Source organism: Pseudomonas sp. BMW13 (genome assembly GCF_013357275.1).
Classification (GTDB): domain Bacteria; phylum Pseudomonadota; class Gammaproteobacteria; order Pseudomonadales; family Pseudomonadaceae; genus Aquipseudomonas; species Aquipseudomonas khazarica.
Map to the genome: position 1 here is coordinate 165,482 of NZ_SUKD01000022.1, position 56,428 is coordinate 221,909.

51 protein-coding genes (2 of these 51 cut by a window edge) are annotated in these 56,428 nt (G+C 66.4%); 32 read left to right on the forward strand and 19 right to left on the reverse strand.

Annotation, left to right across the window (positions count from 1 at the left end):
- The 4 genes from E4487_RS17485 to E4487_RS17500 all read left to right on the forward strand — a co-directional run.
- On the forward strand, positions 1-129 hold the 3' end of the coding sequence (locus tag E4487_RS17485) for a LysR family transcriptional regulator (protein ID WP_134676715.1). Its footprint begins 792 nt before the window's first position; only the last 129 of its 921 coding nucleotides appear in the window; its start codon lies beyond the left edge, outside the window; the stop codon is at positions 127-129.
- A gap of 115 nt (positions 130-244) precedes the next feature.
- Complete coding sequence (locus E4487_RS17490; protein ID WP_175253971.1) at positions 245-811, forward strand: TetR/AcrR family transcriptional regulator; 567 nt, start codon at positions 245-247, stop codon at positions 809-811.
- A gap of 34 nt (positions 812-845) precedes the next feature.
- Positions 846-1,325: a nuclear transport factor 2 family protein gene (locus tag E4487_RS17495; RefSeq protein ID WP_047591574.1), complete on the forward strand. Its 480-nt coding sequence runs from the start codon at positions 846-848 to the stop codon at positions 1,323-1,325.
- Positions 1,326-1,390: 65 nt separating this feature from the next.
- Positions 1,391-2,302 carry a LysR family transcriptional regulator gene (locus E4487_RS17500; RefSeq protein ID WP_175253972.1) on the forward strand — a complete coding sequence of 304 codons (912 nt, stop codon included), beginning with the start codon at positions 1,391-1,393 and terminating at the stop codon, positions 2,300-2,302.
- Positions 2,303-2,309: 7 nt separating this feature from the next.
- Here the strand turns inward: E4487_RS17500 and E4487_RS17505 are convergent, their stop codons facing one another.
- Positions 2,310-2,588, reverse strand: a complete 279-nt coding sequence (locus tag E4487_RS17505) for a peptidylprolyl isomerase (protein WP_017362973.1) — start codon at positions 2,586-2,588, stop codon at positions 2,310-2,312.
- Between the two features lie 148 nt (positions 2,589-2,736).
- On the opposite strand from E4487_RS17505, the gene E4487_RS17510 reads away from it, so the two are divergent.
- A complete protein-coding gene (locus E4487_RS17510) occupies positions 2,737-3,957 on the forward strand; it encodes a PilT/PilU family type 4a pilus ATPase (RefSeq protein ID WP_175253973.1) in 1,221 nt (406 codons plus the stop codon).
- Here E4487_RS17510 and E4487_RS17515 read toward each other — a convergent pair.
- The 8 genes from E4487_RS17515 to E4487_RS17550 form a co-directional block, all read right to left on the reverse strand.
- Positions 3,954-4,712: an ABC transporter substrate-binding protein gene (locus E4487_RS17515; protein WP_175253974.1), complete on the reverse strand. Its 759-nt coding sequence runs from the start codon at positions 4,710-4,712 to the stop codon at positions 3,954-3,956. The genes E4487_RS17510 and E4487_RS17515 overlap by 4 nt on opposite strands.
- Positions 4,713-4,980: 268 nt before the next feature.
- On the reverse strand, positions 4,981-6,936 hold the full coding sequence (locus E4487_RS17520; RefSeq protein WP_175253975.1) for an acetoacetate--CoA ligase: 1,956 nt from the start codon (positions 6,934-6,936) through the stop codon (positions 4,981-4,983).
- 71 nt (positions 6,937-7,007) lie between these two features.
- The gene (locus E4487_RS17525; RefSeq protein ID WP_175253976.1) at positions 7,008-7,907 is read right to left on the reverse strand and encodes a hydroxymethylglutaryl-CoA lyase; all 900 of its coding nucleotides are present in this window, start codon (positions 7,905-7,907) and stop codon (positions 7,008-7,010) included.
- Positions 7,908-8,430: 523 nt separating this feature from the next.
- Positions 8,431-10,371 carry an acetyl/propionyl/methylcrotonyl-CoA carboxylase subunit alpha gene (locus tag E4487_RS17530; protein WP_175253977.1) on the reverse strand — a complete coding sequence of 647 codons (1,941 nt, stop codon included), beginning with the start codon at positions 10,369-10,371 and terminating at the stop codon, positions 8,431-8,433.
- Entirely contained in the window at positions 10,368-11,168 is an 801-nt protein-coding gene (locus tag E4487_RS17535) for a gamma-carboxygeranoyl-CoA hydratase (protein WP_175253978.1), read from the reverse strand. The genes E4487_RS17530 and E4487_RS17535 overlap by 4 nt, the downstream gene beginning before the upstream one ends.
- Before the next feature lie 86 nt (positions 11,169-11,254).
- Entirely contained in the window at positions 11,255-12,862 is a 1,608-nt protein-coding gene (locus E4487_RS17540) for a carboxyl transferase domain-containing protein (RefSeq protein ID WP_150609853.1), read from the reverse strand.
- Between the two features lie 144 nt (positions 12,863-13,006).
- Positions 13,007-14,170, reverse strand: coding sequence for an isovaleryl-CoA dehydrogenase (locus E4487_RS17545; protein ID WP_037047830.1), 1,164 nt, complete (start codon positions 14,168-14,170; stop codon positions 13,007-13,009).
- A 35-nt stretch (positions 14,171-14,205) separates the two neighbouring features.
- Positions 14,206-14,586, reverse strand: coding sequence for a MerR family DNA-binding transcriptional regulator (locus E4487_RS17550; protein WP_037047828.1), 381 nt, complete (start codon positions 14,584-14,586; stop codon positions 14,206-14,208).
- Positions 14,587-14,762: 176 nt separating this feature from the next.
- Here E4487_RS17550 and E4487_RS17555 point away from each other — a divergent pair, with 176 nt between their 5' ends.
- From E4487_RS17555 to E4487_RS17570, 4 genes are read left to right on the forward strand one after another with little or no spacing between them, the layout of a single operon-like run.
- Entirely contained in the window at positions 14,763-16,649 is a 1,887-nt protein-coding gene (locus E4487_RS17555; protein ID WP_134676706.1) for a sigma-54-dependent Fis family transcriptional regulator, read from the forward strand.
- A 40-nt stretch (positions 16,650-16,689) separates the two neighbouring features.
- Entirely contained in the window at positions 16,690-18,405 is a 1,716-nt protein-coding gene (locus E4487_RS17560) for an ABC transporter ATP-binding protein (protein ID WP_175253979.1), read from the forward strand.
- 2 nt (positions 18,406-18,407) lie between these two features.
- Entirely contained in the window at positions 18,408-19,076 is a 669-nt protein-coding gene (locus E4487_RS17565; RefSeq protein ID WP_175254020.1) for a S8 family serine peptidase, read from the forward strand.
- Positions 19,073-20,374 (forward strand): lycopene cyclase family protein, encoded by a 1,302-nt coding sequence (locus E4487_RS17570; protein ID WP_175253980.1) that lies wholly within the window; start codon positions 19,073-19,075, stop codon positions 20,372-20,374. Before E4487_RS17565 ends, E4487_RS17570 begins: the two co-directional genes overlap by 4 nt.
- Positions 20,375-20,389: 15 nt before the next feature.
- Here the strand turns inward: E4487_RS17570 and E4487_RS17575 are convergent, their stop codons facing one another.
- Positions 20,390-21,883, reverse strand: coding sequence for an aldehyde dehydrogenase (locus E4487_RS17575; protein ID WP_175253981.1), 1,494 nt, complete (start codon positions 21,881-21,883; stop codon positions 20,390-20,392).
- A 401-nt stretch (positions 21,884-22,284) separates the two neighbouring features.
- On the opposite strand from E4487_RS17575, the gene peaA reads away from it, so the two are divergent.
- From peaA to E4487_RS17625, 10 genes are all read left to right on the forward strand, one after another.
- A complete protein-coding gene (gene peaA, locus E4487_RS17580) occupies positions 22,285-23,850 on the forward strand; it encodes a quinohemoprotein amine dehydrogenase subunit alpha (RefSeq protein WP_175253982.1) in 1,566 nt (521 codons plus the stop codon).
- 75 nt (positions 23,851-23,925) lie between these two features.
- On the forward strand, positions 23,926-25,356 hold the full coding sequence (gene peaB, locus E4487_RS17585) for a quinohemoprotein amine dehydrogenase maturation protein (protein WP_175253983.1): 1,431 nt from the start codon (positions 23,926-23,928) through the stop codon (positions 25,354-25,356).
- Position 25,357: 1 nt separating this feature from the next.
- Positions 25,358-25,681 carry a quinohemoprotein amine dehydrogenase subunit gamma gene (gene qhpC / locus E4487_RS17590; protein WP_037047810.1) on the forward strand — a complete coding sequence of 108 codons (324 nt, stop codon included), beginning with the start codon at positions 25,358-25,360 and terminating at the stop codon, positions 25,679-25,681.
- 29 nt (positions 25,682-25,710) lie between these two features.
- Positions 25,711-26,835, forward strand: a complete 1,125-nt coding sequence (gene peaD, locus E4487_RS17595) for a quinohemoprotein amine dehydrogenase subunit beta (RefSeq protein WP_175253984.1) — start codon at positions 25,711-25,713, stop codon at positions 26,833-26,835.
- 135 nt (positions 26,836-26,970) lie between these two features.
- Entirely contained in the window at positions 26,971-28,653 is a 1,683-nt protein-coding gene (locus tag E4487_RS17600; RefSeq protein WP_175253985.1) for an AMP-binding protein, read from the forward strand.
- A gap of 72 nt (positions 28,654-28,725) precedes the next feature.
- The gene (locus E4487_RS17605; RefSeq protein WP_175254021.1) at positions 28,726-29,748 is read left to right on the forward strand and encodes an AraC family transcriptional regulator; all 1,023 of its coding nucleotides are present in this window, start codon (positions 28,726-28,728) and stop codon (positions 29,746-29,748) included.
- 112 nt (positions 29,749-29,860) lie between these two features.
- Positions 29,861-31,480: an AMP-binding protein gene (locus E4487_RS17610; protein WP_175253986.1), complete on the forward strand. Its 1,620-nt coding sequence runs from the start codon at positions 29,861-29,863 to the stop codon at positions 31,478-31,480.
- Between the two features lie 18 nt (positions 31,481-31,498).
- Complete coding sequence (locus tag E4487_RS17615; RefSeq protein ID WP_175253987.1) at positions 31,499-32,266, forward strand: 3-hydroxyacyl-CoA dehydrogenase; 768 nt, start codon at positions 31,499-31,501, stop codon at positions 32,264-32,266.
- A gap of 10 nt (positions 32,267-32,276) precedes the next feature.
- Entirely contained in the window at positions 32,277-33,461 is a 1,185-nt protein-coding gene (locus tag E4487_RS17620; RefSeq protein WP_134676696.1) for an acetyl-CoA C-acyltransferase, read from the forward strand.
- A gap of 10 nt (positions 33,462-33,471) precedes the next feature.
- A complete protein-coding gene (locus tag E4487_RS17625; protein ID WP_150609827.1) occupies positions 33,472-34,599 on the forward strand; it encodes an acyl-CoA dehydrogenase family protein in 1,128 nt (375 codons plus the stop codon).
- 89 nt (positions 34,600-34,688) lie between these two features.
- Here the strand turns inward: E4487_RS17625 and E4487_RS17630 are convergent, their stop codons facing one another.
- Entirely contained in the window at positions 34,689-36,773 is a 2,085-nt protein-coding gene (locus tag E4487_RS17630; RefSeq protein ID WP_175253988.1) for a TonB-dependent receptor, read from the reverse strand.
- 192 nt (positions 36,774-36,965) lie between these two features.
- Here E4487_RS17630 and E4487_RS17635 point away from each other — a divergent pair, with 192 nt between their 5' ends.
- The 4 genes from E4487_RS17635 (at position 36,966) to E4487_RS17650 (ending at position 41,664) form a co-directional block, all read left to right on the forward strand.
- A complete protein-coding gene (locus tag E4487_RS17635; RefSeq protein ID WP_175253989.1) occupies positions 36,966-38,087 on the forward strand; it encodes a gluconokinase, GntK/IdnK-type in 1,122 nt (373 codons plus the stop codon).
- A gap of 49 nt (positions 38,088-38,136) precedes the next feature.
- Complete coding sequence (locus E4487_RS17640) at positions 38,137-39,414, forward strand: TRAP transporter large permease (protein ID WP_175253990.1); 1,278 nt, start codon at positions 38,137-38,139, stop codon at positions 39,412-39,414.
- Between the two features lie 57 nt (positions 39,415-39,471).
- Positions 39,472-40,485 carry a TRAP transporter substrate-binding protein gene (locus tag E4487_RS17645; protein WP_037047775.1) on the forward strand — a complete coding sequence of 338 codons (1,014 nt, stop codon included), beginning with the start codon at positions 39,472-39,474 and terminating at the stop codon, positions 40,483-40,485.
- A 159-nt stretch (positions 40,486-40,644) separates the two neighbouring features.
- Complete coding sequence (locus E4487_RS17650; protein WP_037047772.1) at positions 40,645-41,664, forward strand: LacI family DNA-binding transcriptional regulator; 1,020 nt, start codon at positions 40,645-40,647, stop codon at positions 41,662-41,664.
- Positions 41,665-41,669: 5 nt separating this feature from the next.
- Here E4487_RS17650 and E4487_RS17655 read toward each other — a convergent pair whose 3' ends face one another.
- Together E4487_RS17655 and E4487_RS17660 are read right to left on the reverse strand one after the other, a co-directional pair.
- A complete protein-coding gene (locus E4487_RS17655) occupies positions 41,670-42,701 on the reverse strand; it encodes a lipase secretion chaperone (protein WP_175253991.1) in 1,032 nt (343 codons plus the stop codon).
- Positions 42,702-42,785: 84 nt separating this feature from the next.
- Entirely contained in the window at positions 42,786-43,739 is a 954-nt protein-coding gene (locus E4487_RS17660; protein WP_175253992.1) for a triacylglycerol lipase, read from the reverse strand.
- A 497-nt stretch (positions 43,740-44,236) separates the two neighbouring features.
- Between E4487_RS17660 and E4487_RS17665 the strand changes: the two genes are divergently transcribed.
- Complete coding sequence (locus E4487_RS17665) at positions 44,237-44,545, forward strand: hypothetical protein (RefSeq protein WP_037047763.1); 309 nt, start codon at positions 44,237-44,239, stop codon at positions 44,543-44,545.
- Positions 44,546-44,614: 69 nt separating this feature from the next.
- Here the strand turns inward: E4487_RS17665 and greB are convergent, their stop codons facing one another.
- The 3 genes from greB to E4487_RS17680 are packed head-to-tail and all read right to left on the reverse strand — an operon-like array spanning position 44,615 to position 48,354.
- The gene (greB, locus tag E4487_RS17670; RefSeq protein ID WP_037047760.1) at positions 44,615-45,112 is read right to left on the reverse strand and encodes a transcription elongation factor GreB; all 498 of its coding nucleotides are present in this window, start codon (positions 45,110-45,112) and stop codon (positions 44,615-44,617) included.
- A gap of 54 nt (positions 45,113-45,166) precedes the next feature.
- The gene (locus tag E4487_RS17675) at positions 45,167-47,671 is read right to left on the reverse strand and encodes an ABC transporter permease (RefSeq protein ID WP_175253993.1); all 2,505 of its coding nucleotides are present in this window, start codon (positions 47,669-47,671) and stop codon (positions 45,167-45,169) included.
- Positions 47,671-48,354 carry an ABC transporter ATP-binding protein gene (locus tag E4487_RS17680; protein ID WP_134677878.1) on the reverse strand — a complete coding sequence of 228 codons (684 nt, stop codon included), beginning with the start codon at positions 48,352-48,354 and terminating at the stop codon, positions 47,671-47,673. Before E4487_RS17680 ends, E4487_RS17675 begins: the two co-directional genes overlap by 1 nt.
- Positions 48,355-48,365: 11 nt before the next feature.
- On the opposite strand from E4487_RS17680, the gene E4487_RS17685 reads away from it, so the two are divergent.
- The 3 genes from E4487_RS17685 to E4487_RS17695 all read left to right on the forward strand — a co-directional run bounded on the left by E4487_RS17685 (position 48,366) and on the right by E4487_RS17695 (position 50,369).
- On the forward strand, positions 48,366-48,971 hold the full coding sequence (locus E4487_RS17685; RefSeq protein WP_134677879.1) for an arylesterase: 606 nt from the start codon (positions 48,366-48,368) through the stop codon (positions 48,969-48,971).
- 89 nt (positions 48,972-49,060) lie between these two features.
- Complete coding sequence (locus E4487_RS17690; protein WP_037047753.1) at positions 49,061-49,342, forward strand: hypothetical protein; 282 nt, start codon at positions 49,061-49,063, stop codon at positions 49,340-49,342.
- A gap of 70 nt (positions 49,343-49,412) precedes the next feature.
- On the forward strand, positions 49,413-50,369 hold the full coding sequence (locus tag E4487_RS17695) for a L,D-transpeptidase family protein (RefSeq protein WP_152488804.1): 957 nt from the start codon (positions 49,413-49,415) through the stop codon (positions 50,367-50,369).
- 127 nt (positions 50,370-50,496) lie between these two features.
- On the opposite strand, the gene oprI is transcribed toward E4487_RS17695, so the two are convergent.
- Positions 50,497-50,748 (reverse strand): outer membrane lipoprotei OprI, encoded by a 252-nt coding sequence (oprI, locus tag E4487_RS17700; RefSeq protein ID WP_037003984.1) that lies wholly within the window; start codon positions 50,746-50,748, stop codon positions 50,497-50,499.
- Positions 50,749-51,018: 270 nt separating this feature from the next.
- Here oprI and E4487_RS17705 point away from each other — a divergent pair, with 270 nt between their 5' ends.
- Both E4487_RS17705 and E4487_RS17710 read left to right on the forward strand, forming a co-directional pair.
- Complete coding sequence (locus E4487_RS17705) at positions 51,019-52,392, forward strand: GntP family permease (RefSeq protein WP_175253994.1); 1,374 nt, start codon at positions 51,019-51,021, stop codon at positions 52,390-52,392.
- 131 nt (positions 52,393-52,523) lie between these two features.
- Positions 52,524-52,802 carry a GNAT family N-acetyltransferase gene (locus E4487_RS17710; RefSeq protein ID WP_037047751.1) on the forward strand — a complete coding sequence of 93 codons (279 nt, stop codon included), beginning with the start codon at positions 52,524-52,526 and terminating at the stop codon, positions 52,800-52,802.
- Between the two features lie 62 nt (positions 52,803-52,864).
- Here E4487_RS17710 and E4487_RS17715 read toward each other — a convergent pair whose 3' ends face one another.
- Positions 52,865-53,941 (reverse strand): 3-deoxy-7-phosphoheptulonate synthase, encoded by a 1,077-nt coding sequence (locus tag E4487_RS17715; RefSeq protein ID WP_037047749.1) that lies wholly within the window; start codon positions 53,939-53,941, stop codon positions 52,865-52,867.
- A 214-nt stretch (positions 53,942-54,155) separates the two neighbouring features.
- Positions 54,156-54,569 (reverse strand): PilZ domain-containing protein, encoded by a 414-nt coding sequence (locus E4487_RS17720; RefSeq protein WP_037047747.1) that lies wholly within the window; start codon positions 54,567-54,569, stop codon positions 54,156-54,158.
- On the opposite strand from E4487_RS17720, the gene E4487_RS17725 reads away from it, so the two are divergent.
- The 3 genes in view from E4487_RS17725 to E4487_RS17735 are tightly spaced (at most 4 nt apart) and all read left to right on the forward strand, a layout consistent with a single transcriptional unit that may run on beyond the window.
- Entirely contained in the window at positions 54,568-54,954 is a 387-nt protein-coding gene (locus tag E4487_RS17725) for a thioredoxin (RefSeq protein WP_175253995.1), read from the forward strand. The two genes, E4487_RS17720 and E4487_RS17725, sit on opposite strands and share 2 nt — an antisense overlap.
- The gene (locus E4487_RS17730) at positions 54,954-55,910 is read left to right on the forward strand and encodes a putative 2-dehydropantoate 2-reductase (protein WP_175253996.1); all 957 of its coding nucleotides are present in this window, start codon (positions 54,954-54,956) and stop codon (positions 55,908-55,910) included. The genes E4487_RS17725 and E4487_RS17730 overlap by 1 nt, the downstream gene beginning before the upstream one ends.
- A gap of 4 nt (positions 55,911-55,914) precedes the next feature.
- Positions 55,915-56,428, forward strand: partial view of a 5'-nucleotidase gene (locus tag E4487_RS17735; RefSeq protein ID WP_134677883.1) — the 5' portion only. The gene runs 392 nt beyond the window's last position; the window shows 514 of its 906 coding nt (coding positions 1-514); its start codon is at positions 55,915-55,917; the stop codon falls past the right edge of the window.

A 56,428-nucleotide genomic window follows, 5' to 3' on the forward strand; every position in this document is an offset into this window, starting at 1 on the left:
CAGATGGCGCCGATGCCGATGTACCTGGCATTTGCGCCGAACCGCCACGTCAGCGCCAAGCTGCGGGTGTTCATCGACTGGGTGGTGGCGCTGATGGCCGAGCATACCCCGCTGTCGGCGCATCGCTGAGCCAAGAGGGCCGCCGTCCCCGAGGCTGACGAGCAGGCGGCAAAGAATTGTCTTGACCGCAGAGAATGATCGTTCTACTTTGCTGAGAACGATCATTCTCTGCGTTGCCTGAACCATGCTCGAAGATGCTTCCATCCAGCAGCGCCTGCTGCAGACCACCGAAAGCCTGATCTACGCCGGGGGTATCAACGCCACCGGCATGGATGCCATCGTCAAGGCCTCGGGGGTGGCGCGCAAAAGCATCTATCGCCTGTATCCGACCAAGGAGGCCCTGGTGGCGGCGGCGCTGCGTGCCCGTGACGAGCGCTGGATGCGCTGGTTCATCGATGGCACGTCCAGCGGCGAGCCGCTTGCGCGGCTGCTGGCGATCTTCCCGCTGCTGCGCAGCTGGTTCGAGTCAGCGGACTTTCGCGGCTGCGCGTTCATCAATGCGGCTGGCGAGACCGGCGATCCGAGCAGCGAGATTCGCGCCGTGGCGCGGCTGCACAAGCAGCGCCTGCTCGGCTACCTGAACGAAATCACCGCCGACTGTGGCCTGGCCGACGCTGCCGGCGTGGCCAGGCAACTGCTGCTGCTGATCGACGGCGCTACCGCCGTTGCCATGGTCACCGGCCAGTCCGATGCCGCCGACTGTGCCGGCCAGACCGCGTCGATGCTGTTGCACACCCCGAATGCCCAGTGATGGGCGCCATTCCCTGAAAGCAAGAGGTGCCGTTATGTCGTCCAATGATGAAATCCGTCCGCCGCTACCGCCGTTCACCCGCGAGAGTGCCATCGAGAAGGTCCGTCTCGCCGAGGATGGCTGGAACAGCCGGGATGCGGCCAAGGTCGCCAAGGCCTACAGCCTGGATACGCGCTGGCGCAACCGCGCCGAGTTCGTCGACGGGCGCGGTCAGGCGCAGGCCTTCCTCGAACGCAAATGGGCCAAGGAGCTGGAGTACCGCCTGATCAAGGAACTCTGGGCGTTCACCGACAACCGCATCGCCGTGCGCTATGCCTACGAGTGGCGTGACGACTCGGGCAACTGGTTTCGCTCCTACGGCAACGAGAACTGGGAGTTCGGCGCTGACGGCCTGATGGTCAATCGCTACGCCTGCATCAATGACCTGCCGATCACCGAGGCCGAGCGCAAGTTCCGCTGGCCACAGGGGCGCCGTCCGGATGATCATCCGGGTCTGTCCGAACTGGGGCTCTGAACGGCTCGCAGGCACGGGACTTGCTGCTTGAATGCGTCGATGACCCCGAACTCCAAGGATGCCGAATGAATCGCAACGATCTGCGCCGTGTCGACCTGAACCTGCTGGTGATCTTCGAGACCCTGATGTTCGAGAAGAACCTGACGCGGGCTGCGGAGAAGCTGTTCCTCGGCCAGCCGGCAGTCAGTGCGGCACTGGCGCGCCTGCGCGATCTGTTCGACGACCCGCTGCTGGTGCGCAACGGCCGGGGTTTCGAGCCGACGGCGCGGGCCCTGGCGATTCTCCGGGAGCTGCAGCCGGCGATGGACACCATCTCGGGCGCGGTGAGCCGTGCTCGGGAGTTCAACCCGGCGACCAATCGCGACACCTTCCGCATCGGTCTGTCGGACGATGCCGAGTTCGGGCTGTTTCCGGCGCTGCTCAATCAGCTCCGCGAGGAGGCGCCGGAGGTAGTGATCGTGGTGCGGCGGGTCAACTTCCTGCTGATGTCGTCGATGCTGGCGTCGGGGGAGATCTCCGTCGGCGTCAGCTACACCACCGAGCTGCCGGCCAATGCCAAGCGCCGCAAGCTGCGCGAGATGCGCGTCAAGGTGCTGCGCGGCGATGATCGGCCAGGGCCGCTGACGCTGGACGAGTACTGCGCCCGGCCGCATGCGCTGGTGTCCTTCTCGGGCGACCTGTGCGGCAACATCGACAACGATCTGGCGCGCCTCGACCGTTCGCGGCGCGTGGTGCTGGCAGTGCCACAGTTCAGTGGCTTGCGCTCGATCATCGCGGGGACGGAAATGCTCGCCACGGTGCCGGATTTCGCGGCGGCAGCCCTGATCGAAGGCACCAGCCTGCGCGCGGATGACCCGCCATTCGAGCTGGTCAACTCGGACCTGTCCATGGTCTGGAGCGGGGTGACCGACAACGATCCGGCCGAGCGCTGGATCAGGAGCAAGATCGTCGAGTTCATGGGCGAGCCGGGCGCCTGAGCGGGGCTCAGTCGCGGTAGAACACCTGGATCAGGTGATAGCCGAACTGGGTCTTCACCGGGCCGTGCACCTCGCGCAGGGCCTTCTTGAAAATCACCTGGTCCACCGCGCGGACCATCTGTCCGGGACGGACTTCGCCCAGGTCGCCACCTTTCTTGCCGGACGGGCAGGTGGAGTGCTTGCGCGCCAGCACATCGAAGGCTTCGCCGGCGGCGATACGCTTCTTCAGGGCCGCCGCTTCCGCTTCGGTCTTGACCAGGATGTGGCGGGCCATTGCCTTTGCCATTGATGGGCTCCTCAATTCTGTCAGCGCGCTATTGTGCCAGTATTCGCTGCGCCAGCAGAATGACGTCAATTTTATGGGTCGTGCGTTGTCCGCACTGCAGGTAATCATGGCCTATGGTATTTCAATCGCTGCTGACGGAAGCGCCGCCATGGATCTCCCTGCAATGCTGAAAGTCCTGTCCACGCAGGACGGTTCCGACCTCTATCTCTCCACCGGCGCGCCACCCTGTGCCAAGTTCAATGGCGTGCTCAAGGCGCTCAGCCAGGAGCCGCTGAAGGCGGGGGACGTGGCCGCCATCGCGGATTCGGTCATGGATAGCGCGCAGCGCGAGGAGTTCGAGCGCGAACTGGAAATGAACCTGGCGATCTCGCTGGCCGGGGTCGGTCGTTTCCGCATCAACATCTTCAAGCAGCGCAACGAGGTGTCCATTGTCGCGCGCAACATCAAGATGGAGATTCCACGCTTCGAGGACCTCAAGCTGCCCGAGGTCCTGCTCAGCACGGTGATGGAGAAGCGCGGCCTGGTGCTGTTCGTCGGCGGTACCGGTTCGGGCAAGTCGACCTCGCTGGCGGCGCTGATCGATTACCGCAACCGCAACAGCGGTGGCCATATCATCACCATCGAAGACCCGGTGGAGTACGTGCACCGGCACAAGAAGTCGATCATCAACCAGCGCGAGGTGGGCGTGGATACACGCAGCTTCCATGCAGCGCTGAAGAACACCCTGCGCCAGGCTCCGGACGTGATCCTGATCGGCGAGATCCGCGACCGCGAGACCATGGAGCACGCACTGGCCTTCGCCGACACCGGGCACCTGGCGATTTCCACCCTGCATGCCAACAACGCCAACCAGGCGCTGGACCGCATCATCAACTTCTTCCCCGAGGAGCGTCGCCCGCAGTTGCTCAATGACCTGGGTAACAACCTCAAGGCCTTCGTTTCCCAGCGCCTGGTCAAGACCATCGACGGCAAGCGCCGCGCGGCGGTGGAGGTGATGCTGGGGACGCCGACGGTGCGTGATCTGATCAAGCGCAATGAATTCTCCGAGCTCAAGGAGATCATGGAGAAGTCGAAGAACCTCGGCATGCAGACCTTCGACCAGGCGTTGATCGACCTGGTGCACGACGGCGCCATCGACGAGGAAGAGGCGGTGAAGAATGCCGACTCGGCGAACAACGTGCGCCTGAAGCTCAAGCTCTACCGCGACAACCCGGCCAATGCCAAGCCCGCGCCCGTCGCAGCGGCTCCGGTGGCGGCACCGGCTGCAGCGCCGAAGGCCGCCGAGGCGGGCGACTGGGGGCTGGAACTGAAGCTCGAGGACATCGAGGAAGAGCAGCCGCCGGAGGATCCGGGGCGCCAGGGTATCTAGGGCGTGGGCCAGAGCATTGGGCGGTAGGCCTGGCGTAACCGCTGGCTGACGCCGTCGTGGTCGAGCTGGGCGATGGCGTCGCGCAGCTGCGTCACCAACTGGCGGTCGCAGTCGAGCGAGCAGGCCAGGTAGAGGTCGGTGCTTGCCAGGGGTGGGCTCATGCGCAGCTCGTGCCGGCGCGCCGCCGATTTGTGCCAGATGTACAGCGCCTCGTCGATGCCGGTGAACCAGGCATCGATGCGCCGCAGTTCGAGCAGGCGGGCAGGGTTCTCGCCAAGCCGGATCTGCACGATCTGCTGCTCGGCGAAGCCCTCGCGGCGCAGCGTCTCCACCTGTGCGGTGCCCAGCCCGACACCGATGCGCTGGTAGCGCTGGCGCGCCTCGGCGAAGCTGGCCACCGGCTCGTCGAGGCTGAAGAAGGCGCGCTCGAGCAGCATGATCGGGGCTATCCAGGTGTAGCGCGCCTCACGCTGCGGGGTTCGTGACAGCGGGATGATCAGCAGGTCCTTGCCCTTGCTCACGGTGGCCTGCGCCCGCAACCAGGGCTCGGCGATGATTTCGGTCAGGCGACCGCTGCGGGCGGCGGCGGCCAGCACCACGTCACCGACCATGCCGTTGCCGCCTTCATAGTCGTGAAAGGTCAGCGGTGGGGCGTCGGGCAGGTACAGCTTCACCGGCCCTGCTGCCGCTGCACAGACGGCAGCGCTCAACGTCAGGACAAACAGCAGGTGTTTGAAATGAGGCACGGTGAACATCCTGTTGTTCAGTGGAGAAACAATAGACGCAAGCGGCTATTACCCAGAGGTCCGTGAGTCTCCGTGACTGGCAGGTGGTGCGGCCGGGCAGGTGCTCGTCGGGAAAATGGCGTCATTATAATGAACAAATATGCCTGAAGGCTAATTGCCATTATTCGGTGCGCTTGCCTGTGTTGCGCGAAGGCTCTGGCACGGGGATTTGCCGGCATTTGCCCGGTTCGGCTGGCGTGTTCGCGCCGTGCTGCGCGTTGCAGACTGATGCGGGATTTCAGTTCTGCAGCTGCGCCAGATCGCGATACAGCTCCAGTGCCTGGGGGTTGGCCAGCGCATCGGTGTTCTTCACCGGAAGCCCATGAACGACATTGCGCACGGCCAGTTCGACGATCTTGCCGCTGATGGTGCGGGGAATGTCAGCGACCTGAACGATTCGCGCCGGTACGTGGCGTGGTGTGGTGTTGGCGCGGATCACCTGGCGAATCTCGTCACGCAGGGCGTCGTCCAGGGTCGCGCCATCGCGCAGGCGCACGAACAGCACGACGCGCACATCGCCATCCCACTCCTGACCGATGGCGATGGACTCCAGCACGCTCGGTACCTTTTCCACCTGGCGGTAGATTTCCGCGGTGCCGATGCGCACCCCGCCGGGGTTGAGTACGGCATCGGAGCGACCGTGGATGATCAGGCCGCCGTGCGCGGTCTCCTCGGCGTAGTCGCCGTGCGCCCAGACGCCGGGGAAGGTGGTGAAGTAGGCCGAGCGGAATCTTTCGCCATCGGCATCGTTCCAGAAGCCGAGCGGCATCGACGGAAAGTGCCGGGCGCAGACCAGCTCGCCCTTGGCGCCATGCAGCGGCCGGGCGTCCTCGTCCCATACCTGCACGTCCATGCCCAGGCCCTTGCACTGCAGTTCGCCGCGCCATACCGGCAGGGTCGGGTTGCCCAGGGCGAAGCAGGAGACGATGTCGGTGCCACCGGAAATCGAGGACAGGCAGACATCACGCTTCACGTCGCGATAGACGTAGTCGAAGCTCTCGTGCGCCAGCGGCGAGCCGGTGGACAGCAGGGTCCTGAGTGTCGTCAGGCGATGGCTTTCCCGTGGTTTGACGCCGGCCTTCTCCAGCGCGGCGATGAACTTGGCGCTGCTGCCGAACACGGAGATGCCCTCGGCGTCGATCAGGTCGATCAGGCGGGTGGGCTCGGGGTGCAGCGGCGATCCGTCGTAGAGCACCAGGGTGGCGCCCAGTGCCAGGCCGGATACCAGCCAGTTCCACATCATCCAGCCGCAGGTGGTGTAGTAGAACAGGGTGTCGTCGGCGCCCAGGTCGGTATGCAGGCCCAGCTCCTTGAGGTGCTGCAGGAGCGTGCCACCGACGCCATGGACGATGCACTTGGGCACGCCGGTGGTGCCGCTGGAGTAGAGGATGTACAGCGGCTGGGAGAAGGCGAGCGGGACGAACTGCGGCGCGCCGCCGGGCTGGTAGAAGTCCTGCCACAGGCTGACCTGCGCGGATGACCTGTAATCCTCGGGGCTGGCCTGCAGGCGCGTGTACGGCACGATCAGCAGCTGCTCCAGGCTGGGCAGTCGTTCGAGAATCTCGCCCAGCTTGGTGGTCAGGTCCAGGTCCTTGCCGGCATAACGGTAGCCGGCAGCGGCGATCAGCACCTTGGGCTCGATCTGGCCGAAGCGGTCGATCACACCCTGGGTGCCGAAGTCGGGCGAGCAGCTTGACCAGGTGGCGCCCAGGCTGGCGCTGGCCAGCATGCCTACCACCGTTTGCCAGGTATTGGGCATGAACGCCGCCACCCGGTCGCCGACACCGACGCCGGCATCGCGCAGGCTGCGTTGCAGGCCGGCGACATGCGCGGCCAGTTGCACGTAGCTGAGCTGCTCGCGGCGACCGTCTTCGCTCACGGCCACCAGCGCCGGGTGGCCGTCGCGGCGGCGCAGCAGGTGCTCGGCGAAGTTCAGGGTGGCGCCGGGAAACCACTGCGCATCCGGCATGGCCGGGCCTTCGTGCAACACGCACTCGGCGCGGGCGTGCCAGCGAACGTCGAAGACATCGGCGATGGCCTGCCAGAACGCCGCGCGCTGCGCGACGCTCCAGGCGTGCAGGGCGGGGTAGTCGGCCAGCTGCAGGGCATGGCGGTCGTTGACGAAGTGGCGCAGGGCTTCCATGCGGCTGGCCGCGACACGTTCGGCGCAGGGTCTCCACAGAGGTTGCGGCATGATGAGTCCTCGTGGTCGTCGTGCTCAGCCTTCAGCTTAGCTCGACCGCCGGGCCTCATCGTCTCCCGGCGCTAGTGACTCAGGCGCGCGCGTGCCACGCGTGAACCGTTGGCCTTGCCCAGTACCTGGCAGATGCGCTGGCCAGCGGCGATCAACCTGTCCATGTCCACGCCGGTGTCGATGCCCAGGCCCTGCAGCAGGTAGAGCACATCCTCGCTGGCGACGTTGCCAGTGGCGCCCTTGGCGTAGGGGCAGCCGCCGAGCCCGGCGACCGAGCTGTCGAACACGCTGATGCCTTCGAGCAGGCTGGCGTAGATGTTGGCCAGGGCCTGACCGTAGGTGTCATGGAAGTGCCCGGCCAGCCGCTCACGCGGAACGTCGCGGCTGACCACGTCGAGCAGCGCGCGGGTCTTGCCGGCGGTGCCGGTGCCGATGGTATCGCCCAGCGAAACCTCGTAGCAGCCCATGGCATGAAGCTCGCGTGCCACTGCGGCAACCTGCTGCGGGGCGACGTCGCCGTCGTAGGGGCAGCCCAGCACGCAGGAGACGTAGCCACGCACGCGCACCTTGGCGGCCTTGGCCGCCTCCAGCAGCGGCACGAAGCGCTGCAGGCTGTCGGCGATGGAGCAGTTGATGTTCTTCTGCGAGAAGGCTTCGCTGGCCGCGGCGAACACCGCCACTTCCTCCACCTTCGCCTCCAGCGCGGCCTCGAAGCCCTTGAGGTTGGGGGTGAGCGCCGCATAGGTGATGCCTGGCCGGCGCTGGATGCCGCTGAACACCTCGGCGGAGCCGGCCATCTGTGGCACCCATTTGGGCGAGACGAAGCTGCCGACTTCGATGTAGCGCAGGCCGGCGGCGCTCAGGTCATCGACCAGGCGCACCTTGTCGGCGACGCTGATCGGCTGTTTCTCGTTCTGCAGGCCGTCGCGCGGGCCGACTTCGACCAGGCGCACGGAGTTGGGCAGGTTCATCGGTTTTCCTCGTCGGTATCCGGTTGTAACGCATGGAGTGGACATCGTTTTGCATGTCCACCTCGATACGGGTGGGTGCCCTTGTGGTGGATCGATACAGCGTGATCCACCCTACGGTTCGCGTTCAATCCGTGCGTAGGGTGGACATCGCCTTTCATATCCACCTCGATGCGGGTGGGTGCCCTTGTGGTGGATCGATACAGCGTGATCCACCTTACGGTTCGCGTTCAATCCGTGCGTAGGGTGGACATCGCTTTTCATGTCCACCTCGATATGGGTGGGTGCCTTTATGGTGGATCGATACAGCGTGATCCACCCTACGGTTCGCGTTCAATCCGTGCGTAGGGTGGACATCGCCTTTCATGTCCACCTCGATATGGGTGGGTGCCTTTATGGTGGATCGATGCAGCGTGATCCACCCTGCGGTTCGCGTTCAATCCGTGCGTAGGGTGGACATCGCCTTTCATGTCCACCGCGATGCGGGTGGGTGCCCTTATGGTGGATCGATGCAGCGTGATCCACCCTACGAGTCGAGTTCCACCAGCACTGCGCCTTCGCTGACCATTTCCCCTTCGCAGCAATACAGTGCCTTGACCGTGCCAGCTTCGGGTGCGCGGATGCTGTGCTCCATCTTCATCGCCTCCAGCACCACCAGGGCGGTGCCTGCCTCGACCATCTGGCCGGCCTCGACCAGCACACGGACGATGCTGCCGTTCATGGGCGCGCCCAGGCCGCCGTGCTGGGCATGGCTGGCCTCGGCTGCCGCGATGGGGTCGAAGCGGGTGATGGAGTGCAACTCGCCATGCCATTGCAGGTAGAGGGTATCGCCACGGCGAATGCAGCGCAGGCGCTGGCGCGTGCCCTCGATATCCGCCTGCAGGGTGTCGTCATCGAAATGCGCCTGGTTGCCGGCGCGCACCTTGCGGTTTGTGCCCTGGCAGCTCAGGTGCAGGTCGACTTCTGCCGCCCCGGCGCTGCGCCAGCCACTGCGGGTGGCCCAGGGCGAGTGGCTGTCGTCGGTACGCTGCAGGGCCGCTTCGGTCTGCACCCAGGCGTCGGCGGCGAGCTGCCAGAAACGCTCCGGCAGCTCGCCGGGGCTGGGCAGCAGTTGCTGCTGGTGGCGGGGGATGAAGCCGGTATCCAGTTCGCAGGCGGCGAACGCCGGATGGGAGAGGATGCGGCGCAGGAATGCGAGGTTGGTCCTGACGCCGCCGACCAGGGTTTCGTCGAGCATGGCCAGCAGGCGCAGGCGTGCCTGTTCGCGATCCTCGCCCCAGGCGATCAGCTTGCCCAGCATGGGATCGTAGAAGGGCGAAACGCTGTCGCCCTCGGCCACGCCGCTGTCGAAGCGGCGACCGTCGCCGGCCGCGCCTTCGCGGTAGAGCGCCAGGGTGCCGGTGGCCGGCAGGAAGTCATGATCCGGGTCTTCGGCATACAAGCGCACCTCGATGGCGTGGCCGTTCAGCGGCACCTGTTGCTGGCTGATCGGCAGTGGCTCGCCACGGGCGACACGAATCTGCCAGGCCACCAGGTCGAGGCCGGTGATGGCCTCGGTGACCGGGTGCTCGACCTGCAGGCGCGTGTTCATTTCCATGAAGAAGAATTCGCCGCGCTCGTCGAGCAGGAACTCCACCGTACCTGCACCGACATAGCCGATGGCCTGCGCGGCCTTGACCGCTGCCTCGCCCATGGCACGCCGCAATTCGGTGCTCAGGCCGGGGGCGGGGGCTTCCTCGACCACCTTCTGATGGCGCCGCTGGATCGAGCAGTCGCGTTCGTTGAGGTACAGGCAGTTGCCATGTCGGTCGGCGAAGACCTGGATTTCCACATGGCGGGGTTTGAGCACGTACTTCTCCACCAGCATGCGCGAATCGCCGAAGGCCGACTGCGCCTCGCGCTGGGCGGATGCCAGGGTTTCGCCCAGTTGCGCCTCCGACTCGGCGACCTTCATGCCCTTGCCGCCGCCGCCGGCAGCCGCCTTGAGCAGCACCGGGTAGCCGATGCGTGCGGCGGCCTCGCGGAAGGTCTCGAGGTCCTGCTTGTCGCCATGGTAGCCGGGCACCAGCGGCACGCCGGCCGCTTCCATCAGCGACTTGGCGGCCGACTTGCTGCCCATCGCCTCGATGGCCGAGGCGGGCGGGCCGAGAAAGACCAACCCGGCCTGCTCGATGGCCTGGGCAAAACCGGCATTCTCCGAGAGGAAGCCATAGCCGGGGTGAATGGCCTGGGCACCGCTGGCCTTGGCGGCGGCGATGATCCGGTCGATCAGCAGGTAGCTGTCGGCGGGCTTGGCGCCGCCGAGATCGACCGCCATGTCGGCTTCCCGGACATGCCGTGCCTCGGCGTCGATGGCGCTGTGCACGGCCACGGTGCGGATGCCCATGGCCTTGGCCGTGCGCATCACCCGGCAGGCGATCTCGCCCCGGTTGGCGACCAGCAGGGTATCGATATGGGTGGGCTTCATGCTTGCGGCTCCTGCCAGGCGGGCGTGCGTTTTTCCAGGAAGGCTCGGAGTCCTTCCTGGCCCTCGGGGCTGATGCGGATCCGGGCGATGGCATTCTCGGTGTAGCGACGCAGGGCCGGGGTCAGCTCACCGCTGGCCACTTCGCGCAGCAGGTCCTTGCTGGCGCGCATGGCCTGCGGGCTGTTCAGCAGCAGGTTGGCGACCCAGGCATCGACCTGCGCCTCCAGTTCATCAGCGGGGTAGCACTCGGCGAGCAGGCCCAGTTCGCGGGCGCGCTGGCCGTCGAAACGCTCGGCAGTCAGGGCATAGCGCCTGGCCGCGCGCTCGCCGATGGCCTGCACCACGAACGGGCTGATCACCGCCGGGGCCAGGCCGATGCGCACTTCGGAGAGGGAGAACAGCGCATCCTCGCTGCCGATGGCCAGGTCGCAGCAACTGGCCAGGCCCACCGCGCCGCCGAACGCCGCCCCCTGCACCACGGCGAGGGTGGGAATCTTCAGTGCGGCAAGGTTGTACATCAGCTCTGCCAGCTCGCGCGCGTCATTCAGGTTGGCGTTGTAGTCGAGCCCGGCCGCTTGCTGCATCCAGGCCAGGTCGGCGCCGGCCGAGAAGTGCTTGCCGCGGCCACGCAGGAGGAGGAAGCGCAGGCTCTTGTCTTCGCCCACGGCATCGAGGGCGAGGATCAGCTCGCGAATCATCTCGGCGTTGAAGGCGTTGTTCTTTTCCGCCCGGTTCAGCCACAGGGTGGCGAAGCCGCGTGTATCGGTTTCAAGCTGTACGGTGGTGAAGTCGGTCATATCTCGTCGCTCTCAGATCTGCGGTGTAGGAGCCGGCTTGCCGGCGATGCTGCTGATCGCCCGCAAGCGGGCTCCTACCGGCTGCTTTACATGCGGAACACGCCGAAACGGGTCGGCTCGATCGGCGCATTGAGGCTGGCGGACAGCGCCAGGGCCAGCACGTCGCGGGTCTGCGCCGGGTCGATCACGCCGTCGTCCCACAACCGGGCACTGGAGTAGAAGGCGTGCGCCTGGTGCTCGTACTGTTCGACGATGGGCTGCTTCAGGCGCTGTTCCTCGTCATCGCCGAAAGGCTGCCCGGCGCGTTGCGCCTGTTCGCGCTTGACCTGCACCAGCACGCCAGCGGCCTGTTGCGCGCCCATCACGCCGATGCGCGCGTTGGGCCACATCCACAGGAAGCGTGGGTCGTAGGCGCGGCCGCACATGCCGTAGTTGCCGGCGCCGAAGCTGCCGCCGATGATCACGGTGAACTTCGGCACCTGGGCACAGGCCACGGCGGTGACCAGCTTGGCGCCATGCTTGGCGATGCCGCCTTCCTCGTACTTCTTGCCGACCATGAAGCCGGTGATGTTCTGCAGGAACAGCAGCGGGATGCCGCGCTGGCAGGCCAGCTCGACGAAGTGCGCGCCTTTCTGCGCCGATTCGGCGAAGAGAATGCCGTTGTTCGCCAGGATCGCCACCGGGTAGCCGTTGATGCGGGCGAAGCCGCACACCAGCGTGGTGCCGAACAACGCCTTGAACTCATCCAGCTGCGAGTCGTCGACGATACGGGCGATGACTTCGCGCACGTCGAACGGCTGCTTGGCATCGGCCGGAATCACCCCGTACAGCTCCTCGGCCGCATGGCGAGGGGCGATGGGCGCACGGCTGTCCAACTGGCCGAGCTTGCGCCAGTTCAGGTTGGCGATGCTGCGCCGGGCCAGGGCCAGGGCGTGTTCGTCGTCCTCGGCATAGTGGTCGGCAACGCCGCTGGTCTTGCAGTGCACGTCGGCGCCGCCCAGTTCTTCGGCGCTGACCACCTCGCCGGTGGCCGCTTTCACCAGTGGCGGGCCGGCGAGGAAGATGGTGGCCTGCTCGCGGACCATGATGGTCTCGTCGCTCATCGCCGGCACATAGGCGCCGCCAGCGGTGCAGGAGCCCATCACCACGGCGATCTGCGGGATGCCCAGGGCGCTCATGTTGGCCTGGTTGAAGAAGATGCGGCCGAAGTGCTCGCGATCCGGGAATACCTCGTCCTGGCGCGGCAGGTTGGCGCCGCCGGAGTCCACCAGGTAGATGCACGGCAGGCGGTTCTCGCGGGCGATGGCCTGGGCGCGCAGGTGCTTCTTCACCGTCAGTGGGTAGTAGGAGCCGCCTTTCACCGTGGCGTCGTTGGCCACGATCATGCATTCCACGCCCTCTACACGGCCGATGCCGGCGATCACCCCGGCTGCCGGCACGTCCTCGCCGTAGACGTCATGGGCGGCGAGCTGGCCGATCTCGAGGAAGGGCGAGCCGGCATCGAGCAGGCGGTTGATGCGTTCGCGCGGCAGCAGCTTGCCGCGCGCGGTATGGCGCTCCTGCGCCTTGGTTCCGCCGCCCTGCTGAACGCGGGCGAGCAGGGCGCGCAGGTCGTCCACCTGGGCGAGCATGGCGGCCTGGTTGGCGGCGAACTCCGGCGAGCGGGTGTTGATCTGGGTGTGCAGGATGGCCATTGGCGCACTCCGAATTGCAGGCTTTAGCTCCCCTCTCCCGTTCACGGGAGAGGGGCTGGGGGAGAGGGTGGTGCTAGCACCTCCGGCCCTCTCCCTAACCCTCTCCCACAAGTGGGAGAGGGGACTGTCCGCGTTGTTTGAGGGTTATTTTGTTTCGTTGAACAGCTCGCGGCCGATCAGCATGCGGCGGATTTCGCTGGTGCCGGCGCCGATCTCGTAGAGCTTGGCGTCACGCAGCAGGCGGCCGGCCGGGTACTCGTTGGTGTAGCCGTTGCCGCCGAGCAGCTGGATGGTGTCCAGCGCCATCCTGGTGGCCATCTCGGCGGTGTAGAGGATCACCGCGGCGGCGTCCTTGCGTGATTCCTCGCCACGGTCACAGGCGCGGGCGACGTTGTACAGGTAGGACTTGGAGGCGTTCATGCCGGCGTACATGTCGGCCAGCTTGCCCTGCACCAGCTGGAATTCGCCGATCGACTGCTTGAACTGCTGGCGCTCGTGCACGTAGGGCAGCACCACGTCCATGCAGGCGCTCATGATCCCGGTCGGCCCGCCGGACAGCACGGTACGTTCGTAGTCCAGGCCGCTCATCAGCACGCGCACGCCACCGCCCTCGGCGCCGAGCACGTTCTCCTCCGGCACTTCGCAGTCCTCGAACAGCAGCTCACAGGTGTTGGAACCGCGCATGCCCAGCTTGTCCAGTTTCTGGTGACGGGAGAAGCCCTTGAAGTCGCGCTCGACGATGAACGCGGTCATGCCGCGCGAGCCGGCGTTGACGTCGGTCTTGGCGTAGATCACGTAAGTGTGGGCATCCGGACCGTTGGTGATCCACATCTTGTTGCCGTTGAGCACGTAGCGGTCGCCGCGCTTCTCGGCGCGCAGCTTCATCGACACCACGTCGGAGCCGGCATTGGGCTCGCTCATGGCCAGGGCACCGACATGTTCGCCGGAGCACAGGCCGGGCAGGTACTTGAGCTTCTGCTCGTGGCTGCCGTTCTTGTGGATCTGGTTGACGCACAGGTTGGAGTGCGCGCCGTAGGACAGGCCGACGGAGGCCGATGCACGGCTGATCTCTTCCATCGCCACGACGTGGGCCAGGTAACCCATGTTGGTGCCGCCGTACTGCTCGTCGACGGTCATGCCGAGCAGGCCCATGTCGCCGAACTTGCGCCACATGTCCATGGGGAACTCGTTGTCGCGGTCGATCTGTGCGGCGCGCGGGGCCAGCTCCACCTGGGCGAAGTGGTGCACGGCATCGCGCAGCATGTCGATGGTCTCGCCGAGGCCGAAATTCAGGGTTGGGTAGCTCATGGTTCCACCTGTGTCTTGTATTTGTTGAAAGGGGATCAGCTGTTCGTCTCGGCGAGTGCCGCCAGACAGCGTTCCTCCGCGGTATCCAGTTCGAGCTGCATCTGCTGGATGTCGAGCAGCTGCTGCTCGAGCTGGGCGCGGCGGGCGGCGATCTTGTTCATGAAGGTTTCCAGCTGCTTGCGGTTGCCGCCGCTGGGGTCGTAGAGGTCGATCAGTTCCTTGCACTCGGCCAGCGAGAAACCGATGCGCTTGCCCCGCAGGATCAGCTTCAGGGCGACCAGGTCCTTGGGCGAGTAGATGCGCTCCTGGCCGCGCCGCTCGGGACTGAGCATGCCTTGCTCTTCATAGAAGCGGATGGCGCGGGTGGTGACGTCCAGCTCGCGGGCCAGATCGGAGATCGAAAAAGTCGTGGGCATGGGGCTGTCTCGTTTACCTTTACGTTAACGTAAGCTTGTGCGAATCTTCCTGTCAACACCCCCGAGGGGCCCGAGAGTGGCATCACTTGTGCTTGCCAGGGCAGGCACCCTTTACGGGCTCGAGTCCTGGGTGTAGACCTTTACCGGTGCACGAGGCTGCCGAGTTGGAGCGAGATATGGCGCAGAGCTTCCAGACAGACCCACTCAAGGATTCACGACAGGCTCGCCTGCGCCTGGTCGCCGACGGCCAGCTTCCGCCAGGCGTACTGCGCGAAGAGATCGACGCGTCGTGGCGGCGCAGCCTGGGCCATGGGCTCGACTGCCTGGAGGGCGAGCGCAGCGATTTCTTCCACGACCTGCGCTTGCTGCTCGACGACAATCGCATGCTCATCGATGCCGCGACTCCGGAGATGGAGTACCTGGTGACGCAGCAGGGGCGCGCTGGCCTGGTGATACTGGGTGATGCCCAGGCCAATGTCCTGGCCATCGAAGGCCCTGACGACTACCTCAAGCAACCGGGGCTGCGTGACCTGCGTCCCGGCAGTTGCTGGAGCGAAACCCTGTGTGGCACCAACGCCATCGGCACGGCCGTCGTCGAGGGCCGGCCGACGCTGATCAACTGCGGCGAGCATTACCTCGATCGCCTGAGCCCTTTCTCCTGCACCTCGGTGCCGTTGCGTGACCCCCAGGGACGGATCGTCGGCGTTCTGGACGTGACCCGCGAAGGCATCATGGCGCAACCCCAGGACAGCCTGACCATGCTGATGCTGGCGGCCGGCAACATCGAAAGCCGGCTGTTCGGCCTGTGCTATCCGGACCACCTGGTACTGGCCTTCCACAGCCGCCCGCAATACCTCGGCAGCGCCTGGCATGGCCTGTTGGCACTGAGCCTGGATGGCGAGGTCCTCGCTGCCAACGAGCGGGCGTGCGAGTTGCTCCAGCTGTCGCGTGAGACGCTCACCGGGCGTCGCGCCAGCGAGCTGATCGGCGAGCGCTCGCCGCAGTTCATCGCGCGCCTGCTCCAGGGTGGCATCAGCAGCGTGCAGACCGCCAAGGGCGAGTTCTTCTTTCGCACATTGCAGGTTCCCCGACCTGCCAGCCCGGGTACGGGAGTGCCGCCGCGTACCCGCCCGGGTGCCGTTGCCCGACCGCTGGAAGACCTGGCCGGGCAGGACACCCGTTACGCACGTGCCTTGCGCATGGCGCGCCAGGGCCTGGCCAGCGACTTGCCCGTGCTGTTGCTGGGCGAGACCGGCACCGGCAAGGAGGTGGTGGCCCGTGCCCTGCACCAGTCGGGGCGGCGGGCGGACAAACCCTTCGTCGCGGTGAACTGCGCCGCGATCCCCGAGGGGCTGATCGAATCCGAACTGTTCGGTTACCGCGAGGGCGCCTTCACCGGCTCGCGGCGTGGCGGCATGGTCGGGCGCCTGATGCAGGCCCAGGGCGGCACGCTGTTTCTCGATGAGATCGGTGACATGCCGCTGGCCTTGCAGGCGCGTCTGCTGCGCGTCCTGCAGGAGCGCAAGGTGGCGCCGCTGGGCGCCGCTGAAGAGCAGGACATCGACGTGGCGCTGATCTGCGCGACTCACCATGACCTCAAGCGCCTGGTGCTGGAAAAGCACTTCCGTGAAGACCTCTACTACCGTATCAACGGCGTCAGCCTGCGCCTGCCGGCCCTGCGCGAGCGAAGCGACCTGGAGCAGATGGTGGCGAGCGTGCTGCACAGGCATGGAGCCGCACATGTGACCCTGGACAGGCCGCTGGCCGAGCTGCTCGGCAGCTACGACTGGCCGGGCAACATCCGCCAGCTGGAAATGGTCCTGCGCGCGGCGCTGGCGATGCGCGAGGAGGGCGAAACGGTGATCGGCCTGGATCACCTCACGGACAGCCTGCTCGATGAACTGACCGGCAGCTGCCGGCAGAGTGGCAGCATCCGCGAGAACGAGATGGAGCTGATCCGCACCAGCCTGGAGCGCCACCAGGGCAATGTCTCCGCCGCAGCCGATGCCCTGGGCATCAGCCGGGCGACCCTGTATCGCAAGCTCAAGCAGATGGGCAAATGATGGCTCACCCCCTTGCTGCGGGTGCTGTAGCGGGGCGGCCATGCCCAGATTGCTGACCCGGCTGGTCGATACCCACGACCCCGAACTGCTGCGCCGATCGCTGGCCTGGCTGTTCGGGTTCGTCAGGCCGCACCGGCGTGCCATCGCGGCCTTGCTCGGGCTGTCGCTGTGCGCCTCGCTGCTGGTGCTGGCGCAGCCGTGGCTGACTAAGAGCCTGATCGACGACGGCTTGCTGGCCAGGGACTTCCCGCGCCTGCTGCAGGTGGCGCTGGCCATGGTAGCGGTCGGCATCCTCGGTACCCTGTTGTCCGGTATCAATCGTTACCTGCATACAGGTTTGTCCGGGCGCATCCTGTTCGCTCTGCGCGATGACCTGTATCGCCACCTGCAGCAGCTGTCGCCGGCCTTCTACGGGCGCAAGCGGTTGGGCGACATCCTTTCGCGGCTCGATGGCGACGTGGCGGAAATCCAGCGTTTTGCCGTGGACTCGCTGTTCTCCGCCGTCTCCAGCGTCATCGGCCTGCTCGGCGCGGTGGCGTTGATGCTGGTCCTGTCCTGGCAGCTGTCGTTGCTGCTGGCGCTGCTGATCCCCCTCGAGGTTCTCTGGTTGCGCTGGATGCGGCGCAAGGTCGAGCGCGAGGTGCGCAGCCTGCGCGAGCGCTCGGCGGATGTCTCGTCGTTCCTGGTCGAGACCCTGCCGGCGATGAAGTTCATCCAGGCCAGCGCTGCCCAGCAGCGTGAGTCCGCACGCCTGGAAGGGCTGGGCCAGGGCTACATGCGCCAGTTGCTCAAGGTGCAGGTGACGGAGTTCTTCACCCACGCGCTGCCCGGCACCCTGACCTCGTTGTCACGCGCCTGCGCCTTTCTGATCGGTGGCTACTGGGTCATCCAGGGCACCTGGCAGGTGGGCGCGCTGATTGCGTTCTCCACCTACCTGGGGATGGCCGTCGGGCCGGTGCAGAGCCTGCTGGGCCTGTATGTGGCCTTGCAGCGCATGACCGTCAGCCTCGGCCGGGTCATGGAACTGCAGCAGGAACCGGTCAGCGTGCGCCAGCCCGCTGCGCCGTCACCCCTTGCCGAGGGGGGCGGGGAACTGCGCCTGGAGGACGTGCACTTCAGCCATGAGCAGCGCAGCGGTGCAGTGTTGAGGGGCGTCGACCTGGTGATCCCGGCGGGGCTCAAGGTGGCGATCAGCGGCGCGTCCGGGGTGGGCAAGTCGACCCTGATCGATCTGCTGCAGCGTTTCTATGATCCTGACCAGGGCCGGGTGCTGCTCGATGGCGTCGACCTGCGCGAGCTGGACCTGTTCGCCCTGCGCCGCAGCATCGCGGTGGTCAGCCAGGATATCGTGCTGTTTCGCGGCACCCTGGCAGAAAACCTTTCCTACAGCGCACCGAGCGCCAGCCGCGAAGCGCTGCACCGGGTCGCCCGGCTGGCGCGCCTGGACGAGCTGATCGCCAGCCTGCCACAGGGCCTGGACAGTCCGCTGGGCGAGCGTGGCCAGCAGCTCTCCGGCGGCCAGCGGCAGCGCATCGCCATTGCCCGCGCGCTGCTGCAGGAGCCGCGCATCCTGGTGCTCGACGAGGCCACCTCGGCGGTGGACGAGGCCACCGAGCGCGAGGTGATCGCCGCCATCGACCAGCTCTTCGCCGGGCGCACGCGCATCCTGATCAGCCACCGGCCATCGACACTGTGCGAGGCCGACCTCAGCCTGTGTCTGCAGCAGGGCCGGTTGCAGCGCCTGGAACCGGCATGAGCATGGACAGCACGCTGCGCATCGGCTTCGTCGACAGTGGATTCGCCCCGCATCAGGCCGCCCGCGTCAGCCATGCCCGGCGCTTCTGGCTGCAGCACGAGGTGCTGGAGCAGGGCGAGCCCCTGCCCGATGCCCTGGGGCATGGCACTGCGGTGCTCGATGCGCTGTCCTCACCGGCAGAGCGGGCTTGCATCTATAGCGCCCAGGTGTTCGCCGGGCATTGGCAGACCAGTCCGCTGCAGATCGCGGCGGCCCTGTACTGGCTGCTGGAGCAGGACGTGCGCCTGATCAACCTGAGCCTGGGCCTGCGCAGCGATCGCCCGGTGCTGCGCGAGACCTGTGCCGAACTGCAGGCCGCCGGCGTGATCCTCTGCGCCGCCAGCCCGGCGCAGGGCGAGCCGGTCTACCCGGCCAGCTATCCCGGGGTCATCCGTATCAGTGGCGACGCACGCTGTCAGGCCGGACAGTGGTCCTGGCTGAACAGCGCCCAGGCCGATTTCGGCGCCCAGGTTCGCGGTCCTTCGGGACTGGCCGGGGCCAGCCTGGCCTGCGCGGCGCTCAGCGGGCAGATCGCCGGCTACCTGGCGCAGCATCGCCGCGCCGATCGGCAGGCGGTGCACGACTGGCTGCGCCATGAGGCGGCGCATGTCGGCCCGGAGCGGCGCCGGTGAACGCGCCGCGGATCGCGGTGCTCGGCGCAGGACCCGCCGGCTGCGCGGTGGCGCTGGGCTTGCAGCATCTGGGCTACCGGGTCTGGGTGATCAGCGAGTGGCGTCGTTTCGCTGCGGTGGAAGGGGTGTCCGCACGGGTGCTGGAGGGGTTGCGTCAGGTCGGCCTGCACCAGGCGCTGGCCAGTGCGGCGCCACCGACGCCGCGTCGGGTACGCTGGAGCGGTGTGGACCAGCTACTCAACGACGAGCGCCTGCTGGATCGCCCGCTGTTCGACGCGGCCCTGCGCCGCGACCTGGCGGACGCCGGTGTCGAGCTGCTGCAGGGGCGGATACGCCAGCTCGGGCAACAGGGCGAGCAGCAACGGATCGTGCTGGAGGATGGCCGGTCGCTGCTGGCGGACTTTCTGGTGGAAGCCCGGGGACGTCAGGCACCACTGGGCGAAGGGCGCCTGCGTGGGCCGGAGACCCTCAGTCTGCTCAGCAGCTGGCAGGCTGAGCCGGGCCGTGCAGGCTCGGCCGTCGAGAGCCTGGCAGATGGCTGGTCCTGGATGGCGGCGCTGGCCGATGGCCGTTGCTACTGGCAGATCACCCTGGACGCCGCTGCCGCCGAACTGCCCCCACGCGACGAGCTGCCAGCCTATTGCGCGGCGCGGCGCCAGGCATCGGCGCTGGTCCAGGCCTTGTTCGGCGATTCGGCCAACGCCGCTGCGCCGGTGCATGCGCGCAGCAGCACGGCGATTCTGCCTCGGCAGGTGGTGGGGCCGGGCTGGATTCGCGTTGGCGATGCGGCGATGGCGGTCGATCCGTTATCGGGCAACGGCGTGTTCCAGTCGCTGTCCTCGGCGTTGCAGGCCCCGGCGGTGATCAACACCCTGCTGCAGCACCCCGAACGCACGCAACTGGCCTGCCGCTTTCACCAGCAGCGCATCGAGCATCTGTTCATGCGTTTCGCCCGGACCGGGCGTGACTTCTATAGGGCGGAGCCGCGCTGGGCCGATGCTGCGTTCTGGCGCGCGCGGCGTGGCTGGCCGGACGCACAGCCACTGCATGTCGACGCCGATATCGCCCGGCTGCAGGTGGCGAGCATGCCGGTGCTCAACGATGGCCTGATCGATGAGGCCGAGGTGGTGCTGACGGCCGATCAGCCGCTGGGTATCTGGCACATCGACGGCGTGGCACTGGCGCCCATCGTGCGCAGCCTGCAGGCGGGGCGCCTGGAGGCTGCGCTGGCCGCTCTGGCACCCGCATCGCGGCGGACTGTCCAGGGCTGGCTGCTGCAGCAGGGCTACCGGCCCTGATCGGGCCGGACCATGTCACAGCTTGATCAGCACCGACTTCAGCTCGGTGTAGTGGTCGATGGCGGCTGCGCCCATTTCCCGGCCAACGCCGGAGAGCTTGTAGCCGCCGAACGGCAGGGCCGGATCGAGCGCGCTGTGGCAGTTGACCCACACCGAGCCGGACTTGATGCGCGGAATCATCCGGTGCACCGAGGCCAGGTCGTTGGACCAGATGCTGGCGCCGAGGCCGTAGGGGTTGTCGTTGGCCAGGCGCACGACCTCGTCGATGTCCTCGAACGGCATGGCGACCAGCACCGGGCCGAAGATCTCCTCCTGCACCAGGCGATGCTGCTGGTCGACGTCGACGATCACCGTCGGCTTGACGAAGTAGCCTGGGCCGAAGCCCTCGCCACCACAGGCGATGGTGGCACCCAGTTCGCGGCCGAGGTCGATGTAGCCGGTGACGCGCTCCTGCTGCCTGGCGGAGATCAGCGGGCCCATCTGCACGCTGGGGTCGAGGCCGTTGCCCAGTTTCATGCCGTTGGCGATGCCGGCGATGTCGGCGACCACATTGTCGAAGTGCTTGCGGTGCACGTACAGGCGCGAGCCGGCGCAGCAGACCTGGCCCTGGTTGAAGAAGATCGCGCTGGCAGCGCCGGCCGCGGCCTCGGCGAGGTTGGCGTCGGGCATGACGATGGTCGGTGACTTGCCGCCCAGTTCCAGGGTCACGCGGGTCATGTTGTCCATGGCGGCCTTGCCGATCTGCTTGCCCACTTCGGTCGAACCGGTGAAGGTCAGCTTGTCCACACCCGGATGGCGGGTGAGGGCGACGCCGGCATTGAGGCCGGTGCCGGTGACCACGTTGAACACCCCGGCCGGGTAGCCGGCCTCGAGCACCAGCTCGGCCAGCTTGAGAGCGGTCAGCGGCGTTTCATCGGCAGGCTTGAGCACCAGGGTGCAGCCGGTGGCTAGTGCCGGGCTGAGCTTCCAGCAGGCCAGCAGCAGGGGGAAGTTCCAGGCGACGATAGCGCCCACCACGCCGACGGCTTCGCGGCGGATGAAACCATGGAAGTCCTCGCCCGGCATCAGCGGCAGCGAGGGTTCGACCGTGCTGCCTTCGATCTTGGTGGCCCAGCCGGCCATGTAGCGGAGGAAGTCGATGGCCAGTTGCACGTCCATGACCTGAGCCACGGCGGCGCTCTTGCCGTTGTTCAGGCACTCCAGCTCGGCCAGTTGCTGCGCATCGCGCTCCATCAGCTCGGCCAGGCGCCACAGCAGGTTCTGCCGGTCGCGCGGGCGCATGCAGCTCCAGGCCGAGTCATCGAAAGCCTGGCGGGCGGCGCGGACGGCGCGGTCGACGTCGTCGGCACTGGCCGAGGGCACCTGACCGATGATCTCGCCGGTGGCCGGGTTGCGAAAGTCCAGGGTGGCCCCGCTGATGGCGTCGCACCATTCGGCGCCGATCAGCATCTGCAGCTTGCGGTTGAGGAAGGCGTGGGTCTGGGGCAGGACGGGCAGGTCGGCAAACATTGGGGGTACCTCTGCTTATTGGAGTCGCGGTGACCTTTCGCAACCCTCGTGCCAATGCTCGATCTGCGAGGTAAGAGATTGATATGGAAAGAAAAGGTTCGGAGATTCGTGCTCTGTCGCAGCAGCCCGCTGTTGCAGATTGAGACGGCCTGAGACGGGCCTGGGACGGCCTCGGCGTCCCGCATCGGAGAAGCCTGGGTGCGTTCGTCTCAAGCTGGAACAGCCTGTCGCGAATTTAGACGCCGCAGGCTCGATCCCGTCGGCCAGAAAACCCTCGTTTTACCGCTAAGTCCTTGCTGCGAATGCATTTGTCCCTGTGTGGCACGCATTGTGTATTTGCTCTGGCCAGGCGCACCTGCTCGGGGTGCGGATCATAAGAACAACACCGTGGAGGTCTGACCTTGAAGACGACTCGACTCCGGCAGCGTGCGGGCATCCTGGCTCTGGCCATGACCTCGCTGATGCTCGCCCAGGCCCAGGCAGCGCAGGAGGGGCAAGCCCTCCTCGAGTCCAAATGCGTGGGCTGCCATATTCCCGAAGGCGGCGACGCCATCAGTCGTATCAGCCACCAGCGCAAGACCCCCGAGGGCTGGCTGATGAGCATCGCGCGCATGCAACTGATGCATGGCCTGAACATCGCCGATGACGAGCGCCGCACCCTGGTTAAGTACCTGGCCGACAAGCAGGGCCTGGCCCCGGATGAAACCGAGGGGGTGCGCTACGCCATGGAGCGTCGCCTGAACACGGTCGAGACGTTCGACGAGCAGTTGAGCCAGACCTGTGGGCGTTGCCACTCCGGGGCCCGCGTCGCCCTGCAGCGTCGGCCGGCCAAGGAGTGGGAGCATCTCGTCCACTTCCATCTGGGGCAGTGGCCGTCGCTCGAGTACCAGGCGCAGGCCCGTGACCGTGACTGGCTCGATCTCGCCCTCGCGGAGATGGTGCCGGAGCTGGCCAAGCGCTACCCGCTGGACAGCCAGGCCTGGTCCGAATGGCAGAAGGCCAGACCCGAGGCCAAGGTGTTGCTGGGCCAATGGGCGTTCAGTGGGCACATGCTGGCCAAGGGCGATGTGCGTGGCGTAATGACGGTGAGCGCCGACACGGGTGACACCTTCAAGGTCGAGGTCAACGGCCAGTACGCCGATGGCACGCCCTTCGTCGGTGGCGGTTCGGCCATTCTCTACAACGGCTACGAATGGCGCGGCAACGTGAAGATCGGTGATACCCGCATGCGCCAGGTCTTCGCGGCCCTGAACGGCGAGATGAAAGGGCGCATGTTCGATGCCGAGCATGACGAGCGTGGTCTGGACTTCAGTGCCGCCCAGCAAGGCCAGGCCAGGTTGTTGGCTGTGCAGCCGGCTTATGTCAGGGCCGGTAGCGAAGTCGAGCTGACCCTGGTGGGCAGCGGCTTGCAGGGCAGCGCGCAGCTCGGTGCGGGCCTCGAGGTGGTGAAGGTACTCGAGGCCACCCCGACGCAGGTGCGGTTGCGGGTCAAGGCCGCAGCCACGGCTGCGCCGGGCCGTCGCAGCGTCGTACTGGGCGATCTCGGGGGCGTCGACCTAGCGGTGTACAAGGACATCGCCGAAGTGAAAGTGGTACCCGCGTTCTCCATCGCCCGTGTGGGCGAGAACGGTGGTTCGACGCCCAAGGTGCAGGGCCGCTTCGAGGCCGAGGCCTGGGGCAGGGATGACGAAGGTCAGCCCTACCGGATCGGCTACCTGCCGGCCAAGTGGTCGGTACAGCCCTTCGATGAGCGCGCCAGGGAAGACGAGGACGTGAAGTTCGCCGGGCAGATGCAGAAGGACGGCGTGTTCGTCCCTGGCGCTGCTGGTCCCAACCCGCAGCGCAAGATGATGACCAACAACGCCGGCAACCTGAAGGTGATCGCCGAGCTGGAGGAGGGTGGCCAGAAGGGTGAAGGCCAGCTGATCGTCACCGTACAGCGTTGGAACAACCCGCCGCTGCCCTGAGGGGCAACGGCCCGGGCGGGGCCACGCCCTGCCCGGATTCGCAACGACGATTGGGAAAACTTCCGGGAGGTCGCCATGGGCGCAATATTGAATCTGGTCGAGCGCAACCTGCACGAAGTGCGAGTGGATGCCGACCGCATGCTGTTCCACATTCCGAGCAGTTCGCTGTTCGCCGCCGATGACGTGACGGGCGGCATCATCGACGCGCTGCGTCAGCAGAGCTGCTCGTCCGAAGACCTGGTGCGGCGTCTGGCCGACCGTTTCGCCGGGCAGGCCATCGATGAAACGCTGCGCGAGCTGATCGCGCTGGAAGTGGTCAGCGACGGCTCGCCACTGACGCCGGAAATCGGCATCGCCAGGGTCGAACGTACGGCGCTGAACACCGTGGTGCTGAACGTCAACACCGGCTGCAACCTGAGCTGCACCTACTGCTACAAGGAAGACCTGGACAAGCCCTCGGCCGGCAAGAAGATGCAGGTGCAGACCGCCGAGGCCTCGGTGGAGATGCTGCTCAAGGAGTCGCCGGACGAGCAACGTTACAGCGTGGTGTTCTTCGGCGGCGAGCCGCTCTCCAACCGGGCACTGATCGAGCACATGGTGGACTACTGCGAGCGGCGTTTCGCCGAGGCGGGCAAGCAGGTGGAGTTCATCATGACCACCAATGCCACATTGCTCACCGAAGAGATCATCGACTACCTCAATGCCCATCGCTTCGGGTTGTCGATCAGCATCGACGGGCCGAAGACGGTGCACGATCGCAACCGCATCACCGTGGGCGGGCAGGGCACCTACGACGTGGTGCGGCGCAAGGTCGACCTGCTGCTGTCGCGCTATCGCAGCCGTCCGGTGGGGGCGCGGGTGACCCTGACGCGCGGTATCACCGATGTCGAGACCATCTGGAACCACCTGTTCAACGAACTGGGTTTCGCCGAAGTCGGCTTCGCGCCGGTCACCTCGGGAGACATGGCCGACTACAACCTGACCGCTGAGGAACTGGTCGAGGTCTTCGCCAACATGAAGGCCCTCGGCCGGCGCTACCTGGAGGCGGCGCTGGAACACCGCAACATCGGCTTCTCCAACCTGCACCAGCTGATCACCGACATCCATGAAGGGCACAAGAAGGCGCTGCCCTGCGGCGCCGGCCTGAAGATGCTGGCGGTGGACCACAAGGGCGAGCTGAACCTCTGCCACCGTTTCACCGGTTCCAGCATGCCGACCTTCGGCAATGTGCACAGTGGCGTGAAGCAGGTCGAGCTCAACGACTTCCTGTCCCAGCGCCTGGATCGCTCGGGCACCGGCTGCGACAGCTGCCGCATTCGCAACCTGTGTTCCGGGGGCTGTTATCACGAGAGCTACGCCCGCTACGGCGACCCGACTCACCCGACCTATCACTACTGCGAGCTGATGCGCGACTGGGTGGACTTCGGCATCGAGGTCTACAGCCGCATCATGGCCGTCAATCCGGCCTTCATCAGCAGCTACATCTCTCCGCGGAAGGCGCACTGACATGAAACATCTGAAGCCGCTCAACAACAAAGCACAACTGCTCGAACAAGCTGCAGCCGAAGATCGTATCGAAGAGGTGGTGGCCATGAGCGCCGTGGCCGGCTGCACCGCCACCACCGATCCGGGCTGGGAGGTGGACGCCTTCGGCGGTGTGAGCTCCCTCTGTCAGCCGATGGAGGCCGACCTCTACGGATGCTCCGACCCTTGCTGGTGGCCGGCCCAGGTGCCCGACATGATGAGCACCTATCAGGACTGGAACGCCACTGCCCAGGATTCGTCGCAGGACTGGCGCAACCTCAACACCGTATTCCCGAAAGACAAATGACCGGCGCGCAGAACAAGAGGGGACAGCGTATGAAACTCCAAACCATCGCCAGCCTGGCGACCGTCGTCGCCGGGCTCGCCCTGGGCAGTCATGCCAATGCTGCGGCGCAGGCCGGCCCGGCGCTGAAGGTCGGTCAGGAATACCTGATCGCCACCAACTATCCGAACAACCTGCATGTGGTCGATCTGGCCAGCGACAGCCTGTACAAGACGTGCCAGCTACCCGATGCGTTCGGCCCCGGTACCGCGATGATGGCGCCGGACAACAGGACGGCGTACTTGCTCAACAACCATTACGGTGACCTCTACGGCATCGATCTGGACGATTGTCGCACGGTGTTCCACGCCCGGCTGTCGCGTAGTCCGGGGGAAAAGGTGCGCTCGATGTTCTCCTTCGCCCTCAGCCCGGATGGCAAGGAGTTGTACACCACGGTCAACCCGACGCAGATGATGAGCGATCACTATGTGGTCAAGCCGCCGCGTCTGGAGGTGTTCGATACCGCCGCCGGGCTCGATGCCCAGCCGCTGCGCAGCTTCCCGATGCCGCGCCAGGTGTACCTGATGCGCGCCGCCGATGACGGTTCGCTGTTCGTCGCCGGGCCGGACATCTACAAGATGGACGTGCACACCGGCCAGTACGAGGTGGCGGTGCCGCTGCGCAACTGGCAGCGGCCACTCTACAGTGCACCGGACGTGCTGTACTTCTGGCCGCACCAGACCGCGATGCACGATTTCTCGATGCTCTATACGGCGGCCCGCTTCCAGGATGACACGCAGGACCTGGCGAGCGCCGACTACCGCTACGGCTACCTGAGCATCGACCTGAAGACCGGCAAGGCGGTCGTGGAGGACTTCGCCTCGCTGACCGAGCTGTACTTCACCGGCCTGCGCTCGCCCAAGGATGCCAACCAGATGTTCGGCGTACTCAACCGCCTGGCCAAGTACGACATCAAGGAACAGAAGCTGATCAAGGCTGCCAACCTGGAGCACACCTACTACTGCATCGCCTTCAACACCGAGGGTAGCAAGCTGTACCTGGCCGGCACCTTCAACGACATCGCGGTGTTCGACCCGGATACGCTGGAGAAGATCAAGAACATCAAGCTGCCAGGTGGTGACATGGCGATCACCACCACTCAGGTATTTACTCGATAAGGTTGCTCGCAGTGGCGAAGGTCGCATACCCAGGCGACCTTCCGCTGTGATAATCGACAGGTTTCGCGGCCCGTGCCCCAGTGGCTGGCCGCCTGTTCAGCGACGATCCCATTACAAAGACAAGAAGGGAAAGCCATGAATCACCCGAGTTACACCCGCGGGCGGCAGGACAAGGACTTGCTCGCCATGACCATCGGCGCGGCGTTCGACGCCACGGTCGCCCGGTTCCCCGAGCGTGAGGCGCTGGTCGTGCGCCATCAGGGCCTGCGTTACAGCTGGCGAGAGCTGGCCGAGGTGGTCGAACGCCATGCCCGCGCCTTGCTCGCCCTCGGCATCGAGAGCGGCGACCGCCTGGGAATCTGGGCGCCGAACTGCGCCGAGTGGTGCATCACCCAGTTCGCCAGCGCCAAGATCGGCGCCATCCTGGTCAACATCAATCCCGCCTATCGCAGCAGCGAGCTGGAGTACGCGCTGAAGCAGTCCGGCTGCCGCTGGGTGATCTGCGCCGATGCCTTCAAGACCTCCGACTACCATGCGATGTTGCTCGGCCTGGTGCCGGAGCTGGCGGAAGCCGAGCCGGGCCGGCTGCAGTGCGAGCGCCTGCCGGAATTGCGTGGCGTGGTCAGCCTCGCGGCCAATCCACCCGCTGCATTCCTGTCCTGGGCCAGCCTGCAGGCAAGCGCCGCTTCGGTCCCTGTCGAGGCGCTGGCCGAGCGCCAGGCCAGCCTGCAGTTCGATGACCCGATCAACATCCAGTACACCTCCGGCACCACCGGCTTCCCCAAGGGGGCCACGCTGAGTCACTACAACATCCTCAACAACGGCTACATGGTGGGCGAGAGCCTCGGCCTCACCGAGCACGACCGCCTGGTGATCCCGGTGCCGCTGTACCACTGCTTCGGCATGGTGATGGGCAACCTGGGCTGCGTGACCCATGGCTCGACCATGATCTACCCGAGCGATGCCTTCGATCCGCTGACCACCCTGCAGACCGTGGCCGAGGAAAAGGCCACTGCCCTGTATGGCGTGCCGACCATGTTCATCGCCGAGCTGGACCATCCGCGGCGCGGCGACTTCGACCTGTCCAGCCTGCGCACCGGCATCATGGCCGGCGCGACCTGTCCGATCGAGGTGATGCGCCGGGTCATCAGGGAAATGCACATGAGCGAGGTGCAGATCGCCTACGGCATGACCGAGACCAGCCCGGTATCGCTGCAGACGGGCCCCGAGGACGAGCTGGAGCTGCGCGTGACCACCGTCGGCCGCACCCAGCCCCAGCTGGAGAGCAAGATCGTCGACAGCGACGGCAGGATAGTGCCGCGCGGCACCATCGGCGAGCTGTGCACGCGCGGCTACAGCGTGATGCTCGGTTACTGGAACAACCCGCAGGCCACGGCCGATGCCATCGACCCCGGGCGCTGGATGCACACCGGTGACCTGGCGTCGATGGACGACAATGGCTACGTCTGCATCGTCGGGCGCAGCAAGGACATGATCATCCGCGGTGGCGAGAACATCTATCCGCGCGAGCTCGAGGAGTTCTTCTTCACCCACCCGGCGGTGGCCGACGTGCAGGTGATCGGCATCCCCTGCGAGCGTTACGGCGAGGAGATCGTCGCCTGGGTCATGCTGCACCCCGGCCATGAACTCGGCGAGGAACAGCTGCGTGCCTGGGCTCGGGAGCGCATCGCGCACTTCAAGGTCCCGCGTCACTTTCACTTCGTGGACGGCTTCCCGATGACGGTCACCGGCAAGATCCAGAAATTCCGCATGCGCGAGATCAGCATCGAGCGCCTGGCCCAGGTACAGAGCGGCTGAGTGACGGTGGCGATTGCCAGCGTGGTGTTGCCCTGCGACAGTGGCGGCTCGTCAGGCGTTGCAGGGAAAGACATGACGGCCATCGTCACCGAGAAAGGCACCATCTCCGTCCAGCTGGTGGCCGAGGCACTGCTCGAGTGGCGCCGCCGCGGCCTGTCGGAGGCGCCGTTGCTGGCGCAAGCCGGCATCACGCCGGGGCAGCTGCTGCGACCCTATGCGCGGGTCTCGGCGTCGGCCTACGCCCAGCTGTGGCGGGCCATCGCCCTGGCCATGGACGACGAATTCTTCGGCATGAATGCGCGGCGCATGAAGTCCGGCAGCTTTGCCTTCATGGCCCGCACGGCGCTGCGCGAGGCCGACCTGGGCAGTGCGCTGGAGAGCATGCTGAGCTTTCTCGGCCTGATCTTCGATGGCCTGCGGCCGCGCCTGGAGCGTCAGGGCAGCCTGGCGCAGATCGTCCTCGACGAGTCTGGCGAAGTGCCGGGGCGGGCATTCTCCAGCTTCACCCTGTGGCTGATGCTGCACGGCCTGGCCTGCTGGCTGGTGGGGCGGCGCATCGCCATTCTCAGCGTCGAACTGCGCTGCGCCATGCCGGATTACTGCGGTGACTACCGGGTGATGTTCAGCGACAACCTGCGCTTCGGGCGCGCCAGCAATCGCCTGCTGTTCAACGCCGACTGCCTGGACTTGCCGCTGCGTCGCAGTGAGCGCGAGCTGCGCCGCTTTCTCGCCGGTGCACCGGGCAACATCCTGGTGCGCTATCGCGACCCGCAGAGCCTCGGCGCGCGCATCAAGGCCTACCTGCGCAGCCTCAACGCCGGGCGCTGGCCCGATATCGACGCCCTGTCCGGGCACTTCTACATGGCGCCTTCGACCCTGCGCCGCAAGCTGGCCCAGGAAGGCCAGTCCTACCAGGGGCTCAAGGACCAGGTGCGTCGCGACCTGGCCATCGCGCGCCTGGACGAGGGCGCCAGTCACTTTGCCGAGCTGGCCTACGAGCTGGGATTCGCCGACACCAGCGCCTTCTACAAGGCCTTCAAGAAGTGGACCGGCACCACCCCGGGACAGTACCGCGCCCTGGAGGGCGTGGACTGAGCGGCGCTGTCAAAAACGCTCGCTTCGATCGACCTGTTTCGACATTGCCGCCTCGCGGCCCCTGGCGCGACCATCGTGGCACTCCAACAACAAGAACACCGGAGGCTACCCGATGCGCGACTACTTCACCGCTGCCCGCGAGTTCGATTACGCCAGTGCCGCTTCCAGCACCCTGGCCGGCGACCTCGACGCCCTGAATGCCTGTGTCGAATGCTGCGACCGCCATGCCCAGCCAGGGCGCGTCGCGCTGCTCTGGGAGGGGCGCAACGGCGAGCGTGCCGAGTGGACCTTCGCCGCCCTCAAGGACGCCGCGTCGCGTTTTGCCAACCTGCTCCAGGCCCGTGGTGTGGGTCCCGGCGATTGCGTCTCGGGCATGCTGCCGCGCACGCCGGAACTGCTGATCACCATCCTCGGAACCTGGCGCGCGGGCGCGGTGTACCAGCCGCTGTTCACCGCCTTCGGGCCCAAGGCCATCGAACACCGCGTGCGCAGCGCCGGCAGCAAGCTGGTCGTCACCGATCTGGCCAATCGCGCCAAGTTCGACGAGGTAGCGGAGGCGCCGCCGGTGCTGACGGTGGGTGACGATTTCCAGGCCGAGCTGCAGCGCCAGCCGGAACACTTCGAAGCGGTCATGCGCAAGGCGTCCGATCCCTTCCTGCTGATGTTCACCTCCGGCACCACCGGCCTGGCGAAGCCGCTGGCGGTGCCGCTGAAGGCCATCGTCGCCTTCGTCAGCTACATGCGCGAGGCGGTCGACCTGCGCGCCGAGGATCGCTTCTGGAACCTCGCCGATCCAGGCTGGGCCTACGGTCTCTACTACGCGGTGACCGGGCCGTTGGCGATGGGTCATGCCACGCTCTTCTACGAAGGCGGTTTCAGCGTCGAAAGCACCTGCCGGATTATCCGCGACTACGGCATCAGCAACCTGGCCGGCTCGCCCACCGCCTACCGCCTGCTGCTGGCGGGCAAGGGCGAGGTGGAAGCCGCGATCAAGGGGCAGTTGCGCGCCGTCAGCAGCGCTGGCGAGCCGCTGACCCCGGAGGTGATCCGCTGGTTCGCCGAAGGGCTCGGCTGCGTCATCCACGACCACTACGGGCAGACCGAGCTGGGCATGGTGCTGTGCAACCACCACGCGCTGCAGCACCCGGTGCGCCTGGGCGCCGCCGGGTTCGCCATGCCCGGCCACCGTGTCGTGGTGCTGGACGAGCAGCAGCGCGAACTGGCGGTCGGCCAGCCCGGCATCCTCGCCCTGGACATGCCGCGTTCGCCGCTGTTCTGGTTCCCCGGTTATCAGGGCCTGGAAACCCGCGCCTTCGTCGGCGACTACTATCTGAGTGGTGACACCGTCGAGCTCAATGCGGATGGCAGCATCAGTTTCGTCGGCCGCGCCGATGACGTGATCACCACCTCCGGCTACCGCGTCGGTCCCTTCGATGTGGAGAGCGCGCTGATCGAACACCCGGCGGTGATAGAGGCCGCCGTGGTCGGCAAGCCCGACCCGGAGCGCACCGAGCTGGTCAAGGCCTTCGTCGTGCTGCATGCCGGCCATGCCGCCGACGCCGCACTGGCCGAGGGGTTGCAGCAGTACGTGCGCCAGCGCCTGTCCGCCCATGCCTATCCGCGCGAGATCGAGTTCGTCGCGGAGCTGCCCAAGACCCCGAGCGGCAAGATCCAGCGCTTCCTGTTGCGCAACCAGGAGATCGCCAAGGCCCAGGAGGCCGCCGCTCACTGATTCGAAGGAGTAAAGAACGTGCGTATCGAGAATTCCGTTTTCCTGGTGACCGGTGGCAGCTCCGGCCTGGGCCTGGCCACCGCCCGCGAACTGCTGGAGCAGGGCGGCAAGGTGGTGCTGGTGGACATCAACGCCGAGGCCGGCGCCGCGCGTGCCGAAGAACTGGGCAGCAACGCCCGCTTCGTGAAAGCGGACATCACCCGCGAGGAGGATGCCCGCGCTGCGGTGAATGCCGCTGCCGATGCCTTCGGTGGTCTGCAGGGCCTGGTCAACTGCGCCGGGGTCGCGCCGGCCGAGAAGGTCATCGGCCGCAATGGCGTGCATGGCCTGGAGAGCTTCGCCCGCACGGTCAGCGTCAACCTGGTCGGCAGCTTCAACATGCTGCGCCTGGCCGCCGAGTGCATGGCCCAGGGCCAGGCCAATGCCGATGGCGAGCGTGGCGTGATCATCAACACGGCCTCAGTCGCGGCCTTCGATGGGCAGATCGGCCAGGCTGCGTATGCGGCCTCGAAGGGCGGCGTGGTCGGCATGACCCTGCCGATTGCCCGCGAACTGGCTCGCCACGGCATCCGCGTGATGTGCATCGCGCCCGGCATCTTCGAGACCCCGATGATGGCCGGCATGCCCCAGGAGGTCCGCGATGCCCTCGGCGCCGCCGTGCCGTTCCCGCCGCGCCTTGGCCGGCCGGCAGAGTATGCGGCACTGGTGCGCCATATCGTCGAGAACACCATGCTCAACGGCGAGGTGATTCGCCTCGACGGCGCCATACGCATGGCCGCGAAGTGAGGAGACCGTCATGAACAAGGATTCCATCGTCATCGTCAGTGCCGCCCGTACCGCCATGGGTGGCTTCCTGGGGGACTTCAGGGAGATGAGCGCGGCCCAGCTCGGCGCCGCTGCCAACCTCGCGGCTCTGGAGCGGGCCGGCATCGCCGGCGACGCCGTCGACGAGGTGATCATGGGCTGTGTGCTGCAGGCCGGCCAGGGCCAGGCGCCGGCGCGTCAGGCCGCACTGGGGGCCGGGCTGCCACAGTCGGTGGTCTGCTCGACGGTGAACAAGATGTGTGGCTCGGGGATGAAGGCCGTGATGCTGGGCCACGACCTGCTGCGGGCTGGCAGCGCCGACGTGGTACTGGCCGGTGGCATGGAGAGCATGTCCAACGCGCCCTACCTGCTGGAGCGCGCGCGTGGCGGCTATCGCATGGGCCACGGCAAGGTGCTCGACCACATGTTCCTCGATGGCCTGGAGGATGCCTACGACAAGGGGCGTCTGATGGGCACCTTCGCCGAAGACTGCGCCCAGGCCTATGGCTTCACCCGTGAGCAGCAGGATGCCTTCGCCATCGCCTCGCTGACCCGAGCGCAGAAGGCCATGCGCGAGGGCCGTTTCGCCGCCGAGATCGTCCCGGTACAGGCCCGCTGCGGTCGCGAGTGGATGACTGTCAGCCAGGACGAGCAGCCCCCCAAGGCGCGCATGGACAAGATTCCCGGCCTCAAGCCGGCCTTCCGCGAGGGCGGCACGGTGACGGCGGCCAACGCCAGCTCCATCTCCGATGGCGCCGCGGCGCTGCTGCTGATGCGCCTGGAGGAGGCGGAGAAGCGGGGCCTGCAACCGCTGGCGCGGATCGCCGGGCATGCCTCCTTCGCCCATGCGCCGAACCTGTTCACCACCGCGCCTGTCGGCTCGATCCAGCGCCTGCTGGCGCGCACGGGCTGGAGCCTGGGCGAGGTGGACCTGTTCGAGGTCAACGAAGCCTTCGCCGTGGTGCCCATGGTGGCGATGCGCGACCTCGACATCCCCCACGACAAACTCAACGTCCACGGTGGCGCCTGCGCCCTGGGTCACCCCATCGGCGCTTCCGGCGCGCGCGTGCTGGTGACGCTGCTCAATGCGCTGGGGCAATACGACCTCAAGCGCGGCGTGGCCTCCCTGTGCATCGGCGGCGGCGAGGCCACGGCGGTGGCGGTCGAGCGCCTGTAAGGAGAACGAGATGATTCCGAACGAAGATGAAATCCTCATCCGCGACATGGCCCGCCAGTTCTCCCAGGAACGCCTGAAGCCCTTTGCCGCCGACTGGGACCGCGAGCACCGCTTCCCCGCGGAGGCCATCGCCGAGATGGGGCAGCTCGGCTTCATGGGCATGCTGGTGCCGCAGCAGTGGGGTGGCGCCGAGACCGGCCACCTGGCCTACGCCATGGCGCTGGAGGAGGTGGCCGCCGGTGACGGCGCCTGCTCGACCATCATGAGCGTGCACAACTCGGTGGGCTGCATGCCGATTCTCAAGTACGGCAGCGAGGAGCAGAAGCAGCGCTTTCTCCGCCCGCTGGCCGAAGGCAGCATGCTCGGCGCCTTCGCCCTGACCGAGCCTCAGGCCGGGTCCGATGCCAGCGACCTGCGCACCCGCGCGCGGCGCGAAGGCGATCATTACCTGCTCAGCGGCGCCAAGCAGTTCATCACCTCCGGCAACCAGGCCGGCATGGTCATCGTCTTTGCCGTCACCGATGCCCAGGCGGGCAAGCGGGGCATCAGCGCCTTCATCGTGCCGACCGATACCCCGGGGTTCTCGGTGGTGCGGGTGGAGGACAAGCTTGGCCAGCATGCCTCCGACACCTGCCAGATCCAGCTCGACGAAGTGCGCATTCCGGCGAGCCTGCGCCTGGGCGAGGAGGGCGAGGGCTACCGTATCGCCCTGGCCAACCTGGAAGGTGGTCGCATCGGTATCGCCGCGCAGTCGGTGGGCATGGCCCGTGCCGCATTCGAGGCGGCGCGGGACTACGCTCACGAGCGGGTGACCTTCGGCAAGCCGATCATCGAGCACCAGGCGGTGGCTTTCCGCCTCGCCGACATGGCCACGCAGATCGCCGTGGCGCGGCAGATGGTGCATCACGCGGCCAGCCTGCGCGAGGCGGGTCAGCCATGCCTGACCGAGGCGTCGATGGCCAAGCTGTTCGCCTCGGAAATGGCCGAGAAGGTCTGCTCGGCGGCGATCCAGACGCTGGGCGGCTATGGCTACCTGAAGGACTTCCCGGTCGAACGCATCTACCGCGACGTGCGTGTCTGCCAGATCTACGAAGGCACCAGCGACGTGCAGCGAATGGTGATCGCGCGCAGTCTCTGACTGATGGCTTGTTCATTGTAGGAGCCGGCTTGCCGGCGATCATTACTTAAAAAGCATCGCCGGCAAGCCGGCTCCTACGAAGGCAGCGTTCAATCGAGCTGATACTGCACGCCCGCGCCGACATACCAGGCGCGCTCCGGGCCGGGCTCGTAGTAGCGACCGTTGCCGTCACCGACGATCACCGAGCCGATGTAGTCGCGGTCCAGCAGGTTGTCGATGCGCAGGACCTGGTTGAAGGTCAGTGCGCCGACCCTCTGCTCGAAACGTGCCTGCCAGTTGAACAGCGCGTAGCTTGGCGCGCTCCTGGCGCTGTTGCTGTCTTCGACGTACAGCTCGCTGCGGTACATCGCCTCGATGGCCGTGCTGACGCCTGATGCCGGTTGCCAGTTCAGTTCGCCATGCAGGCTGTGCGCGGGAATGCCAGGCAGGTGATTGCCCGCGTCGATCATCCGGTCGTTGCTGCTGAACGCCTGGCTGTAGGTGGCGTCGATCCGGGTATAGGCGAGGTAGGCGCGCAGGGTCTCGCTCAGACGGCTCTCCAGCGCCAGCTCGATGCCGCGCCGGCGGGTCTGCCCCGCGTTCTGGAAGCGCGAGCGACCACCGCTGGCCGACGCCACCACCAGTTCGTCGTCGGTATCGATCTGGAACAGCGCCAGCTGCAGGCGGGTGCTGGCGGCCAGGCGCGCCTTCAGGCCGACTTCGATCTGCTCGCTGGTGGCCGGTTTCAGGTCGAAGCCGAAACCGCCGTTGGCGCCGGAATAGGACAGCTCATTGAGTGTCGGCGTCTCCAGTCCCTGGCCCCAGCTGGCATAGACACTCAGTGCCGGCAGCAGGGCGTAGCTGGCGCCCAGGGTCGGCGTCAGCTCGCGGTAGGTGACCGAGCCGCTGTCGTCGCCGTTGCCGAGGAAGCGGTCGTCCACCTCGAATTCGACCTGGTTGTGGCGCAGGCCTGCCTGCAGATCCAGCTTGCCCAGCTGCCAGGCGGCCTGGACGTAGGGCGACAGGCTGGTCACCCGGTTGCGCTCGTCGCGGCGCAAGGCGCCTTTGACACCGAGCGTGCTGCCGCTGAAGTTCTCGTAGCCCTGGCGATCGTCGCGGGATTGGTCGTAGTCCACCCCGGCGGTGAGGGTAAGCAGACTGCCACCCAGGTCGAAGGGCTGAATCCAGCGGTTGCCGATGCCGTGAAAGCGCCGCTCGAAGTCGATCACGCCGCCGGAGTGGGTGGGGTTGCCCTGTACCGCAGGCGGAATCGACTGGTACTGAATCACCCGGCGCGTACCGCTGTAAAGCGTGCTCTGCCAGGTGCCGGCGGCGAAGCTGCGCTCATAGTTGAGGGCCAGCTGGCGGTGGTCGATGCTCTTGCGCGTATCGAACAGCAGGGCACTGGGCGCTGCCGCGCGGCGGTCACTCTGCACCTGCGCCCAGGTCAGGCCTTGCGGGTCCTGGGTGTCGTTCTGGTCCAGCTCGCTGACACTCAGGCTGAGCGTGCTGAGGTCATCGGGGTGGAGGGTCAGCTTGGCGAAGGTCTTGTCGAGGATGGCGCCGCTGTGGTCGCGGTAGCCGTCGGTCTCGAAGTGCGAGCGGTTGATGATGAAACCGGCCTGTGCGTTGCCGCCTTCGGCAGCCAGGCGCGTGCGGCGGGTGCCGTAGGCGGCCTGGGAGGTGTCGGCGGAGACCCTGGGCGCGCCCTGGCCGTCACGCGAGAACAGCTGGATCACCCCGCCGGAGTTGCTGCCGTAGACACTGGCGAAGGGCCCGCGCAGGACCTCGATGCGCTCCAGGGTGTCGAGGTCGAAGGTGGCCGCCTGGCCCTGGCCGTCGGGATTGGACAGCGGCACGCCGTCGGCCAGCAGCTTGATGCCACGGATGCCGAACGCGGCGCGGGCGCCGAAGCCGCGCGAGGAAATCTGCAGGTCCTGCGCATGGTTCTGGCGGTTCTGCACCACCAGGCCGGGCACGCTGCCCAGTGCCTCCGAGAGATTGACGCCGGGCTTGCCCTGCGTGGCCTGCTCGGCGTCGATGCGGTTGACGGAGAAGGGCAGCCGCCAGCCGCTGGCCTGGTAGCGGCTACCGGTGACGACCAGGGGCTCGGCCCGGTAGCGGGTGTCTTCGGCCTGCGCGGCCAGTGGCAGGAACAGCGTGGGCAGCCACAGGCGAGGGCTTGGCCGGTGCATGAGCGAAAGGTCTCCCAGGAAGCAGGTGGATGATCTTGGCTTGGTCGATCAGTGGCGACCAGTGACAAGCCGCAGGCGGCGGCAGAAATGCTCTACGAAATGTTGCCGGGGAGGGTTGTCGGATGTTTTGGATAGCGCTAACATCCGGCGCAAACAATGAGCGGCCCACATCGATGGTGCCCTGGAGTTTCCATGCAACAACAGCCTTCCGTACGGCCTGCCCGCACCGCCCTGGTGGTCATGGGCGTCAGTGGCTCCGGCAAGAGCGATATCAGCCAGGCGGTCGCCACCGCGCTGGGCTGGCGCCATATCGAGGCCGATCATTTCCATCCTGCCGAGAACGTCGCGCGCATGCGCGCCGGTATCCCGCTGAGCGATGCTGACCGCCGCCAGTGGCTGGATGCCCTGTGCGAGCAGATGCAGGCGGCGCAGGCCGCAGGCGAGGGCTTCGTGCTGGCCTGCTCGGCGCTCAAAGGCGCCTATCGCGAGCGTCTGCGCGGCGCGGTGGCGGGGTTGCAGTTCGCGCACCTGCATATCGATCACGCCACCGCCTTGCAGCGCGTGGGCGCACGGCCCGGGCATTTCATGCCGACATCGCTGGTCGACAGCCAGTTCGCTACCCTCGAATCGCCTGCTGACGAGCCGCTGGTGCGGGTGCTGGATGCCCGGCAGTCGCGGCAGGCGCTGGTCGAACAGATCGCCGCCTGGGTGCGGCGCGACCTGCCGGAGTCTGACGCAGGTGACGCCGCCGGCATTCTCGAGACTGAGATTGATAGCGCTAACCAAGAGGCGCAGCTGGGCGCCGAACCCATCTATGAAGGACGTGTGGCACGCCTCTTCGATCGCCTGACCGACGGCCTGATGGCCGCACTGATGGCATTCATGGTGGTGGCGGTGTTTGCCAACGTGGTGTTGCGCTACGTGTTCGGCACCGGTTGGCCGGGCGCGGAAGAACTGTCGCGCCTGGCGTTCGTCTGGCTGGTGTTCGTCGGCGTGGCCTCGAGCATGCGCCGCGGCGAGCTGATGACCTTTCGCATGATTCGCGACCGCTTCCCCGTACTGGCGCAGCGCCTGCTGGATTCGCTCAGCTGGATCCTGGTGGCCGGCGCCAGCCTGCTCTCGGCCTGGGGCGCCTGGAACCAGGTGCAGTTCGGCTGGGGCAATGTCAGCACGGTGGTCGGCTACCCGGTGGTGCTGGCCATGTTCCCGGTGCTGGCGAGCATGCTGGTGCTGGCGATCCTGGCGTTCGTGCAGCTGATCAACCTCTGGCGCCGCATCCCCGAGCGCTCGCTGAACCGGGCGCTGGCCGAATGATGCCGGGCCCACTCCAATAAGACGGGCAGTGCCCAACGAGGATGCGCCGATGACTGTCGCAGTGTTTCTTTCCTCCCTGCTCGGGTTCATGGCGTTCGGCATGCCCATTGCCTTCGCCCTGATCCTCACGGCGGCAGTGCTGATGTGGTACCTGGATTTCTGGGACGTGCAGCTGCTGGCGCAGAACCTGCTGGCGGGCGCCGACAGTTTTCCGCTGCTGGCCGTGCCGTTCTTCATCCTGGCCGGCGAGCTGATGAACGCGGGCGGCATCTCGCGGCGCATCATCGCCATGGCCCAGGCCTATTTCGGGCACCTGCGCGGTGGCCTCGGCTATGTCGCCATCGCCGCGGCGGTACTGTTGGCCAGCATGTCCGGTTCGGCGCTGGCCGACACCGCCGCGCTGGCGACGCTGCTGCTGCCGATGATGCACCAGCGTGGCTATCCGCTGCATTCGTCGGCGGGCCTGGTTGCGGCGGGCGGTATCATCGCGCCGATCATTCCGCCGTCGATGCCGTTCGTGATCTATGGCGTGGTCACCAACACCTCCATCAGCCAGCTGTTCATGGCCGGCCTGGTGCCGGGGCTGATCATGGGCGGCGGCCTGATCATCGCCTGGACCCTGATCGCCCGCGGTTTCACCGAGCCGACACCGGAGAAGGCCAGTGCGGCCGAGCGCCGTCGCGTGCTGGTCGACGGCGCGGCTGCGCTGATGCTGCCGGTGATCATCGTCGGCGGCCTGCGCTTCGGCATCTTCACGCCCACCGAGGCGGCGGTGGTCGCGGCGGTCTATGCGTTGGCGGTTTCCACCTTGCTGTACCGCGAGCTGGACTGGGCAGGGCTGATGGAAACCCTGACGCGCGCCAGTCGCACCACAGCGTCGGTGATGTTCCTCTGCGCTGCGGCAACGGTATCGGCCTACATGATCACCCTGGCGCAGCTGCCCGACGAGATCGGCGCCATGCTCGGGCCGCTGGCCGAACACCCGCGTCTGCTGATGCTGGCGATCATGCTGCTGATGATCGCGGTGGGCATGGTCCTCGACCTGACGCCGACCATCCTGATCCTGGCACCGGTGCTGGCGCCGATCGCGATCAAGGCCGGGGTCGATCCGGTGTACTTCGGCGTGATGTTCGTGCTGATCGGCTCGATTGGCCTGATCACCCCGCCGGTCGGCACCGTGCTCAACGTGGTCGGCGGCATCGGCAAGTTGCGCATGGAGATCCTGGTGCGCGGCGTGCTGCCGTTCTTCCTGATCTACCTGGGCATCGTCGCCTTGCTGGTGGCGTTCCCGGCTGTCGTCACCGTGCCGCTGGCCTGGTTGCGCTGAGTTGACCCACCGGCACTGGCACGCCGGTTTCATTCACAACAATAAGAGGTAGTCCCGATGAAACGTCCACTGCTCGCCGTCCTCACCGCTGCCATGCTGTGCAGCCCGCTGGCCAGCCTGAGCGCGCATGCCGATGACGTGCGCTCGCGCATGATCCGCTTCGGCTATGGCCTCAACGAGAACAGCAACCAGGGCCGCGCGGCCAAGCTGTTCGCCGAGGAGGTGGCCAAGGCCTCCGAGGGCAAGCTCAAGGTGCGCACCTTCGGTGCCGCCAGCCTGGGCTCCGACGACCAGATGCAGAGCGCGCTGATTGGTGGCGCGCAGGAGATGATGGTCGGCTCCACCGCGACCCTGGTGGGCATCACCCGGGAAATGGCGGTCTGGGATACGCCGTTCCTGTTCAGCAGCGCCGAGCAGGCCGATGCCGTGCTCGACGGGCCGGTCGGCCGCCAGGTGATGGACAAGCTGGAGGAAAAGGGGCTGGTCGGCCTGGTCTACTGGGAGAACGGTTTCCGCAACCTGACCAACAACACCCGGGCGATCAACCGGCTGGAAGACTTCTCCGGCGTCAAGCTGCGGGTCATGCCCAATCCGGTGTTCCTCGAAACCTTCAAGCTGATGGGCGCCAATGCCGTGCCGCTGCCGTTCTCCGAGCTGTTCACCGCCCTGGAGACCAAGGCCGTCGACGGTCAGGAAAACCCGTTCAATACCATTCTCTCCTCGAAGTTCTATGAGGTGCAGAAGTACCTCACCGTGACCAACCACGTGTACAGCCCGTGGATCGTCACCGTGTCCAAGCGCTGGTGGGACGGCCTGTCGCAGACCGAGCAGCAGATCCTCCTGGAGGCGGCGCAGAAGGCCCGCGATTTCGAGCGCCAGGACACCCGCGAGGAGGCCGCCCGTGCACTGGCGCAGTTGAAGGACAAGGGCATGCAGATCAACGAAGTGGCCCCCGCCGAGGTGCAGCGCATGCGTGAGCAGGCTGCCCCGGCGATCGCCAAGGTGGTCGATACGGTGGGGCAGCAACTGTTCGATCAGGTCCAGGCCGAGGTCGACAAGGCTGCACGGTAAGAGCCGGCCCGTGCACGACTGACGGGCCGACTCGAGGTTTCGCGGGGCACGCAGGTGGCAACGCTCCTTGCATGGTGGCGTTGCCCCGGGCGGCGTGTCCCGCGCTTTATTCATCGGCAGGGCTGGTAGAATTGCCCGCTGATCATCAATGGAGGCGCTATGAGCCAACGCCGTCGCCGCTCTGCAGAGCGTGTCACCCTGTCCGATGTCGCCAAGGCCGCGGGGTGTTCGCTGATGTCCGCGTCGCGCGCGCTCTCGCAGCCGGGGCGGGTGTCCGACGCATTGCGCGAGCAGGTGATGCGTGCGGCCCAGGCGCTCGGGTACGTGCCCAACCCGGCGGCGCGGGCATTGGCCAGTTCGCGCTCGAACCTGGTGGCGGTGGTGATTCCCTCGCTGTCGAACTCGGTGTTCGTCGATACCGTCGAGGCGATCCAGCGGGTGCTGATGCCCGCCGGCTTCGAGATGATGATCGGCGTCAGCCATTACCGGGTCGAGGAGGACGAACGCCTGCTGCGCTCCTACCTGGCGCACCAGCCGGCCGGCCTGCTGGTGACCGGATTCGAGCGCAGTGACGCGGCCCGCGAGATTCTCGGTGCCAGTACCTGTCCGCTGGTGACGCTGATGGAACTGAGCGAGGAGCCGGAGGACTACTGCGTCGGCTTCTCCCAGATCGAGGCCGGTGCGGCGATGACCCGTGCCCTGGTGCAGCGCGGCTATCGGCATATCGCCTTCGCCGCCGCGCAGCTCGACCCGCGCACCTTGCAGCGGGCCGAAGGGTACCGCCAGGTAATGCGCTATCTGCAGCGTCACGACCCGGCACTGGAGCTGCTGACGCCGGAGCTGTCGTCCATCGGTCTGGGCGCCGAGCTGCTCGACCGCCTGCTGGCGCAACAGCCGCAGATCGATGCGGTGTTCTTCAACAACGACGACCTGGCCATGGGGGCCTTGTTCCGTGCGCGTCAGCTGGGCCTGGATGTGCCGGGACGGTTGGCCATCGCCGGTTTCAACGACCTGCCGGCAGCGGCCTGGATGCACCCGGCGCTGAGCACCGTGCGCACCACCCGTGGGCAGATCGGCGAGCTGGCGGCGAACATGCTGCTGGCACTGATGCGTGGCGAGACGCCCGAGCAGCACTGCGTCGACGTCGGCTTCGAGCTGGTGATGCGCGACAGCGCCTGACGCGATTACTGGCCCTTGTTCGCGGCGGCCAGTTGCTCGGCCGCTTCCAGGCGCAGGCGCTCACGCTCGTCGAAGCGTTCCGTTGCCAGCGCGTCGATGGCGGCGCGCTTGTCAGCGCTGCTGAGCCCCGGGTTGGCTTCGATCTGTGCCTTGGCGGCAAGATAGGCCTCCAGGCGCCTTTGCCAGTTCTGTCTCTGACCGTCCAGCGTCTCCAGGCGGGCAGTGGCCTCGGCGCCGACCAGTTGCTGGCGCATCTGGCGAATCTGCGCCGCGCTGGCACCCTGCGCCTGCAGGCGCGCGGTGTTCTGGCGCAGCTCCTGTTGCAGTTGCGGCAGCACGGCGTCCTGCAGCGCTTCCGGCAACGATGCCCGCAGTCTGTCGATGGCGGCGCCTTTCTCATCGGCGCTCATGCCGGCGTCGTGCTGGATGGCCAGGCGTTCCAGGGTGAAACGGTTGTAGCCTTCCTCGCGGCCGAAGAAGGCCTGATGGGTTTCGTCATCGAAAATCCGCGCCCGCAGGGCCTGCACCGCGCTTTCGCGTTGGCGCAGCGCATCGAGGCTGGCCATCTGCGGCAGGTCACGCTCCAGCAGCACCAGTTCGCGCTTGTAGTTCAGGTACTGGTCCAGCAATGCCTGGGCACGGGCGCGCGCAGGCTCCTGCAGCTGTGCGTCGATGTAGCCGCGCAGGCGTGACACGCTGGCGTCCAGGCTCTCTTCACCGATGCTGGCGAGAAAGTAGTCGAAGATGCGGCGGATATCCTCGCTGACGATCAGGTTGCCGGCGGCATCGACGCGAAAGCGGCCGTCGACCTCGGTGCCGACGAAGGAGCCGGGCAGGGCCAGGCTCGTGGTTTTTTCGGGGGCGGGTGGGGACACGGCAAGGGTGTCCGCCGACGTCGCTGGCGCAGCGATCTGTGGCGCGGCAGGCGCCTTGCTGGCTGCGCTGGGCGAGGGGCCCTGGTGTGCGGGTTGCAGGTAGAACATCAGCGCCAGGCTGGCGCCAATCAGCAGCGGCAGGGCATAGAGGATTTTCTTCACATGTGACTCGATGCGTCAGGGAGGGAGTGTGCCATGGGCATCGATGTCGCGATGCCCATGGCTCGGGTAGTGCACTCGGTCAGCCTAGAGCCCGGCGTTCTTCAGGCGGTTGGCGTGCTGGCGGTAGACGGTGACCGGGTCGGTCTCGAACAGGCTGGTCAGCCCCAGGGTCTGGTTGACCTCGTCGAGATGGTTCATCCGGTAGTTGTCGCGAATCACCTGGCCCATGCGGGAGCTGCAACGGCCCACCAGGCCATCGTTGGCTTCGCTGCCGAAGGTCAACGAGGAGGCGCCCATCAGCAGGTCGCTGGGGTCGAGCAGGTTGGTCAGCGGGCTGGTGCCGCTCCAGGAGTAGTAGCGCACGCCATTGACACTGTAGGCGCCTTCGCCACAGGCGCTGGTGGGCAGGCCCTGCGGGAACTTGGCGTTGAAGCGCGCGGCGCCTTCGCTGTTGAGCGACTCCAGCGAGCCGAGTGCATTCTGCGGCGTGGTGCTGGCGCTGCCGGAGAGGAAGTTGATCAGCGTGCCCAGGCCGTTGACGATACCGGCCAGCAGAGGGGTGGCCACCGGCCCGGCAGGCCCGTCGCTGATGCCCTTGAGGAAGTCGGCGGCGGCAGAGCCCTTGTGTGGCGCGCCGACGCTGGTGACCGAGGCGACCAGGTCCGGACGCACTGCGGCGACGTAGCGAGTGGTCGGCCCGCCGTGGCTGTGGCCGATCAGGTTGACCTTGCCTTTGCCGCTGATGGCGACGATCTCCTCGACCTGCTGCAGCAGCTGTTCGCCGCGCGCTTCGGAGGTGTCCAGTTGGCTGACCTCGGTGACGTACACGCTGGCACCGTCACGTCGCAGGGCAGCCGGGATGCCGTACCAGTAGTCGATGCCGAGGATGCTGTCGAAGCCGAGCATGCCGTGGCCGAGGACGATGGGGTACTTGGTCTGGGTATAGCCGGAGGAACCGAACCAGAATGCCTGGGTCTGGCCGCTGGCGAGCAGGCCGGCGCCGAGGCAGAGGGCGAGCAGGGTTTTATTGTTCTTCATGGGCGCTCTCGTGGTTTGTTGGGCAGTCAAGTGCTTCCTGCAAGCGGATCGCGCCCATCCCGTGGCGCGTACGGCGCAAGAACGATGGCAGGAACCATGCCAGCGCCATCGATTGGCGCGGGACGCCTCTATTCCGGTCGTTCGCTGCAGATCGCCGCATACCTCGGGTGCATTTCGCTGTTACGGGTCGACACGTCCAGGCGAGGAAATGCTGTGGGCTGGCAGCATGCGGAGGGCTGCAACGGCGCCGCGAAGGCGGGTGGAGGCGCCGTCGAACGCCGGGATGCCCTCTCGGCCAATCGAAGGTTGGGGTCGGGCTCAGAAGCGCCTTGACAGTTCGTCGTGGGCTTCTCTAGGATTCGCCCTGCGCCGATTTAAACAGCTACTTGCGGGGCGCCTCAGGGTGTTGTCATCGACACCTGAAATTCCGCTAAAGCGCTGGTTCGGTGTCGCCTCTCACCGCTGCCCAGCGGGATTCTCGAGGCGGAGACTCGACCATGATCTGTCCCCAACCCCTTATTCGCCTGGCGCCCATCACTTCGGGCCTGCTGCTGCGCAATCCGCGCGTGCTGCTTGGCGGCAGCCATCAACCCACCTTGCTGCGTTATCTCGAAGGCTGGCCCAAGCGCTGGTCGGGGTCGCGTGCGTTTCGCATCCAGTTCGTGCAGAACGGCGAGTCGCTGAGCCGTTTCGCCCGCGACAGCTTCGATCTGGCCGTGATCCAGGCACCCAGCGCCGAGCAGCTCGAGCAGACCGTTGGCGAACTGGTAAGGGTGGCGCGTCAGGGGCTGATCACCCGGCGCTAGCAACGACTCTTCGTTATCCGAGGCCGCCGACCGCCCCTGCGGCAGGGGCGCTGGTCGCGTCCCGTCGATTCACGGATAGGCGATCTCGACGATGTAGCAGGTCTTCTCGCCGCCCGGGCTGTGTACCCGAACCTCGGCATCCAGCGGTTTGCCCACCAGAGCGCGCGCCAGTGGCGAGTCGATGCTGATCTGGCCCTGCTTGAGGTCGAACTCGTCCGGACCGACGATGCGGTAGCGCGACTGTTCGCCGTCCTCGTCCTCGATGGTGACCCAGGCGCCGAAGTACACCTTGTTCGGGTCCGAGGGCCTGTCGCTGACGACCTTGAGCTTCTCCAGGCGCTTGGTGAGGAAGCGCACGCGGCTGTCGATCTCGCGCAGCATCTTCTTGCCGTAGGTGTACTCGGCGTTCTCCGAGCGGTCGCCCTGCGCCGCCGCCTCGCTGACCGACTGGGTCACCTGTGGCCGGCGCACATGCCACAGCTCGTGCAGTTCGGCGCGCATGCGCGCTTCGCCTTCCGGGGTGATCAGGGGCGTACCGGCGGGGCGAGGGGGGCGATAGCGGCTCATGGTGGCTCTGTGGGCTGGAGGGGGCGCCAGTCTAGCAAACCCCTCCGGCGCTGCTCAGCCTTCGCGCAGCACGCTGAGCGGACTGGCGTTGAGGGCGCGGCGGGTTCCCAGTACCCCGGCCAGGCCGATCAGCAGGGCGCCGATCAGCGGCAGCAGAAGCAGCCAGGGGTGCGGTTGCCAACTCATGTCGAAGGCATAGCGATAGAGCAGGAAGCTCACCAGCTCGCAGCCCAGCGCGGCAAGCAGGCCGGCGGCGGCGCCGAGCAGGCCGAACTCCGCGCGGCGGGCGCTGACCAGCAGGCGGCGCTCGGCGCCCAGCGCCCGCAGCAGGGCGCCCTGGCGGATGCGCTCGTCCAGCGTCGCCTGCAGCCCCGCCAGCAGCACGGTGAGGCCGGCAGCGAGAACGAACAGCAGCACGTATTCGATGGCCAGGGTGACCTGCGCCAGGATGCTGCGCAGCTGCGCCAGCAGGGCGTCCACCTGCAGCAGGGTGACGCTGGGGAAGGCGCGGCTCAGGGCGATCAGCTCGGCATCGTGGCCGGGCGGCAGATAGAAGCTGGTCAGGTAGGTGGCGGGCAGGTCCTGCAGGGTCTGTGGCTCGAAGATCATGTAGAAGTTGGGCTGGAAGCTGTCCCAGTCCACCTGGCGCAGGCTGCTTACCTGGGCCTCGCGCTCGATGCCGCCGACGTTGAAGCGCAGGCGGTCGCCCAGCTTCAGCTGCAGACTTTCCGCCAGTTCGGCCTCGACGGATACGCCGGGCAGTTCGCTGGCATGGGCAGCGCCCCACCAGCTGCCGGCGGCGATCAGGTTGTCGGCGGGCAACTGCTCGGCCCAGGTCAGGCTCAGGTCGCGCTGGATGGCGCGTTCGCCGCGGCTCTCCTTGGTCACCAGTTGCCGCACCGGCTCATCGTTGATCATGATCAGCCGCCCCGGTACTACGGGGTACAGCGGGGCGGGGTGCGGCGACAACTCGGCCAGGCGGGCGGCGAAGGCATCGCGCTCGGCGGGCAGCACGTTGAGGGCGAAGTGATTGGGCGCATCCTCGGGCAGCTGATCCTGCCAGGTATCGAGCAACTCGCCACGCAGCAGGGCGATCAGCGCCATGGCCAGCAGGATCAGGCCGAAGGCCAGCGACTGACCGGCGGCGGCCAGCGGGTGACGCAACAGCTGGCCAAGGCCCAGGCGCCAGGGCAGGGCGGCTTTCTGCAGGAGCCGACGCAGGCTCTGCAAGCCCAGCAGAAGCAGGCCGCCGAGCAGCGCAGCAGCGAGCATGCCACCGCCCAGCAGGGCGAGGGTCAGGCGCAGGTCCAGGCTCAGTCGCCACATGATCACGCCCAGCGCCACCAGTGCCGCGCCATAGACCAGCCAGGAGCTGGCCGGTACCGGCAGCATGTCGCGGCGCAGCACGCGCAGCGGCGGCACGCGACCCAGCGCTGCCAGTGGCGGCAGGGCGAAGCCGGCCAGCGCCACCAGACCGGTGGCCATGCCGGCCAGTGCCGGCCAGATGTCGGCGGGTGGCAGGTCGGCGGGAATCAGCCCGCGCAGCAGGTGGAACAGAATGTACTGACCGGCCCAGCCGAGCAGGGCGCCCAGCACGCAGGCGATCAGCCCGAGCAAGGCGAGCTGCAGGGTGAAGAGGGTCAGCGCTTCGCGTCGCGACAGGCCGAGGCAACGCAACAGCGCACTGGCATCGAAGCGCCGCGCGGCAAAGCGTGCTGCCGACAGTGCCACGGCCACGCCGGCGAGCAGAACGGCGGCGAGGCTGGCCAGGTTCAGGTAGCGCTCGGCGCGGCCCAGCGCACCGCCAACCTGGCGGTTGCCGTCGCGCGGGTCGTCCAGGCGCTGGTTCGGTTGCAGGCCCGCTTCGACGGCCTGGCGGTAGGCGGCCAGGGCCTCGGCATCGCCGCGCCAGAGCTCGCGAAAGCGCACGCGGCTGCCCGGTTGAACCACCTCGGTGGCGGCGAGATCGTCGAGATTGATCAGCACGCGCGGCGTCAGGCTGTAGAAATCGCCAGCGGTGTCCGGGTCGTAGGTGAGCACGCGGCTCAGGCGCAGGCTCTTGGCGCCGATCTCGATCTCGTCGCCGACCTTCAGGTTCAGCGCCACCATCAGACGGGCTTCGGCCCAGGCCTCTCCAGGTCCTGGCCCGGAACCCACTTCTTCCGCCGCATAAGGCTCGGGCGCACTGCGCAGCTCGCCGCGCAACGGGTAGCCCGCGCTGGCCGCCTTGACGCTGGCCAGCTGGATGCCGTCCTGAGCGGCGACCACGCTGGAGAACTCCACCGCACGCGCATGCTCGAGACCCAGTTCGAGGCCGGCATCGATCTGCGCCTGATCCGCCGGTGTGCTCCCGCTCAGGCGCAGGTCGGCGGCGAGGAACTCGCTGGCGCGCAGCAGCATGGCGTCGTTCAGGCGTGCACTGAAGTAGCCGATGGCACTGCTGGCGGCCACCGCGACGAGCAGGGCGAAGAACAGCACGCGCAACTCGCCGGCACGGGCGTCACGCAGCAGCTGGCGGGCAGCGAGCGAAAGCAGGCGGACAGCGGGGACGCGATTCATCAGGGCTCCACGCGGTCGATCAGGTGCCCGGCCTCCAGGCGGATCAGGCGCTGGCAGCGATGCGCCAGGCGCTCGTCATGGGTGACCAGCACCAGCGTGGTGCCACGCTCCTGGTTGAGCTGGAACAGCAGGTCGCTGATGCGCTCACCCGTGTGGCTGTCGAGGTTGCCGGTCGGCTCGTCGGCGAACAGCACGTCCGGATCGGCGGCAAAGGCGCGGGCAATGGCGACGCGCTGCTGTTCACCGCCGGACAGTTGCCGCGGGTAGTGGGTCAGGCGTTGCCCCAGACCGACACGTTCGAGCAAGGCGCGTGCGCGCGAACGGGCATCGGCGTGGCCTTCGAGCTCCAGCGGCAGCATCACGTTTTCCAGGGCGTTGAGGCTGTCGAGCAACTGAAATGATTGGAAGACGAAACCGACATGCTCGGCGCGCAGGCGTGCGCGCTGGTCTTCGTCGAGTTCGCCGAGGTTCTTGCCGGCCAGCAGCACGTCGCCGCCGCTGGGCAGATCGAGACCGGCCAGCAGGCCGAGCAGGGTGGATTTCCCTGAGCCGGAGCTGCCGACGATGGCCAGGCTGTCACCCTTTGCCAGGTCGAGATCGAGGTCGTGGAGGATCGTCAGCTCGCCTTCCGTGCTGCTGACCACTTTGCTAAGGTTCCGCGCAGCGAGAATGCTCGAAGTCATGGAGATTCCAAATGCGTGCATGGTGGCTCAGTGGTGCCTTGGCCCTGATGTTCTGGGCTCAGGGAGCGGTTGCAGGCACCCTGCTTGTGGTCGGCGATAGTATCAGCGCCGCTTTTGGCCTGGATAGCCGCCAGGGATGGGTCGCCCTGCTGGAAAAACGCCTCGAACAGGAGGGCTTCGAGCACTCGGTGGTCAATGCCTCGATCAGTGGCGACACCAGCGCAGGCGGCGCCGCACGGCTCTCTGCGCTGCTTGCGGAGCATCAGCCGGCGCTGGTCATCATCGAGCTGGGTGGCAACGATGGCCTGCGCGGCCAGCCGCCTGCGCAATTGCAACAGAATCTTGCGTCGATGGTCGAGAAGTCGCGGCAGGCCGGGGCCAAGGTGCTGTTGCTGGGTATGCGCCTGCCGCCGAATTACGGGGTGCGCTATACCACGGCCTTCGCCCAGGTCTATGTAGATGTGGCGGCGCAGGAGCAGGTCGACCTGGTGCCGTTCTTTCTCGAGGGCGTCGGTGGCGTGCCGGGGATGATGCAGGCCGATGGCATCCACCCGGGCGAGCCAGCGCAGGCGCTGTTGCTGGACAACGTCTGGCCCAGTCTCGAGCCACTGCTGTGAGCCTGGCCCACGCCTGAACCGAGTGCGGGCCGAGGCTTTTCCGGCTCGTGCCTTTCGGCTAATGTGGCCGACCTTCCACGGAGCTCCAGATGCCGCGTCCCGCCTGGTCCTTGTATGCCTACCACCTGATCGAGCCAGACGAACAGCTGGACCTGTTCGCCTGTCGCGAGGTGCGCGTGCATCTGGTGGCCCGGCAACTGCGCCTGGGCGGCCATGCCGATCGCACGCTCTGTGGTGGGCTGCTTCCGGCGCAGCCGCGCTGGCACCAGCTGGACAAGGCCTGGCTGCGTGATCGGCGTCTGTGCCCGGATTGCCGTGCGACCTTCGAGGCGCAGCGGCAGGGGCTGTGCTCCAACTGGGCGGATGGCTGACGTCTGCCCGGCTGTCGAATGGCGGTGTACAATCGCCGCAACATCACTCAACTCTTCAAGGACATCCCGGATGTTGTCGCGCTTCTCTGCGGTCAACCGCTGTCTGACTCTGCTCGCGCTGTGCTCCAGTGCAACCGTTCAGGCGCTCGAATTTCCCTTGCCAGCGCCTGGTGAGGACGTGGTCGGCCAGGTGCAGGTGATCAAGGCCAAATACGAAGACACCTTTGCAGATCTGGGAACCGCCAACGACCTGGGCTATCTGGAAATGGTCGCGGCCAACCCGGGCGTCGACCCCTGGCTGCCGGGTGAGGGCGCCGAAGTCATTCTGCCGACCCGTTACGTGCTGCCGTCCGGGCCGCGTGAGGGCATAGTGATCAACCTGGCCGAATACCGTCTGTACTACTTCCCGAAGGGGCAGGACGTCGTGCACACCTTCCCCCTGGGTATCGGTCGTGAAGGCTGGGGCTCGCCGCTGGGGGCCGGTCGCGTGACCGTGAAGACGCCGAACCCGGCCTGGTACCCGCCCAAGTCGATTCGCGAGGAGCACGCCGCCGAAGGCGACTACCTGCCGACCGTGGTACCGCCAGGTCCGGACAACCCGCTGGGCCCGTACAAGCTGACGCTGTCGTTCCCCGGTTACCTGATCCATGGCTCGAACAAGAAGTTCGGCATCGGCATGCGTGTCAGCCATGGCTGCTTCCGCATGCTCAACCACAATGTTCTGGAACTTGCCGCGATGGTGCCGGTGGGCACGCCGGTGCGCATCGTCAACGAGCCCTACAAGTTCGGCGTGAGCGACGGCAAGGTGTACCTGGAAGCGCATGCGCCCCTGGACGACGAGGGCAACGCCTCCGTCGTCGACAAGCACACGGCAGTGATCAACGCGCTGCTCAAGCGTGACGAACTCAGTGGCCTGCGCCTGGACTGGGAGATGGTGCGCGAAGTGGTCGCCGCCGAAGATGGCATGCCGGTGCCCATCGCCGCGCAGGTCGACAACGCGGTAGCCAGCAATTCGACGTCACTCTGATTCGTTGCTGACCGAGCCCGCCCGCATTCGTGCCGGTGGGCTTTTCATTGCCTGCGGGGCGGTTGTCGCGGCAATAAAAAAGCCGGCCCAGTGAACTGGGCCGGCTTTCGAAAAACCGAGTCGCGAATTACTTGCGGCTGGCTTTTTCCAGCATGCGCAGAGCGCGCTCGTTGGCTTCGTCAGCGGTCTGCTGAGCTTTCTGAGCGGCAGCCATGGCTTCATCAGCCTTGCGGTAGGCTTCGTCGGCACGGGCTTGGGCGCGAGCAGCTGCGTCTTCGGTAGCAGTCAGACGAGCTTCGGTTTCTTTGGACATGCTGCTGCAACCGGTAGCCAGAACTGCGGCCAGAGCCAGAGCAGAGAATTTCAGAACGTTGTTCATCGTGTTCCCCTTGAGGTGGAGTTTTCCATAAAAAGCAATTTCCCAACTGCGGGAAATTAGCCGGCCTACATACTACCTATTACTTTTAGTAAGTAAACGGAGCTGGAGCAAGAGTTGCACTTTTTTTTTCCGTTATGTGAGGCTGAAAGCTAGAAAGTATGGGGGTTGCTTAAAAAACAGCCAGTTTTGCCGCAGTGGCGGCACAGGGCCTGTACGAACTGTTATAACTGTCTCGTCTTCAGAACTAAAACAATAAAGTGGGGTATGCAGATGCTGGGGAATTTGGGGCTGTTACTGGGCTTGGCGCTACTTATCTTCATGGCGCTGCGCGGGGTGAACATCTTTATCGCGGCGCTGTCGTGTTCGATCCTGGTCGCGCTGAGCAACGACGTGGCGGTGCCCAAGGCCCTGCTCGAGCATTTCCCGTTCGGCCCGCTGGGGGCATTCACCTTCGCCGGCAAGTTCTTCGTGCTGTTTCTCTGCGGCGCCATCTTCGGCAAGGTGATGGCAGCGAGTCAGGCGGCCAGCAGCATCGCTCAGGCGATCACTCAGGGACTGGGCACGCAGCGCACGCTCTGGGTGGCGATGCTGGTGTGTGCGGTGCTGACCTACGGCGGCGTCGTCGTGTTCGTGGTGATCTTCACCATGTATCCGCTGGGCATCACCCTGATGCGCGAGGCCAACCTGCCCAAGCGTCTGTTCTGCGCGGCCATCGCCCTGGGGGCCGGAACCTTCACCATGACGGCGCTGCCCGGTTCGCCGTCCATCCATAACGTGATCGCCGCCAGTGCCCTGGGCACCGACCTGTTTGCGGGAGCGTGGATTGGCCTGTTCGCCTCGCTGGTGATGATCGGCCTGGGGATGGCCTACCTGCAGCGCGAGTGGCGCCTGGCCCGTGAACTCGGCGAGGGCTTCGAGGCCAATGCCCAGGACGAGCGCATGCAGCAGTTGGCGGGCGTGCCGGGCAGCGGGCCGCATTGGGGTGTCGCGCTGGTGCCGATCGTCGTGGTGCTGGGGGTGATTCTGCTGCCGCGCCTGCTCGCGCTCTCCGGCCTGGCGACTGCCGGCGAGGGCGCGTTCGCTCGGTTGCTGGCATTCAGTCTGTCGCAGCCGATCCTCTGGCCCAGCCTGGCCCTGGTGATCGCCACGGGCGTGGCGGTGCTGCTGTTTCCCGCATTGCGTCGCAATACCCTGGGCTTGCTGGGGCAGGGCGCCGACGACGCGATCATGCCGTTGCTCAATACGGCTGCGGTGATCGGCTTTGGCGGTGTGGTCACGCAGACGGCGGGCTTTGCGCAGTTCGCCCAGTGGGTGCTGGCGGTGGAGCTACCTCCGCTGTTGTCCGTGTTCGCCTCCGTCAGCGTGGTCTCGGGCATCGTCGGTTCGTCCTCCGGCGGCCTGCAGATATTCATGCAGACGCTGGCGCCACGCTACCTGGAAATGGGCGTGGAGCCCGAAGTGCTGCACCGTATCGCCACTATCACCGCCGGTGGGCTGGACTCGCTGCCGCACTGTGGCGCGGTGATCGCCATGCTGATGATCATGGGCCTGACCCACAAGCAGGCCTACAAGGACATCTTCGTCATCACGGTGCTGATTCCGGTGCTGGCCGCGCTGCTCTGCATCGGGCTGCTGAGCCTCTGATTGGCGGGTTTGGCCTGTGTTAGACTTGTCAGCTTGCAGTCGTTCAGGCAGGAATCGCATTTGCGCTTTTGCCGAAGCGCCGGTATGAAGTAAAGATGTGTCGCGAGTGTTTCGTGGCTAGAGGAGAGAAGATGAGCGAAGGGTTGTCCATTCACCATGACCAGGCGAGTCATCAGTTCGTGACCACCGTCGAAGGTGATCGTGCCTATCTGGCCTATATGGATCTGGGCAAGCAGACGCTGGACATCTATCGAACCTTCGTACCCAACGCACTGCGCGGCCGCGGTATCGCTGCGGCACTGACCGAACATGCCCTGCGCTACGCCGAAGGCCAGGGTTACACGGTGATTCCGTCCTGCTCCTACGTCGAACGCTACATGGAGCGCCGGCAACGCCATCAGGCCAGTTGAGCGCGTAGCGTCGATAGCAAAACGCCGGGCATTGCCCGGCGTTTTCGTTACTGCTGTGGCGATCAGCCGCGTTGACGCTTGGGCAGCACATCCTTGAGCTTGGCGTGCATGCTGCGCAGGGTCTTCTCGGTGGTGTCCCAGTCGATGCAGGCATCGGTGATGGAAACCCCGTACTTGAGATCGTCCAGGTTCTTCGGAATCGACTGGTTGCCCCAGCCCAGGTGACTTTCCACCATCAGGCCGACGATGGACTGGTTGCCTTCGAGAATCTGGTTGGCCACGTTCTCCAGCACCAGCGGTTGCAGAGCCGGGTCCTTGTTGGAGTTGGCATGGCTGCAGTCGACCATGATGTTCGGGCGGATGCCGGCTTTTGTCAGTTCCTGCTCACAAATGGCGACGCTGACCGAGTCGTAGTTCGGCTTGCCGTTGCCGCCACGCAGCACGACGTGACCGTAGGCGTTGCCCTTGGTGGTGACGATGGATACGCCGCCTTCCTGGTTGATGCCGAGGAAACGGTGCGGGCTGGAGACCGACTGCAGGGCGTTGATCGCCACGGTCAGGCCGCCGTCGGTACCGTTCTTGAAACCGACTGCCGAGGACAGGCCCGAAGCCATTTCCCGGTGCGTCTGCGATTCGGTGGTGCGGGCGCCGATGGCCGACCAGCTGATCAGGTCCTGCAGGTACTGCGGCGAGATCGGGTCGAGCGCTTCGGTGGCGGTGGGCAGGCCCATCTCGGCCAGGTCACGCAGCAGCTGGCGGCCGATGTGCAGGCCGTCCTGAATCTTGAACGAGTCGTCCAGGTAGGGGTCGTTGATCAGGCCTTTCCAGCCGACCGTGGTGCGTGGCTTCTCGAAGTACACGCGCATGACCAGGAACAGGCTGTCGGACAGTTCGGCGGCCAGCACCTTGAGGCGCTCGGCATATTCGTGAGCTGCCTTGATATCGTGGATGGAGCAGGGGCCGACTACCACGAACAGGCGATGATCCTTGCCATCGAGAATGTCGCGTACCACCTGGCGACCATGGGATACGGTCTGCAGGGCGGCATCGGTCAGGGGAATCTCGCGTTTCAGCTGATCGGGGGTGATCAGCGTTTCGTTGGAAGCGACGTTGAGGTCGTCGATCGGTAAATCAGCCATCGTGCTACTCATCGGGTCAGGTCGTCGGGTCACGGGTGCCGGCCGCCAGGGGTCCCCTGAGGCGGTGCACAGCTAGTTTGTGCAGGGGGAGCCGAACCTTAGCGCGTACGCGGCTGCGCGACAATGGGCGATGAGTTCAATGAGCGTCATAGAGGCGGCGTATCGCTGCGAGAGGGTGTTGCGCTTCCTGCGTGTCCGGGAGGGCGGAGCGCCGTCAGGCGAGGTAGGGGAATTCGGCGGCGTGCTTGGCGATCCAGTCCTGGGCGCACTGCTCGATGGCGACGGCGTGGCCCGATTCCTGTTCCAGTTGCTGTCGATAGTGCTGGATATGGCACACCTGTTCGACCATGCGTGCGCGAAACAGGGTGTCTTCGTCGATGAAGGCGATGCCTACCAGGTAGCCGTTCTCCAGGCGCCGGCACCAAGCCACGACGCCGGGGTAGCGCGCCAGCTCGCCCAGCAGCGGAATGCGCAGCTCGACCGATGTCCCGCGGCGAAAGCCGCGCGTCGAGTTGCATGCCACCCCTCCCAGGCTGATATTGTTCAACCGCTGCCTGGGTATGCAGGCCTTCTTGCGCAACACCAGTTCCACCGGCATGTCGCTTGGATGACGCAGAAACTTACGCATGAACACCGACCTCGAATGCAGGCAAACTGATATCAGTGAATTCAGTATAGCGACGCAACTGGAACTGACCGACCTGGATGCCGACCGCCGCCTGCTCGATCTTTCCGGTACGTCGCTTGTCGTGTTCACAAGCACGGGCTGTGCCAGTTGCCGCTGGGCGCGTCAGGTGCTGCCTGGCCTGGGCTTGCCGATCGAGCGTCTGTGCTGGATCGATGCGGGGCATAACGCCGGATTGGTGACGCGCTACGAGGTTTTTCACCTGCCGGCGCTGTTTCTGGTTCGCGGTGGCCATTTCTTTGGCGCGTTGCGCGCCCGTCTCACTCATTCCGATCTGATCACCGCCATGGACGAGGCTCTGCGTCGTCCGGCTGAGGAGCTACCTTGATGTCTCAAACCCCTGCACCGCGCATCGGCGTCATCGGCACGGGGGCCATCGGCGGCTTCTACGGGCTACTGCTGGCCAAGGCCGGACATGACGTGCATTTCCTGCTGCGCAGCGAATATGCCGCGGTGGCCGAACAGGGCCTGCGCCTGAACAGCAGCGTGCATGGCGCGCTGACCCTGGCGCCGGCGCAGGCCTACCGGCGAATCGAGGACATGCCGCCCTGCGACTGGCTGCTGGTGGGGGCGAAGACCACGGCCAACGCCGAGCTGGCTCCGCTCATCGCCAGGGCTGCCGCTCCCGGCGCCAGGGTCGTGCTGTTGCAGAACGGCCTGGCGGTGGAGGACGAGTTGCGTCCACTGCTGCCGGATGGCCTGCATCTGCTCGGCGGCCTCTGCTACATCTGTGTCCATCGCAGTGCGCCTGGCGTGATCGAGCATCAGGCGCTGGGCGCGATCAACCTGGCGTACCACTCCGGGCCGGCAGGTGACGAGGCGTCGCGTCTGGAGCTGGTGGAAGAGGGCGCGAACCTGCTGCGCAGCGCCGGGCTGGACTCGACGCCGATGCGTGATCTGACCCAGACGCGCTGGCAGAAGCTGGTGTGGAACGTGCCCTACAACGGCCTTTCCGTGCTGCTCGATGCCGACACCCAGCGCCTGATGGGCAACCCCGACAGCCGCGCCTTGATCGGCGACATCATGCAGGAGGTGGTGCAGGCCGCACAGGCGCTCGGCCACGGCATGCCGGAGCAGTACGCAAGCAAGCTGCTGGCCGCTACCGAGCGGATGCCCGACTACCTGCCGAGCATGTACCACGACTTCGCCCAGGGCCGCCCGGCAGAGCTGCATGCCATCTACGAAGCACCTCTGGCTGCGGCCGACGCCGCTGGCTTCGACATGCCCAAGGTGCGCGCGCTGTATCAGGCACTGCGTTTCATCCAGGCGCGCGGGGAGGCCTGAGCATATGGGCAAGGGGTTGGGCGACAAGCTGGTGCTGGCGATTTCCTCGCGGGCATTGTTCGATCTGAGCGAGAGCCACCAGATCTATGAAAGCGAGGGGGTGGAAGCCTATCGCCGTTATCAGATCGAGCACGAGGACGAGGTCCTGATGCCGGGTGACGCCTTCCCCCTGGTGGAGAAACTGCTGGGCCTCAATCAGCGCCTCAGCGAGCAGCGCGTCGAGGTGATCCTGGTGTCGCGCAACAGCGCCGACACGGGGCTGCGCGCCTTCAACTCGATCCAGCACTACGGCCTCGGCATCTCGCGCGCGGCGTTCGTCGGCGGACGCAGCCCCGACCCTTACCTGGCAGCCTTTGGTTGCCATCTGTTTCTCTCCACCCATGCCGATGACGTGCGCAATGCGCTCAAGGCCGGCTTCGGTGCCGCCACGCTGCTCTCGGGTGGCACGCGGCGGGCGAACAGCAACGAGCTGCGCATCGCCTTCGACGGCGACGCCGTGCTGTTCTCCGATGACTCCG

Coding starts and splice junctions, on each gene's coding strand:
- qhpC (WP_037047810.1), top strand. CDS start 25,358: ATGAAACATCTGAAGCCGCTCAACAACAAAGCACAACTGCTCGAACAA.
- E4487_RS17550 (WP_037047828.1), bottom strand. CDS start 14,586: ATGCCCACGACTTTTTCGATCTCCGATCTGGCCCGCGAGCTGGACGTC.
- E4487_RS17625 (WP_150609827.1), top strand. CDS start 33,472: ATGATTCCGAACGAAGATGAAATCCTCATCCGCGACATGGCCCGCCAG.
- E4487_RS17510 (WP_175253973.1), top strand. CDS start 2,737: ATGGATCTCCCTGCAATGCTGAAAGTCCTGTCCACGCAGGACGGTTCC.
- E4487_RS17710 (WP_037047751.1), top strand. CDS start 52,524: ATGAGCGAAGGGTTGTCCATTCACCATGACCAGGCGAGTCATCAGTTC.
- E4487_RS17495 (WP_047591574.1), top strand. CDS start 846: ATGTCGTCCAATGATGAAATCCGTCCGCCGCTACCGCCGTTCACCCGC.
- E4487_RS17555 (WP_134676706.1), top strand. CDS start 14,763: ATGGCGCAGAGCTTCCAGACAGACCCACTCAAGGATTCACGACAGGCT.
- E4487_RS17725 (WP_175253995.1), top strand. CDS start 54,568: ATGAACACCGACCTCGAATGCAGGCAAACTGATATCAGTGAATTCAGT.
- E4487_RS17620 (WP_134676696.1), top strand. CDS start 32,277: ATGAACAAGGATTCCATCGTCATCGTCAGTGCCGCCCGTACCGCCATG.
- E4487_RS17575 (WP_175253981.1), bottom strand. CDS start 21,883: ATGTTTGCCGACCTGCCCGTCCTGCCCCAGACCCACGCCTTCCTCAAC.
- peaD (WP_175253984.1), top strand. CDS start 25,711: ATGAAACTCCAAACCATCGCCAGCCTGGCGACCGTCGTCGCCGGGCTC.
- E4487_RS17565 (WP_175254020.1), top strand. CDS start 18,408: ATGGACAGCACGCTGCGCATCGGCTTCGTCGACAGTGGATTCGCCCCG.
- E4487_RS17690 (WP_037047753.1), top strand. CDS start 49,061: ATGCCGCGTCCCGCCTGGTCCTTGTATGCCTACCACCTGATCGAGCCA.
- E4487_RS17715 (WP_037047749.1), bottom strand. CDS start 53,941: ATGGCTGATTTACCGATCGACGACCTCAACGTCGCTTCCAACGAAACG.
- E4487_RS17535 (WP_175253978.1), bottom strand. CDS start 11,168: ATGACCGACTTCACCACCGTACAGCTTGAAACCGATACACGCGGCTTC.
- E4487_RS17520 (WP_175253975.1), bottom strand. CDS start 6,936: ATGCCGCAACCTCTGTGGAGACCCTGCGCCGAACGTGTCGCGGCCAGC.
- E4487_RS17680 (WP_134677878.1), bottom strand. CDS start 48,354: ATGACTTCGAGCATTCTCGCTGCGCGGAACCTTAGCAAAGTGGTCAGC.
- E4487_RS17660 (WP_175253992.1), bottom strand. CDS start 43,739: ATGAAGAACAATAAAACCCTGCTCGCCCTCTGCCTCGGCGCCGGCCTG.
- E4487_RS17490 (WP_175253971.1), top strand. CDS start 245: ATGCTCGAAGATGCTTCCATCCAGCAGCGCCTGCTGCAGACCACCGAA.
- E4487_RS17675 (WP_175253993.1), bottom strand. CDS start 47,671: ATGAATCGCGTCCCCGCTGTCCGCCTGCTTTCGCTCGCTGCCCGCCAG.
- E4487_RS17665 (WP_037047763.1), top strand. CDS start 44,237: ATGATCTGTCCCCAACCCCTTATTCGCCTGGCGCCCATCACTTCGGGC.
- oprI (WP_037003984.1), bottom strand. CDS start 50,748: ATGAACAACGTTCTGAAATTCTCTGCTCTGGCTCTGGCCGCAGTTCTG.
- E4487_RS17650 (WP_037047772.1), top strand. CDS start 40,645: ATGAGCCAACGCCGTCGCCGCTCTGCAGAGCGTGTCACCCTGTCCGAT.
- E4487_RS17505 (WP_017362973.1), bottom strand. CDS start 2,588: ATGGCAAAGGCAATGGCCCGCCACATCCTGGTCAAGACCGAAGCGGAA.
- E4487_RS17685 (WP_134677879.1), top strand. CDS start 48,366: ATGCGTGCATGGTGGCTCAGTGGTGCCTTGGCCCTGATGTTCTGGGCT.
- E4487_RS17540 (WP_150609853.1), bottom strand. CDS start 12,862: ATGGCCATCCTGCACACCCAGATCAACACCCGCTCGCCGGAGTTCGCC.
- E4487_RS17545 (WP_037047830.1), bottom strand. CDS start 14,170: ATGAGCTACCCAACCCTGAATTTCGGCCTCGGCGAGACCATCGACATG.
- E4487_RS17525 (WP_175253976.1), bottom strand. CDS start 7,907: ATGAACCTGCCCAACTCCGTGCGCCTGGTCGAAGTCGGCCCGCGCGAC.
- E4487_RS17605 (WP_175254021.1), top strand. CDS start 28,726: ATGACGGCCATCGTCACCGAGAAAGGCACCATCTCCGTCCAGCTGGTG.
- E4487_RS17720 (WP_037047747.1), bottom strand. CDS start 54,569: ATGCGTAAGTTTCTGCGTCATCCAAGCGACATGCCGGTGGAACTGGTG.
- E4487_RS17530 (WP_175253977.1), bottom strand. CDS start 10,371: ATGAAGCCCACCCATATCGATACCCTGCTGGTCGCCAACCGGGGCGAG.
- peaB (WP_175253983.1), top strand. CDS start 23,926: ATGGGCGCAATATTGAATCTGGTCGAGCGCAACCTGCACGAAGTGCGA.
- E4487_RS17600 (WP_175253985.1), top strand. CDS start 26,971: ATGAATCACCCGAGTTACACCCGCGGGCGGCAGGACAAGGACTTGCTC.
- E4487_RS17630 (WP_175253988.1), bottom strand. CDS start 36,773: ATGCACCGGCCAAGCCCTCGCCTGTGGCTGCCCACGCTGTTCCTGCCA.
- E4487_RS17640 (WP_175253990.1), top strand. CDS start 38,137: ATGACTGTCGCAGTGTTTCTTTCCTCCCTGCTCGGGTTCATGGCGTTC.
- E4487_RS17645 (WP_037047775.1), top strand. CDS start 39,472: ATGAAACGTCCACTGCTCGCCGTCCTCACCGCTGCCATGCTGTGCAGC.
- E4487_RS17500 (WP_175253972.1), top strand. CDS start 1,391: ATGAATCGCAACGATCTGCGCCGTGTCGACCTGAACCTGCTGGTGATC.
- E4487_RS17695 (WP_152488804.1), top strand. CDS start 49,413: ATGTTGTCGCGCTTCTCTGCGGTCAACCGCTGTCTGACTCTGCTCGCG.
- E4487_RS17635 (WP_175253989.1), top strand. CDS start 36,966: ATGCAACAACAGCCTTCCGTACGGCCTGCCCGCACCGCCCTGGTGGTC.
- greB (WP_037047760.1), bottom strand. CDS start 45,112: ATGAGCCGCTATCGCCCCCCTCGCCCCGCCGGTACGCCCCTGATCACC.
- E4487_RS17705 (WP_175253994.1), top strand. CDS start 51,019: ATGCTGGGGAATTTGGGGCTGTTACTGGGCTTGGCGCTACTTATCTTC.
- E4487_RS17560 (WP_175253979.1), top strand. CDS start 16,690: ATGCCCAGATTGCTGACCCGGCTGGTCGATACCCACGACCCCGAACTG.
- E4487_RS17610 (WP_175253986.1), top strand. CDS start 29,861: ATGCGCGACTACTTCACCGCTGCCCGCGAGTTCGATTACGCCAGTGCC.
- E4487_RS17515 (WP_175253974.1), bottom strand. CDS start 4,712: ATGTTCACCGTGCCTCATTTCAAACACCTGCTGTTTGTCCTGACGTTG.
- E4487_RS17730 (WP_175253996.1), top strand. CDS start 54,954: ATGTCTCAAACCCCTGCACCGCGCATCGGCGTCATCGGCACGGGGGCC.